Here is a 55,993-nt window from a genome sequence, read left to right as displayed (position 1 = left end):
TAATAAGAGTTTATTAGTATACTAATAAACTCTTATTAAAGGCATTTTATAGCATTTAATTTACAATTTAATAACTAAATGTTAATACACACTTAAAAATCAATCAATTCCTAGTTTATCTTTCAATAAGTCCAATTTTTCAGCATCCATGCTAAGCTTATTTAAATCCAAAGCATTAATAATTGCAATTATCTCTTCGCGAGAAAATCTCTTTCCTCTTAAAAAATGATTTTCAAAACTGTTAAAAGCGATAGGCACAATTTCTCTTACTATGCTTATCAATGCTTTAGCATATTCACACATTTCTTTTGGCGAATTTTCTTTAATTTCTTTTGGACTGTCTAGGGCTAATCGCAATTTAATAAAATGAAAAAGATTATTTAAATCAATTTGCCAATACCATTCGGTATATAAACTTAAAGGCAAAACTATTCTTGAGAGTTCTTTTGGAATATTAGAATTGATCATATCTTGATAAAGCTCATAAGAATGTTTTTGATGCTGCTTTATTTTGTCCGACAATTTTTCCAAAGACTTAAACTCTTTTTCAGAGCTATTAATAGAAGTTTGACACTTTAAATCTTCTTCTAAGGGGACATAAAATTCCTCTCTTGCCAAGCTATAGCATCCAGAAACTTCATTAATCCTTGCGGTTCTATGCCTCATCCATTGCCTTGCAACAAATATTGGAGCTTTAACATGAAATGTAAAAACCACCTGCTCCAATGGGCTTGTGTGCCCATTTCTTATTAAATAGTCAATAAGTTCCTCATTTTTTCTTTTAACACTCTCTTCTCGATAAGAAATCCTTGCAGCCTTAACTATTCTCTTATCATCTCCCATGAAATCAATAAGTTTTAAAAACCCATTATCCAAAATTTTATATTCTTTATTCAAAAATTGATTCTCCTTCCTTAAGGCAAATTTTATTAGTTAAGAATATAAATATGCAAGTAAATATTAAAAATGTAAATATTCAGAACGAAAATATTCAGAACGAAAATATTATATCATAAGAACAGCCTTAATAGGGAGATCAATATTGACCTTATTAAATAAAAAAGGCAGAAACTAATATAATTAGCTTCAAACCTTTTTGCTTTAACCTCTAATTATTTATAAATTTATATATCTAACTATTTCATGTATAAAGAAATAGCCATTACTTTTGTAAGATCTCTTGCACCTTGAGCTACCTTAACAACATTAGAAATAGCCTTTGCAACATCTTTTTTTGCTAATACTTGATCCTTATTTGACGGATTCAAACCATTAACCATATTGAGAACTTTTTGAGCCTCTTGAACTGTTTCATCCAAAGCCCTTTCAGAAGCCATTAAAGTTTCTTTAACTTGCTCCACTTTAGCAAATTCTTCTTTTGTCAATTCCAATTCCTTATTATTCGGAGATTTATTTGACATTATTTGCTTCTCTATTAAAAATGTTGCTTCACCAGCAACAGAAACAGCTTTTTGGGTTTCTTGAACAGCCTTTTTAGACATTTCAACAACCTTGTTTGCATCCTCAGCAACCATTCCTGAACACTTTGCCACAATAGTTGCTTCTTTTGATGCAACAACAGCCCCTTTAGCAACATCTGACATCAAAGACATTGAACCTACAAACTTTTTAACCACTCCCGCATCATTTGATTCTACCAATTCAAGAGATGATTCTCTAACTCCTTCTAATTTACTAGAAACATCTTCGGTTACCTTGTTAATAGCGGCTAGAGCTTGATTAACTTGATCTTTTTGATCTAATTTTTTATTATCTTTTTGACCTGAGTGTTCTAAAACATTGGATTGAGGCTTGAGAATATTTGCATTGTTAGAATCTGCAAACACATTTAAACTTACAAATCCAAACAATAATCCATTAATTATTAAATTACTAAATATTTTAGTCATTGTTAATTCTCCTTATTTAAACATTTATTTTTATTATTTTAAAACATAACTAAATTAGAATCAATACATATTTGAATAAAAACATATAATTAACTTTTTTAATTAAGAATGACCTTAAAAATAAAGGGTTTTTAATAAAGATTAAAAACACTTAGATTTTACATTAAAATGGGGAGAACGGTGTTATTTCATAATAGTTAGATTTATTATTATAAAATAACACATGAAAAATGTAACTCAATCACAAACAAAAACAAGGCTAATAACAAAAAATTTTAAAATTAATGTACTTTAGCAAACATTGACATTAAGATCAATACTAATTACATTGCTAATAAATTCAAAAAAACCCAAACGAAATATTTTAAGCTTTTTTTAAAAAAAATATTTTAAACAATTAATTTATTAAATTGTATTTTAAATGCATAAAAAAACATTGAAAATTAAACAAATTGAAATATATTTATATTAGAAATCAAAAATATTGAGCTTGCCAAATAAAACTAATGATTAATTTTTTTTAAGGATTGCGTTTTGCAAAGAAACAAAATTTGGAAAACATTGAAACTGTTTCAAATAACTTTACTGGTCTCATGCTCTTTTTATTCTAAATCAAACAACACAGAAGCGACAAGTGAATTACAATCAAGCTCCATTGAACTTGGAAAAATTAAAGTTTTACAAAAAACAGAAAAGATTGTAAACACCCAAAATCTTCAAAACTTACAACAAAGCCAGTTCTTTAAAACTGAAAAAGAAAAAATAATTAAAAAAATTGCACAAGAATTTGATGAGAATGAAAAATTGATTAATAAAATAGGTCCAAATATCGAAATGTTTGCTCAAACAATAAACACAGATATTCAAAAAATCGAACCTGCTGATCAATTTGGAATAAATAAAACCTCATTCACAGAAAAAAAAGACAGTAATATTGACTTTATGTTACAAGACAAGCGACTTAGAAGATTATTTTACTCATCTTTAAATTATGATGAAAATAAAATCAAAAAATTAGCCACAATACTCGCGCAAACATCAAGCTCAAACAACTACCATTACATACTTATTGGTTCAATTTTTTGGACAGGATTTAAAATCCAAGAAGCATTTGAAGGCACTGTTAATATTTTAACTAAAGACAAGCAAAAGCGCCTAATTTTTAATTTTAGAACAAAAACAGTAAAAGAGATTCAAGAAAATTTTGAAAAACTAATACAAGAGAGAAATTCATGGATAAAAATCGTCGATAACATTATTGACGAATATGACAAAAATACGGGAGGATGCAAAGCTGATGGAAAAATTCTCGGAGAAGTAATAAGGGTTGGATACGAACATAAACTCGACTCAAATAAAAGTATGCAAATTTTAAACAATATTGAAACACCGCTAAAAACCTGTTGTAACCACATACACTACTAATTGGTGGTGTATGTGCGGTTGGTGTACGAATCAAAGGAGGTTAACATTAAAAAAAGCTTAAAATATTAAAAACATAAAATAGAGATTTGATTTTTTAATATTAAATAATAATATTGTTATTCGACAAATCTTGCAATGCAGTTATATTATTTTGTATTAAAATCAATCACCATTAATTTTGACTTATAAATATGCATAAGGAGAGTATTTTGACAAAAGCTAAACTAAATATAATCAAGCTTAATACTATTGCAATGATATTAACTTTAATTTGCACTTCATGTGCTGTTAATCCAATTGATCCAAAAGTAAAAAGCCGCACTGATATAAAAGAAAGCAACCAAAAATCTGGAAATCCAGAGTCTTTAAATCAAAAATATCAAGAAGAAACTAAGGTCTCAAAATTAGAAGCACTTACCAAGAAGCTAAAAGATCAGAAAAATGAAGAAATTGCAAAAATAGCTAAAATTACAGAATCTGATTTCATAGATACTCTTGCCAATGAAATCAAACCCATTTATTTTGATACAGCAACTAAAGAAACTAAAACAAATGCAAAAATGCAAATAAAAAGAATAATTTATTCATCTTTAAATTACGATGAAGACAAAATGAATAAATTAAAAGAAATTCTTGAAACGCTTAAAGGTAGCCCCGATTACGAAAATATAATCAGAGGACTACTTTATCACAAAGCACTGGGCATTCAAGAACAACTAGACAGCCATTTAGAATTAATACAAAAAAAAGAGGAATCAAACGATCTACTAATACACGCAGAATTTGACCTAATGCTAAAAGAAAAGTTCAAAGAAACTTTAGAAAAAACTGTTAAAGAAGCTTCCCAAATAATTAAAGAAATTGAAGAATATTACTCTGTAGAAAAAAATAGAGAGGGTCTTGATACAGAAATACTTAAAAAAAATGAAGATGCTTATAAAAAAGATTGCATAGCATACTACATAAATGAAAATTACCAAATATTTGATTATTCTACTTACAGTGCGGAATTTAAACAAAACCAATTAAAGTAATAATATAAGCAACAAACAAATGTTGCACTTGATATTTTTTTAAAAAAAAGAGAAGTTAATTCTTCTCTTTTTTTAGACTCATAATCTAAATCTAAACTGAAAACAACAACATCTTTTATCAAATAAGATTTGTTATTTGGAAATACTGCAATACAGTTATATATATTATTTTATGTTGAAATTAATGCATGTTAATTTTAAATTAATATTTGTTAATTTCAATTTATAAGGAAATTATTTTGACAAAATTTAAACTAAACGTAATTAAGCTTAGCGTCATTGCAGCGATATTAACTTTAATTTGCATCTCGTGCACCGTTAATCTACTTGATCCAAAAAGCCCAACCGATGTAAAAGAAAACGCCGAAAATTTAGAAAATGAAGCTGGAAATCCGGGATCTTTAGAACAAAAATCCCAAGAAGAAACTACAGCCTCAAAATTAGAAGCAATTGCCAAAACACTGGAAGCTCAAAAAGAGAAAGAAAATACAGAAATAGAAAAAATCAAACAAGAATCTGATCTCTTAGAAACTCTTGACAGTAAAATCCAGCCTGTGTATTTTACCGAACCAGGAACAACCGAAGAAACCAAAAAAAATGTAAAAATGCAAATAAAAAGAATAATTTATTCATCCTTGGATTACGAAAAAGATAAAATAAATAAATTAAAAGAAATTATTGAAACACTTAAAGACAGCCCAGATCGCGAATATATAGCTAGAGGATTACTCTACCACACAGCACTAGGCATTCAAGAACAAATAGAAAAGAATTTAAAATCAATAAAAGGCGGATTCACTACTTTAAGCGAAAAAGAGTTGGAAGAGCTGCTAATACACGCAGAATTTGACTTAAAACTAAAAGAAAAGTTTAAAAAAACTTTGGAAAAAACGGTTGACGAAGTTTCCAAAACAATTAAAGACATTAAAGATTATTACTCTGCAGAAAAAAGCAAAGAATACAGTCTTAGTGATTCAGAAATTAAAAAAATTGAAGATTCTGTAACAAAAGAATATATAGTAGGCCACATAACTGAAAATTACCAAATATTTGATTCTGCCACTTACAGCGCTGAAAAAAAACAAACGGTAAATCTAGACAACTAGCATATCCAAAAAAAACAATGTGTTGCGCTTGACACTTAAGAGGAGCTAATTTCTCTCCTTTTTTCAAGCTAGCAATATAAATCCGAACCAAAAATAACGCTCCTTTAAAGTTTAAATTTAAACTTTAAAGGATTTTTTAATATCAAAAAAAAGAAATAAAGAAAAACGGCCTAAAAACAACAATAGAAATTTAATCTTTTAATTCTTATTTAAGAATGTTGTTATTTGACAATTGTTGCAATATAGTTATATTATTATTTTGCATTAGAATTAATAAATATTGATTTTTAATTTGTAAGGAGAGTATTTTGACAAAATTTAAACTAGGCATAATTAGGCTTAGCGCCATTGCGGCAATATTGGCTTTAATTTTCATTTCATGCGCTAATAACCCAATTGATCCAAAGGTAAACGGCTACGCCAATGTAAAAGAAGACACAGAAAATTTAAAAAATGAAACTGGGAACTTTGCTTCTGAAAATCAAGAAGAGCGAAAAGATGCAATCACAAAATTAAAAAAATTTGGCAAGGAACTGGAAGATCAAAAAGAAAAAGAAGATGCTAAAATGCCTAAAGATACTAAGGATAATTTAGCAGATGATCTTGGAATATACCCTATGTATTATGGAAAAGATCAAGAAGCTAAAGAAAAACTTGATAAAGCTCCAGGAACTAAATTTACCGTAGTAGATGCAGAAACTCAAAAAACTGAAAAACTGAAAATAGAAAGAATAATTCAAGCTTCTTTAAATTACGAAGAGGTAAAAATAAAGAAATTAAAAGAAATTCTTAAAAAAGCTAAGGGAAAAGCTAAGGAAAAAGTTGAGGGAAAAGATGATGGCGAATACATGATTAGAAATCTACTCTATGGCAAAGCTCTAGATATTCAAACACAAATAGACAGCCATTTAGAATCAACAAAAGACGATAAATTAAAAACTCTAAGCCTAGAAAACTTAAAAGAACTACTAATACACGTAGAATTTGACTTAATGCTAAAAGAAAAGTTCAAAAAAGCTTTGAAAAAAACTGTTGAAGAAGTTCCCCAAGAAATTCAAAAAATTGAAGAAATTAAAGAAGATGATAAAAAAGAATACATAATAAGCCAATACATAATAAGCCACATAGCTGAAAATTACCCAATAATATTTGATTATTCTACTCACAATGCTAAATCTAAACAAAAAAAATTCGATGAATTAAAAGCAATATAATCTAAAGAAAAAATAATATATTGCACTTAATGTTTTAAAAAAGAGAAGTTAATTCTTCTCTTTTTTTTTGCTTACAACCTAAATCCAAATAAATCCAAACTAAAACACAATAATAAATTTAATCTTTAATTAAGAAATAATAAAATTGATATTTCAATATATTGAAATATAGTTATGCTATTTTTTTGCATTAAAATTAATAAATATTAGTTTTAATTTATAAGGAGAGTATTTTGATAACAACTAACCTAAACACAACCAAGCTTAGCATCATCGTAGCAACACTGACCTTAATTTGCGTCTCATGTGCCGTTAGTCCAATGGCTCCAGAAGTAAACAGCTACACCAATGCAAAAGAAGACACCGAAAATTTAAAAAATGCATCTGGGGACATTAATTCTTTAAGTCAAAAATCTCTAAAAGAAGTTACAATCGCAAAATTAAAAGAACTTGGCAATAAACTAACAGCTCAAAAAAAAGAAGAAGATGCTAACATGCCTAAAGATACTAAGAATTTAGCAGATGAACTTGGAATATACCCTATGTATTATGGAAAAGATCAAGAAGCTAAAGAAAAACTTGAAAAAGATGAAAAAACTAAATTTACCGTAGTAGGTGAACAAACTCAAAAAACTGAAAAACTGAAAATAGAAAGAATAATTCAAGCTTCTTTAAATTACGAAGAGGGAAAAATAAAGAAATTAAAAGAAATTCTTGAAAAAGTTAAGGGAAAAGATGAGGGCGAATACATGATTATAGATCTACTCTATGGCAAAGCTCTAGATATTCAAACACAAATAGACAAACATTTAGAATCAATAAAAGAAGATAATTTAAAAACTCTAAGCGAAGAAAATTTAAAAGAACTACTAATACACGTAGAATTTGACTTAATGCTAAAAGAAAAGTTTAAAAAAACTTTGAAAAAAACGGTTGAAGAAGTTCCCCAAGAAATTCAAGAAATTGAAGAAGAGAGCATAATAAGCTACATAGCTGAAAATTACCCAACAATATTTGATTATTCTACTTACAATGCTAAATCTAAACAAGAAAAATTAAATGAATTAAAAAAAATAATCTAAATAAAAAATAATATATTAAACTTTATATTTTAAAAAAGAGAAGCTTTAACTTCTCTTTTTTTGGGCTTACAGCCCAGAACCAAATAAATCTAAATAAGTTCAATCCAATTATATTAATATTATTATTTGACAATATTATTAATATAATTATAATATTATTTTATATTAAAAATTAATTAATACTGGTTTTAATTTATAAGGAGAGTATTTTGAAAAAAGCCAAACTAAATATAATCAAGATTAATATTATTACAATGATATTAACTTTAATTTGCATCTCATGTGCACCTTTTAACAAAATCAATCCCAAGGCAAATGGAAACACCAAGCTTAAAAAAAACACCAGGCTGAAAAAACCCGCCAATCCGGGGGAAAACACCCAAAATTTTGAAGATAAATCTGGAGACCTTGGCGCTTCTGATAAAAAATTTATGGGAACTACCGCTTCAGAGCTAAAAGCAATTGGCAAGGAGCTGGAAGATCGAAAAAATCAATACGATATACAAATAGCCAAAATTACTAATGAAGAATCTAGCCTATTAGATACTTATATTCGGGCTTATGAACTAGCTAACGAAAATGAAAAAATGCTTTTAAAAAGATTGCTTCTTTCATCTTTAGATTATAAAAAAGAAAACATAGAGACATTAAAAGAAATTCTTGAAAAACTCATAAATAATCACGAAAACGACCCCAAAATTGCTGCAAATTTCCTTTATCGCATAGCACTAGATATTCAATTAAAACTGGAAAAGCACTTAAAATCAATAAATGAAAAACTGGACACTCTAAGCAAAGAAAATTCAAAAGAAGATTTAGAGACATTGCTAGAACAAGTAAAATCTGACTTACAGCTACAAGAAAAGTTTAAAAAAACCCTAAACAAAACTCTTGAAGATTACCGTAAAAATACTAACAACATTCAAGAAAATAAAGTACTAGTAGAACACTTTAATAAATATTACAAAGACTCTGATTCTTTACAATCTGCCTTTTATTAATTTTAATAAAAAAATTAATATATTGAACTTTATATTTTAAAAAAGAGAAGTTTTAACTTCTCTTTTTTTTAGGCTCACAACCCAAATCCAAATAAATCCAATCTAAAAATAACAATAAAATTTAATCTTTAAATATTAAATAATAATATTGTTATTTGACAATTATTGTAATATAGTTATATTATTATTTTATATTAGAATTAATTAATATTAGTTTTAATTTATAAGGAGAGTATTTTGACAAAAGCTAAACTAAATATAATCAAGCTTAATACTATTGCAATGATATTAACTTTAATTTGTATCTCATGTGCACCTTTTAGCAAAATCGCTCCTAAAGCAAATGCAAACACTAAACCAAAAAAAATCACCAATCCGGGGGAAAACACCCAAAATTTTGAAGATAAATCTGGAGACCTTAGCGCTTCTGATGAAAAAATTATGGAAACTACCGCTTCAGAGTTAAAAACAATTGGTAAGGAACTGGAAGATCAAAAAAAAGAAGAAAATATACAAATAGCTAAAATTGCTAAGGAAAAATTTGATTTCCTAAGCACTTTTAAAGTTGGTCCTTATGATCTTATTGATGAAGATATCCAAATGAAAATAAAAAGAACGCTTTACTCATCTTTGGATTATAAAAAAGAAAATATAGAAAAATTAAAAGAAATTCTTGAAATACTTAAAAAAAATTCCGAACATCACAATATAATTGGAAGATTGATTTATCACATATCATGGGGCATTCAATTCCAAATAGAGCAAGATTTAAAATTAATACAAAATGGAGTAGAAAATCTAAGTCAAGAAGAATCTAAATCATTACTAATGCGAATAAAATCCAACTTAGAGATAAAACAAAGACTTAAAAAAACCTTAAACGAAACTCTTAAAGTTTATAATCAAAATACTCAAGACAATGAGAAAATACTGGCAGAACACTTTAATCAATATTACAAAGATTTTGATACTTTAAAACCTGCCTTTTACTAATAAAAAGAAAAATAATATGTTGCACTTGATATTTTAAAAAGAGAAGTTAATTCTTCTCTTTTTTTTTTAGACTCATAATCTAAATCCAAATAAATCCAAACTAAAACACACCAATGTCTTTCAATTTTTATAATAGTTTAAATTTAAACTTTAAATAATTTGATATACATTTATAATATGTAATAAAAATTATTTTGTACCCAGAACTACATTTTTACAAAAGGAGAATATATTTTGAAAAAATACAAATTGGCGTTTACTAAACTGGGAAAAACGTTACTTTTGTGTTCATTTGTGTGTTCGTGCTTTGATTGGCTCAAAACAAGAACTTGTCGCAAAAATAGAGAAATAATAGGGCCAGTAGTAGAATAAATAAAAAAGAGCAAAGACTTTGCTCTTTTTTATTTATATTTATTGATTATTCCTTAATTTGAACTAAGTTTTTAATAATTAATAATTAATTTTAAATTTTAATTAATTTTGATTATTAAAATTCATTAAAAAGAAATCGAGGAATAGTATTTTGAAAATTAAACCATTAATACAATTAAAGCTCCTGGGATTGTTTTTATTTTCTTGCACGATTGATGCCAATCTAAATGAAGATTATAAAAACAAAGTAAAAGGAATGCTTAATAAGACAGCAGATGATCAAGAAACAACAAGTGCTGATACAAACTCAAATGCTGCAAAAAATATACCAATTGCTGACAAAGTAGCAGCAGAGCTAAAAAAACAATCGCAAGCGGCAAAAACAGTAGCAGCAGCACCAAATAAAGGATCGCAAAATCAACAAGCAGCACCAAGCCCACAATTGCAAAACTTAAATTTTAGCGCAGATCTGTCAAATCTGCCAAAAACAACAGCAGCAAGAGCTGCAACACTGACAAAACAAAAAACACCTATTCAAGCCGTTACAACCGTACCCGGAAATACAAGAACTTTTAACAGCAGAAATAGCGGGCTGCCAACATTTGCCCTAAGTTCCAGCTTTAGTCAACCAACAAGACAGCAAACAAATTCAAGCTTTGCTGTGCAAACAACAACATCTTCTGGCAGTAAATTACAAACATTAAAAAACGAACTTATTAGAACAATTGCTGAAGAAAAAAATACTACACAAAACAACTTTGGATTTAGAGAAACTCACGATCAATTCAAAATGAAAGATTATGTATTTGATCTAATAGATGTTATTTCAAGTGGTAAAGTTTATGACAGAAGTTACGCGCCAAAGCTTAGCTCCGACACACCAGAAGCAGAAAATGAAAGAAAGAGATTCTATGCACTTATGGATTTTGATCCAAGCAAAATCGCACGATTTGGATCAATAATGGACCTTCTTTACGATGAGGAGCAAAATCACAGCTTAATAAGAGAATTAATGATATCAGGGCTTGGAACACAAATTTCTTTTGAACTTGCACTAGACGAAATAAATAAAAAAATTGAAATCTTTAACCAGGATTACTTAAACACTAAAATTAACAGTTTTGATTTCACCATGAAGCTAAAAGAGCTTCAATCAAAACTAGATCAAATAGTAGATGAAAAAGACGAATGGGCAAGACACGCTTTTGAGCTTATTAATTATGCAGATCCTAATTATTACTCAGGCGACTCTAAATCTTTAGCAGAGTACATTCAAAACAACTATCTAGACAAAATGCAAAATGCTCGCCAGTCTATTCTTGAAACATACATTAGTATCACAGAGCTCAAATAGTTTATTTAAAAAACCAAAATAAACTATTTTACAAATATTTAATCAAAAGAAGGGACTAGATCTCTTCTTTTTTTATTGTTCTATTTCAAATTTGAACTAAATTTAAATCATTAAGTATTAATTTTAAATAATTAAAATTACTTAAAATTTTTATTAAAGGACCAAATTTTGAATAAAATAAAATTATCAATATTAATAACATTGGGGATAACGACATTTTTCTCTTGCGATCTAAACAACAAAGACAACAAAGACAAAGTAGCAAGTTTTACGGAAACAAAATACAATGAATTAAATCCTCAAAAAGGCACAAAAACACAAGAACAAAGATCAACAAAAAACTTAAAAGTTTCAAACAAAGGCGAAGCGGATCTAATTGACAAGCTTTTTGAAATTTTAGTAAGAGAAATGACAATAATAAAAAAAGAAAAACTTCAAACAGAAATATCTAGCCAATTTGGACTAAAAAATAGCATGTTTGAACTGCTTAATGTTTACAAAATTGACTCCACAAATGGCACAAGGCTTCAAGAAAAAATGAACTCAAGCCTCGCAGAATCTCAAAAAATGAGAAGACAATTTTATTCATCACTAAGCTACAACACCACTGATATTTTCAATTTAGCAGAGATTGTAAACAAGCTTTACCAAGACCCAAAAGCCCACGATACAATAAAAAAAATATCAGGTGGTATACGAATCTAACAAGGATTTGAAGTTGCACTTGAAGATTTAGCAATCAACATGGACAAGCTAAAAGCAAATGATTTTAACAAAAATACTTTGGAAGAAATTTATAATTTAATTGTTGATTTAACCTTAATAAAAAAAGAATGGCTTAGCACAATAGAAACACTAATTAAAAGCTCAAATGCTACCTTGGAGCTACAATACAATACAGAAAAGCTAAACGACCACATTGAGCAAACATATAAAGATACTATGATTTCTCTTTGCTTGAAATCCGAGCAAACATTACTTCACTTAGACACATTATTTAAATTTAATAATAATTAAAAAATAAGACCTTTTACCCAAAGAAAGCACATGCTCTCTTTTTTTTGAATTCTTCTTGTACAATAACAATTTTGAATTAAAGTTATTAATGGGGTAATTAAAATTATTAATTAATATAAATTACTTAAAATTTTTATTGAAGGATAACATTTTGAAAAATAATAAATTAATTGCAATATTTTTATTGCATGTATTAACTGTGCTAATTTTGCTTTCTTGCTCTCTGGAAGTAAAAGACAGCAATGAAAGCAAAAAGCATAAAAAAGGGAAAGGGAAAGGAAAAATAGAAAATCTGCTTGTTGCTATTAATAATTTAAAAAATCCAACAAAACCCGCAGCTGGAAAAAATAAAGCAAATTCAAAGGCTTTGAAACAAAAAAATAATCCCAACGCTAATGCCAACAATGCTCCAAAAAAAATATTAGATCCTGAAGCTGCAGAGCTAATACAAAAAATACTGGACAGATCTGAGAATATTATTCAAATAAGCAAAATGGATTCTTCCAGGGGTGAACCTAATGACCAATTTGGAATGAGAGCAGAAATATTTAGTAAAATATTTTTCAATGCAAGCTCAACAGTGCATTTTGACGACCACGAATATACAGAAGAGAGAAGAATGCTTTACACATCTTTAAATTTCAACGAAGGAAAAATTTTTGATCTTGGGCAAATTTTATCAAAACTCAGCCAAGACTCAAACTACAGAGGTTTGGTTAAAGAAACTCTTATAAACAGAGGATTTAGCATTCAATTAGCAATGGAAGAAATCAGCGCAAAAATACTAAATGTAAAAGATAAACTACAACAGCTAAACAAACCTAATTTGGAAACACTCTACAATGATTTTGAAAAACTTACACCACTTAAAGAAAAATGGCTAAAAGACACAGATGACCTTATTGATGAGTACAATACTAACCCTGACTTACAAACTGACATTTCAAAATTAAATGACACCTTAAGATCAAAAAATTCAAGAGCTCAATTTGCAGACATTCACGATATAATTTTGGACTTAGTAAACACGACTACCAATATTCTTGCTCCAATTCAGTAATATTGGTTTTGCATTCAAAAGGGGGGAGAGAGGTTTAAAACCTCTTTCCCCTTTTTTTATATTTAATTTTAATATTAATTTAATTTTTCTAAATCAAAATAATAAATAGAAATGTTTGATATTATTGAAACTGAAAACTAAAAACTTTTTTAATAAAATTTATCAAAAAAGTTTTTTAAAATAGTTATTAGTACTGTATTTAAATTAATTTATAAGCAAGTATTATTACTTTTTCATTGACTTTGTCATAGGTTGCTTCATTGATTTGGTATTTTTGTCTGGCATTGACTTCATCATATCTTTATCTGGCATTGGAGCTGTAACTTTTGAATCTTCATCGCTAGTATTTTTCATCTCATCTGAAATTCTTGTAGTTTCGCAAGCAACAAATAATATTGCACTCAAAAATATAGCGTACATTAATTTTGTCATTGTTTATTCTCCTTCTTTAGAATTGATATTATATTAAAATATAATTTTAAAATAATCAATATCAATTGGTTTTTTATTCTAAATAAAAAAAGTATTAAATAATTTACAAACTATTGATAAAATTCGTATAAAATGATATCTTATATAAATAAATTTGGACTGAGGAATAATTAAATATTTGTATGTACATAAATTTTAATATTTTAAAAAATAATTTAAATAAATTTAATATTACAAGAGATAAATATGAGTGCAATTAAAAACAACCTAATTTACAAAAATGAACATGCAAAGCCTTTAAATCCTATTCTTTGTGCACAGTTTTACATTAGAACTTACAGCATAGATTCAAAAGCAGCAATCGAAATAAAATCAGAAGCAAAATATTTAGACCAATACGATAAAATCACACTAACAAAAGGCAAGCTAAAATCAATTAGCATACTGGCTCACAAAACCAGTATGGATAAAAAAGGTTTAAAAAACCTACTTCAATTAAAAAATCACAAAGATTTTAATCATTTTTATGAAAATAATTACATAAGATGTTGTTTAAATTTTGAAGATAGACAAAAAAAAGAACTGAATTTAATGCCCTTGTTTCATTATCACAGCTTGTTAAGCATCAACAAGGCAATTCTAAGCAAAGACAAAGACGGCAATTTGCAATTTGGAAGCTCATTTTACGTATCAACCAATCACAGCTGGAAATATTTAAACTTTGCCAAATTTCAAAAAAGCCTAAATAAAATTAAACTTATCTACTCTAATTATTCTAATAAAAAATATTACATTAAAGTAAGTCAAAGCATTTACGATGCACTAAAAATATTAACCAATGTTTCAAGACTAAAAGAATTTATCAAATAATTTTATTTATTAAAATTAACTTAAACACTTCCCACACACGTTTCAAAGAGGCTCTCAATGCGAGCCTTCTTTGTATAAATTTCAAAAATAAGTAAAATTCATATTTTAAAATGTGAGCTATACTTTAAGAATAGCTACATACTTCATCAAAGCCAGTAGACTATTTAAATCAATATAAAATAACACTACTTTTTAACTACCTCCAAAGAAGTTCTTTTGCATTAGAGAACTTCTTTTTTCAAAAATTAAGTTCTCTATTATTTTTAAAAAATTTAATCAAATTAGCTTTAAAACAACTTATTAATAATTAATATTAATTATATAATGAAAAAACCAAAAGATAAGGAGAAATAAATGAGCAAAAAAGTAATTTTAATATTACTAGAAATTTTGATCTTGTCTTGTGATTTATCTATCAATAAAGAACAAAAAACCAAAGAAAAAACATCTGAAAAGCAAAAATCTGAAAAACAAGAGCCTGAAAAACAGAAACAAAATGCAGCAAAAATAATCCCTACGGCATCAATTCAAACGATAGAAATAAGGGAATCAAATCAAATTCCAAAAAGCATTGAGGAATACTACAAACAAGCTTATCCGATTCAAACATTCACTCTTGATTTTAGCATCGCAAGAGAAAAGGAATTTCTAAAACCAGAAGATAAAATCTTGCCCACACAGGGGAAAGTGGTGTCTTTAAGCATATTAATAAATAAAAAATTGTTAAACTTTAAAGCCCCAGAAAATTCAAAAAGCTCAACTTTAAAAAATTTCAAAGAAATTGAAAATATTGAGAATTTCTTCCAAAGTCAAGACTTATTATTTGTCTTAAACCTTAAAGATAAAAATAACAACAACATTATTAACATCATGCTCAATCCCCCAAACGACACCCAAAAACACAAAGATTATATTTTAAAAGACCTTAAAGACACAATTAAAAAGGGCACTGGTGAGAAATACTTAAATCCTATCTATAGATTTCAAATAAAAAACAAAAAAGATTATCATTCAATAGATTACAACAAAGTGACTATTAGCGAAAAAACAATAGAATTGGACCTACTGCCTCACAAACAAGTCTTTCAAATGAATAAAAATTTCACTCAAATTTTAGACACAATAACAGACGTAAATAATCTAAAATTAGTAATTCAAAAAGAATCAGTGTAAAGTTAAATCGGGCTTTAAAAAAAAAATACATTTAATTGATTAATTAAATCCAATGATATATAATTACAGTTAAATTGCTTAGGTTAAAGGAATGATTAAATGGTTAAAAAAATAATATTTATTTCATTTTCAGTATTTATTGTGTCTTGCAGTGCAATTGGTCGTGGGATTTTAATAGATTCTATTCTTAACAATGTGCATAAAGAATTAGAACAAGAAAAAAAAGATGAAAAAAAGAAAAACTCACAATCAAAAGCCTCAATAGAAGAAAATGCTGACAACAACCCTGAAGAAGATGATGATGATGATCAAAATGAAGAGAGTGAGCAGAGCAATTAAATCATTTTCATATTTTAAAAGCATTTTATTAGCTAATAGTTAAAATCTTAAGCCTACATTTAAATATATTAATATATTCAAAGGAACATCGATTTTCATCCGATGTTCTCCTTTATTGATAAATCTGAAAAATTCTAAGTATGCTGTACACTTAGTACAAAGCAAATCCTTTGTATCAATATAAAAAAGAAGAATGGTGCTTAGAGTTTTAGAAAAATTTAGAAAATTTAAAACCAGCACCACTACTTCAACACCAAATTACAAATGGGCCAAAGGCAACGCATTATAAATTGTTAAATTTTAATTTTTTAAAAACAGTAAGAATAAAAATTTAAAAAAAATAATACAAAATCTATGATACCCCCTTAAATCCCCTTTAAGGGGATTTTTATATTTAAAAATAAAATCAAAATGCAAAAATTGTGGTATAATGTTTCTCAATATTCTTTTTTAAAGGAGTGCGAGGCTTTGAACGGCAAGCTTAGAAAAGCTTTAAAAATTGCAATATTTACAACATTGCTGCTAGTTATTAGCTGTAATGCAAACATGGATACAAACGATAAAAACAAAGCCTTAAACGAATATAAATTAAAAAATATTTCAGAAGTCATTAAAAACAGCTTGCAGCTTGAATCAGACCCTAAATTTAAAAAAGAACCTGAATCAAACATAAATCAAAGCACACCCCCTATTTTGGAAATTGAAAAAATCGAACCTGGAAAACAAGAGATGTCCTTAAAATCCGAATTTGGCAGCGAAAGCTTAATACCACTAGAAGAACTGGAAGAAGCAAATATGGCAAAATCAGAAGAAGAAATTGCAAAAATACAAGAAAAATTATTGTTAATCGGAGCTAATGACGAGATCACAGATCAAGAATTGGGCGAAAATATGCAAAAATTTTTAAATCCAACTACAGTAGAATTTAAAATCTCAACAACCACCAACGAAACAATACTTACCACAATTGAAGAAGAAGAAATTAATAACAACAAAGACAAAATTTTTGACCACAAAGAAGAAAATGTCACTTTAGGAAATAACTCTTTAGAAAATGCAACTTTAAACAAAAACACAATAACCTTAGCACAAAACCAAAAATACACCACTCACTTAAAAAGTAACGACAAACTCATAACAAAAGAATACTCAAAGCAAGTTAGAGACTCTCTAGATAAAGCGCTAAATGCAATAAAAAATTTAGAAACATCTAAAGAATTTAGAGAGCTTGAAAATTTACCAAAGGATCAAGAAAACTCTCTAAGCGCAACAAAAGACTCAACTGAGAGCAACATTAATAATATTAATACCGAGAACATAGAAATAATAAAAAACAGATTGCTCGAAGAGCTAAACAAAAGTGAGCTTATTTTTGAAGAGACTAAAGATCCCCTAGGAACAAGCACAATAAAAAAGGTCATAGATGCTGCTCAAAAATGGCAGGAAAAAGAAAATTCAAGTCAAATAGACTGGGACTTGGGCTTTAAGTTTCACCCAAACCCAAAATTTTACAACAAATTGACAGCTCAAGAATATAAAGTTTTGGCTGAAAAATTTACTAAAGTTAAAAATGAATACAAAAACACAAAAGAACAACTAAAAGCTGAGTCCAAATTAACAACCAACAGCATCAGCAAAATAATTAACGCAACAAAAGAATTTGCAAACCAGGTGATAAACTTAATCTTATTGGTAGAAAAAAATTATCAATAAATCTTTGGCAAAGCTACACTAAAAAAAGAAAAAACTATTTTAAGCAATCGGGCCTGTTTTTCCGGTTGTAGTTGTTGGCGCACCACTACTATTAACATAAGTTAGAGTACCAGAACTGTGCATATGATTTTCAAACTTAGTTCCATTAATCTTTAAATTGCCTTTAATTTCAATATTATCCACATCAATGATCAATTTTTTTGCTTTAAATTTTATATTCTCACTTTGCGCACCAAGCTCTTGCACGCTCAATTCAAACTTATCAAGCTTAATGCCAATTTTTTTAGGATTAAGAACACTTAAAATGTAGAAATAATTTTTATCAAAATGATTATTATCACTTTCTTGGAAAATATTAAAATTACTTTGAAGTAAAATTACCTCATCTTCTGCTGCTAAATCAAAATTAAAGTTAGATATACTACAAGTACTAATCTCTAGCCCTTCGTACTCTTTAATAGTAACAACGCCCTTTTGAGTTTCAAAGTCAAAACTTTTAATAACACCTATTCTACAAATAAAAACATTTTCAAAAAGAAATTGCTTTAACACACCAGTAGAAGAACCTTTTAGGCTGCCTGACCCTGCGCGAAAATCATTATTTTGCATAATACATTCCCCCTTTATCAGAGTAAAGCTCTAGGTTTAAAACACACTCTCTGGTACTGCTTAATCTGGCACTGGTGTTTTTAACCTTGCATTCGAGAGTATTTCCATATCTGTCTTTAAAGCTTAGATTATCTGCAATCTTAATGTTGTGAGTAAACATCACTTGCGCTTGATACAAACTTAAACCAGACTTAAAACCTAAAGCATCCTTTTGAGGTACAAACAAAAGCCCATAATCTTTAAGTCTTTTGCACTCAGCAGAACCAAACTGTCCAAAATTCATGAAAATAAATTTTAAATCAACATCTTGCCCGGGATTTCCAATATCAACAATTACAGCGTCAACGTATCCTTGCCGCCTTAGGTATTCTATTAATCCTTTTGGCGAGTTACAAGCAAAGCTCTCTTTGATCACTTTTGTTTTTTCAAGCTCATTCATAAAAAAAATTGCTTTGTCCTTAAACACATAATTTATTGCATCAGCAATAGTGCTGTCTTTGAAATTCTTATACTCAAATTTTCTCTCTAAAAAGGTCGCTCTGGACAAAAGATACAATTCACACTCAAAACTAAAATTCTCAGCCCCACCAATTCTCTCAACAGGCGCTCCCAAATACCCAGCCATAATAAATTGGTAATCTTGCTGATCTGAAAACTTTTTATAATAAATTTTTACAATGTCTGCAGTTTTAAAATCAGAAAAATCTAAAGGCACATTAAAAATTTGAAGTTTGGCCTTTTTACTAGTTATTAAATTATTCTCAGAATATGTATTTTGAATAAAAATATTTAAATCAGGAGCACCATTTTGAGTGGTAATAACAACTCTGGGCCTAAGGCCTGAAAGCCTGCCGCCAATGCTATTCTTAGAATTAACTGCATTGTAAAATTCAATCTTAAAATCGTACTGAAATATTAACATCTTTTTTAAATAAAACTCCTTTTAAATCAATATTAAATTATTGATTAAATTCTTAACAAATCAGCCTAAAAGCAAAATTTAATTTTTTACTCCTTATTTGATTTGTAAATCACCATCACTACAACTTCTACCCCGGTGAACAAAATCTTATGATTAATGTCTAACACATTTTTTGAGCCTATCTTTTGAATAAAAAGTCTTAAATCTCTCTCTAATTCCTCAAAAGATCTCTGCTGATTTAGTTTAAAATTGAAAATTTTAACCTTAATAACTGCACCATTCTCAACAGCATAGGAATGCAAATTGAAAGACAAACAAAAAAATAAAATAAAAATTGTACAAACTTTTCTCACAAATGCTACCAACCTAACTTAAACTTGCAAATGCCTTGCTACCTTTGCTTTTTGGCTTTATAGATCACCATTACAGACAAACCATTAAAAGTTATGCTATGCTCAATGTTTAAAATATTCTCAGGTCCTATTTTATTGATTGCATTTTGTATTAACCCTTCAACAGAAGAAACAGAATGATCTTCGTTTAAATTGCCACTAATTTTTACTTCTTCGTATAAAAACTTGACTACAATCTCTTCGTCATCTTGAAGATCATAAGAATATAAATTAAAACTTAAAAATAAAAAAGAAATTAAAATTAATTGTCTCATTAATATTCTCCAAATAAAAATTATTCTGGCTTTAAAGCCTAAAAAATTAATCTTAAAAGATTAAAAACTTCCAAAGCAAATCAAAAAAATATTCAAATTCAAAAATTTAGCTAAATTGATCTTCAAGAGAATCAAAAAACTCATCTTCACTCTGATCTTCATTAAATGCATCGTCTCTGCTTTCCCGCTCATCTGGATCTTCGCTTTCTAGCTCATCATCTTGGTACTCTCTTTCCCGCTCATCTGGATCTTCGCTTTCTAGCTCATCATCTTGGTACTCTCTTTCTAGCTCGTCTGATTCTTGGCTTGGATCATCTAAAAATTCACTTTCTGCACCGTTAAGATAATACTTATCTAAGATTTGTCTTTTGTTGCATTTTTTTACACCTTGTGGTCTTTTGGAAGGTCTTGAGTTTTTTGAAAACTTTGAACCAACAGATTTGTTAGGCTTGCTCCTTAAAGACTTCAGTTTGCTCTGATTATCAGATATTCTTTTTTTAATATTTTCACCAGATTTTACATTCTTAAGCCTATTGGATTGAAAATAGTTTTCCAGAAAAAGAGCTTTTTCAATAATTCTCTCTGCAATAAGTTTCGTATATTCCGGATTTTCAATAAGATTTTTGTTTTTATAATTTCTTGTTAAATATTTATATTTTCTAATAATCTTAAGTAGTGGTAATTCCACCTCTTTTTGGAATCTCCCCCTAACAAGCCTTGCTTTTATTATCCTTTGCAAATTATTACAATAGGCATTCAGTGCATTAAGCTTAGTAAGCACTTCTTGACTTTTGATGCTGCCAGCTTTATCTTGAGATTTAATTAAAATCCCATTGTCAAGGTCATGCATTAATACATATGCCAAATCTATGTCTTTTTTGAAATTCCATTTTCTAAAATCAAATGGTCTTGCCACACTTGCATATGTCGTTGAAACAATAAATAAAAAAAATATTAAAATAAGTTTAAATTTTATCATTAATATTCTCCTAATATTTAGATGTTTTTAATTAATATTTTAACCTTTATAGGTCAAAATATTAAACGTTTTGCAAATTTTTACTTGCAAACTAATTTCCACCTCCTCTAGATAAACTGTGTCTTTAAGCTTTAACGAACTAATGCTTACAACCTCGTGAAACCCCACCGAAGGGCTGTACATACTGTAATAAACCCCCAGATTAAACCTTTGTCTGAATTGCATTTTTATAAAATTACTATTAAATTCCAAAGCACTATTCATAAAAGGAGTTTCTCTTAAAGCTCTTATCAAAGTTTGGTCATAAATAGATGACAAAATCCCTTTATTAATTGTTACAATCTCAGGCCTTGGAGTAATGTTAAAGTTTACATATTCACTTTTTGTATTTGTAAAATCAATTACCGCGCGGTCCGAGCTTACGCTTGAGAGATTTTCTTCTATTAGATCGTGCTTTACAAAAATAAAAAATAGTTGGGGAATGTACCCAAGGCCTTTAAAATCAAGCCTTGGAAAAAGTAAAACAAAATTAGAAATGCTTGCTAAACTTGAGATTTGATTTACAATCTCTTTTATTAACTTACTAGCTTGCTCTTTAATCACTTAAAACCTCTTTTGCACTTAAGGCATTCTAGAATCATCATCAATTCCTCTTGAATTTAATTCACTAGCATTATTTAGCAAATTTGTCATGTGCTCAACCAAAGGCAAACTTTCAAAAGCTTGCGCCAAAATACTACCAAGATTTGAAAAAGTATTTCTTAATGGGTCCAGCACACTGCTTGTAAAATCGTAATTTTTAGCCCACTCCAAAAGTTCTAAAGTTTTTTCCAAAATTGAGTCTAATCCAGGCTCAAAGGCAGTTCTTATTATCTTGCTATTTAAAACTTCAGGCTGCCCCGGACTCTTTAAAGACATTGTTGGCATTTGAAAACTTAAAACTTTTTCTAAATTATTCTCACTCCTTAGAAAATCACTTACCAAGCTAATTGCTTTTGAATCATTTTTGGCATGCCCTTCGTTTTTTAATTTCTGTGCAAGCTCAACCATAAAAGAGAAATCATTTGAATTTGAATTTAAATTTGAATCTGGATTTGAATTTTGTGAACTTTGAAGAATGTAAAGTTTTCTTAAAAAATCATTTCTCTCAAGCTCTGTTTCAAAAGATCTTTTTCTTTTTAGTATTTTATTTGCACTTTCTTTTTGATCATCTTTGAAAACCAAATTTTCAAGACTTAGAGCAGTCTTTTTGTCTTTTAAATTTTTAAATTCTTCTAAAGGCAAATTTAAATCATTAAAACCATTTTTTATATTAAAAAAATCTACAAGGCTTGAGTCTTTAAAAAGATCTCTAAAAGACATTAAATTTTTCCAAACAATCTGGCTGTTTGCATTTTTTATGCCTAATGGTTCTTGCAAATCCCCAAAAGGGAAAGTCTTGTTAAAATTGGAATTTAATCTAAAGTCTTTTGGTAGATTAGTTTGAGCTTCACCAGAATTATTAACAAAATTCTGCTTAAAAGTGTTTTTAATATTTTCAGTTTTAAAATATGAATGCTGGGGAGAGCCAAGATCCAATTTATCTACTTCTGGCTTTAAATAAGAGCTTAGACTACTTTTATTCTTATTTAAGTGCCCATCAGGCAAAGCGATTTTGTCTTTTAAATCTAAGTCTAAATCCAAATCTTTTAAAACGCTTTTTGGATTGTTTTTCTGAAAATCAGGACCTAGAAAATCCTTAAAAGAATCAATTTTGCCTAAAACATTTAAAGATTTAAAACTTGCTGATTTTTTAGAATTATCACTTTTGGGTCTTTTCAAACTTTCAAGTTTTTCAAGGCTTAAGGACAAAAAATCCTTACCACCTTTTCCACCCAAACCACCAAAACCCTGACTGAAAAAATTTTCCCTTTTTAGACTTAAAAACTCTTTTTTTAAATTACTCTTTGTGGCATTTCTGTCAAGAACGCCTTCTAATGTAATTGTGAATTTATTCTCATTATTGTTTTCTTCGTACATAAAAACCTTTAAAACACGCTACTAAAAGACAAAAACCTCTCGTATATTTCCTTGTTAAGCTTTAAATTGGCTACTCGGTTAACCTCTACAAGCTCTTTGTAGCCCATTTTTTTAACATCTTTGTATGTACAAATGCCCATTACAACAGGAAAATAATACTTATTAGTTTCTCTTGTCAAATAGTCTATGTATTTAAAATAACTAGTCGCAATCTCTTGCTTATTCATTGCTACCTTCTTGCAACAAAGACTCAAAACCAGACTCTAAAGAATCTTCTTGGTTTAAGTCTGAAGGCTTGCTGTTTGTGATTAAATCATAACTCCAACGCTCATTAATGTAGTCATACTTAATGTAGTCGCCGTTTTTATCTTGAAAACTTTCAATGTAAACCAACCCGGGCTTTTTAAAACCTTCAATTGTTTCAAAAAGTGAATACTGAACTGAAAAAAGAATTGTGGGAAGAGCGTACTTGTAAAGCTCAGAATATCTTCTCTCTTTGTTTAAAATTTCGTAAAATTCATCTAAAAAACCCCTTGAGATCATTAATTCGGTTATTTCTTTTAATGTTCGCAGATCATTAAGCTTGCTAATAAGCTCATCTCTTTCAACGTCAAATCCTAAAACGCTGTCCCAATCGTACATGGGAATATCTTTTAAAACGTATGTATGTGTTTTGGCTCTGGTTAATATTTTTAACTTGTATCTCATTTTTAATTCTTATCCTTTTAAATTTGCTTTTAACGCTTTTAACTTGCTTTCTCAACATCACAATTGATTGCATGAATTGTAAACTTAACAGTATCATTATCGGCTGAATACTTTCTAGTTGGAATTTCGGCAAAAAAAGCACTATTTGAAATAATTTTAAGTCCCATTTGATCGTTAAACACCAATCTTTTTAACTTTTTAGATTTTGGTACATTCTCGTAAAATTGCTCGTTGCTTAGCTTTGTTAAGAGCTTGTAATCAAGAGACCCTTTGCTTACTTCTAAATCAAAAATATGAACAACGGTTCTTGGATCTCTAAAGCTTGGAATTGGAAAATTTCTGTCTTCTGTGCTTGCTTTAGCCATTACATTAGGCTCTGTGCTGTACTCAAGAGTGCCTGTGTCTATTAAATTGTCATTAAAGCTAAAAAATATTAAATCAAGTGAATAATATTCTCTCATTATGATGCTCTCCTTAAATATTCGTTTATCTCTTGTGTTGTTATTATTAAATTAACACCATTAAAGCTGTCATTGTACTTAAGCGCAACCTCTAAGCTTAAGCTTAAGCCCTCAGAAGAATTAATTTTAAGTTTAATCTCCTTGTAAGAGACAATAAGACCCCTTTGTTTAAGTTCATGGAAAAAACATTCAAGCCCTGCTGTGTATTCGTTTGGCAAATTGCCGTCCAAATTTAAAGAACCAAGCTTGCTGTTAGCTCTATTGTTTTTATTCCAAATTCTAATAAGCTCTTTGATTGCTTCATTTTTAATGTAAAAAAGCGTAAAAGTCTCATCAATCGGATCGCCTGAGAGACTAACCCCTTCTTTGAAAGCTAAAATGCCGTCATTGCCGGTTTCATTCAAAAGAGAGTAAAAATTAATATTGGTCTTTCTAAGAGAATCAATAAGAGAATCATCATAAACAGGAACAGCGTTTAAAATCATCCCATAAGGATTAACAGCGTGAAAAATACTTGCTTGATGCAAATACATTGCTGTAAACTTAAGGTGCAAATTTTGCTTGCCGGCGTAAACAGCAATAATATTTTTAAGCTCACTTTTGTCTTTGCCTTTTAAAAAATCAGGCAAATTGGCATCTTTAGTAGAAATTACAATAAAATTGCAAATTTTTCTAATCTCTTCAAAATCACTACTAATAACATCTTCTGATTGATTTACAAAAACTACAAACGGATGTAAATTGGATTTTAAAAAATCTTTAATCTCTTTAATCTGGTTGTAAACATAAAAATCAACAGACTTAAGCCCGCCTTGCCCAAAAAAATCGCTCATTGATTTTTTTAAAGCGCTCAGCTGCTCTTCTGCTATTTTCTTCTTGGAAGAATCAGACTCTTGGGCCTTTTGCATCTCAAGTTTTTCAAGAAGATCTTGTAAATTTGTAACACTTAATGCTAAGTGTTTACTTGCTAAAACATTGCTTTTGTAGATTAAAAGCGGATTGTAATAATTAACATTATTGAAAGCTAGTCTGTTTTGCACCAAACTAACGCTTATTGTATCTTTTGGCATTTATACTCCTTTTTAAATTTCTTTTTTTTAATTGTTTTTTAATTTATTTCTATTTATTTCTATTTTTTCAAAAAAATTTATCTCTCTTGTTTTAAAACCTGTATATTTGCAACAAAAATCTGATTAAAACTAAAACACATATTGGCGTGCATATTAGAAACACCAAGAAGCCCATCATTATTTAAATTGCTAATCGAGCAAAGATAATAAGTTAAAAGCAAATAAGAATCGCCTTCAAGCTCTTTTGTAAACTCAAACCTAAATCTATGCTCGTGCAAAAATTCCAAAAAGTGTTCATACACTTTGCAAATGTTCTCATAAGAATCTCTGTAAGCTTTAAATAAAACAAAACTTAAAAAATAAAGCGAAAACCTTAATCTAAATTCATTAAACTCTTTACAAGAATTACTACCCCTTAGATTTCTGGGGGTAAGACCTTCGAAAGACTCACTTTTTAATACAAGCAAATTGCTAGTATTTGTAGCAAACTTTTCCAAATATGGGTGGTTGTAAGTGTTTAAAATTTCTAATTCTATTTCTTTAAGATATAAATATTTTTTAAAATTTGTAAGTATTTTTATTAAAAACTGTACAGATTCATTTAGTCCTATAATCATGATTGTCCCCTTCTTTTGCTTTTAAGATCCTGGGGTTTTCAATGCTTTTATTAGCCTCTTTGGCCTTAAAAGCTCTTTTTGGACTTAGGTCTTTTTGCCTGATAAGTGAATAATTTTTACAAAAAACTCTAAATTGATCTTTTATTTCAATAAGTCCTTTTTGAATAGATTTTCTAAAAGCTATTTTTATTTCTTTGTTTGAAAAAATATTAGAACAAAACTCTTTGTAAGCAACCTTTGCTAGTTTGAAATTAAGCTCTTTTTTAATTTCTTCGGATTTGATATTAATGCTATTTTCTGCATTAAAAGAAATGTCTTTAAATTTAATCTTTACACTCAACAAGAGCTCCTTAAAACCAGAGTATTATAGCTAAGACCTTCTTTGTAGCTTTTTTGAACCCCCAAGATCGAATAAACATCATCAAAAATCTTAACCAAATCTCCGTACTCAAATTCCAAATTCTCAAGAGTATACACCTTAGCGTAACTATTTTGATCAAAAATATTTACACCTTCAATCTCAACTACTTCTTCTGGATTAATTAACAAAAACATTCCTTTAAAAACAACAGTATCAGAACTTTTAAATCTAGTTTCATAAGATGCATTTATTGGATCTTTGATTACTCTGAATTTACAGAAAAAAAGTTCTTGTGAATATATACTTATAATATTACTTAAGCCAATATTAATCATCTCTAAAGATTTCATTTAACTACTCCTATTAGAGAGCCTTTTGCTCTTAAATCTTTTATTAAATCATCCAAGCATTTGCAAAAATCGCCCCCACAGCTGCTGCTGTCAAGATTTGTGGGAAAATATTCCAATGATATCTCTTTAAATTTTTCAGACTTGATGTTATTTAAATTAAAACCCTTTAATCTGTTTCGTCTTTTTAGCTCGCAGCCAATAAAATAATAAATTAAAACAAACATTGTAGAATCATTTAAACTTTCAATTCTTATTCTCTTGAGAATTAAAATATTTTCAAGTAAATTTAAATATAAAAAAAATTCTTTGATACTTAGATCTTTAAAATCAAGCATTAAAAGCTTAAGTATTTGCTCATACACTCTTTGCAGTGATTCTGAATTATTACTCTTTAGAGTTTTTAAATTTGCACTTAAGGCCTGATTGGTATCTAATTTACTGTCATTCATTTTTTAGCTCAATTTTATTCTAAGGATTGAATTTTTTGTTGCCAAAATTGTTCCAATAGAAAAGTCAAGAAAACTTGTTCTAAAATTACTACTTGAAACTTCTGTGTATGAATTTAATATCGGCTGATGCCCGTCTTTTAAAAGCAGTAGTTTGCTACTTCTTGGATATATTAAAATTTCATCATCTAGTAAATTTGTAGTCTCAAGCTCAATATCTGCATCATTATTAATTGCGCTTATAAAATCAAAAAGCATGTCTTTGTATGAATAATTGTTGTTTGGAAGTCTTTCAAGTAGGCGGCCTTTGATTTTACTGGTTGTAAGTATTTTAAAAGGCACTTTTCTCTCATCTTCTAAATTAATTTTTGAAAGATCATCATTTATTGATTTTATTTGATCTAATATGTTTGTCTGTTTAACTGTTTTATCTATTTGATTTGGAAGATTCAAAAGTCCGTACATAGTTTCATTGTTAGACTCATCAACAAGCAGAGTTCTTTTACTGTCTCTTGAGAATGTAAGTCCACCTCTTAAATAGTGCGCACTCATTAACTTTTGTATCTCAATTATTGCTCCTAAAAGCCCTTCTCTCATGTTAATATTTGTGTTTGCCTCTACGCTAACTTTTCCATCTGGTGCATAGTAGGTAAATGCATACTGAAAAGGCAAATAGTTAATTTTTACTATTTGTCTTTGGAACTTTATTGTTGAGACTGTGTTAAAATCATTAACCTTTAATGTGGGAATGTCTGTTAAATTAGAATACCACTTAATAATTCTGTCGCTTCCAAGGGAAATATTGCTACTTTGTATTTGCTGTGAATCTAGAAAATGATAATATTCTGGGATTGGACACTCTTTAACCAAAACATCCCTTACTGTGTTTACATACTCGTCGTTATTTAATATGCTCTCATCCATTCAAATTCTCCTATTTTAAATTCTCCTATTTTAAATTGAATCTTTTATTTGCTTGACTAAAAAAAGAACTCTAACACCATAAACATCTCTTCTGTCTTTAAATTCTAAAGCAGGACCTAATGCTAAAGCGTGAATAACAGATGCATTCTTGTTAGATTTTTCTAAAACCCCTTCGCTGTTTATTATTAATTTGTCTTCTGCTTTGATGGTTTTGTCTTTAGTAATCAAAACACATTCAAAACTACAAGTGATTGGAACAACCGTGCCGGTTCTTGAAAAATCGTCAAAGTCCACACAAATTCCATAAAGATCACTACCACCGCCTTTTGCTATTTGCAAATTTGAACCGCTAACAACAAGCTTAACCCCGTATTTGTAGCAAAAATCTAAAGCCTGGTAATTTTCAAACTTATCAGCAGGACAGCTTTTAAGTCCGCCTTTTTGAGCAAAATAAAGCCCTTCGTCTTGAAATTTGTGGCTCTCAAATACCGGGTAACTGCTAGCATTAACGCTTTGCAGTTTGTCTAAAACAATTTTTTGAGCTTGATTTTTCTTTAAACTTTCAAGCTGGCTCTCAAGTTCTACTTTTGATGCTTTTAGTTTTTCTATCTCTTTTTTAAAATCAATTGAATCGCTCATTAATAATCTCCTTTTTTAAATTAATTTTTTGTTTAATTTTTCATTAAAAGCTTAAATTACAAAAATTCAAACAAATTTAAGCTAATTTATTACAATAAAATTCATTCTTAATCTCTTCCCACTGATTAAGCATTGCTTTTCTTAAATCATGATATGTGTTAAAAAAAACATTTCTGTCTCTTAAATTATTTTTTTGATCTGATTTTATTCTTTGAAAATTTATGACTTTGTATGAATTTTCTGAATTCTTGTTCTGATCAATATTAGTCTTTGCAAGCCTTATTAGTATTGACCGAAAACGAGAGTCAATCTCTTCAAGGTTGTAAGTTTGAGCTACCGCAAATATTTGAGATGATTTTACATACTTTCTAATAAGCTCTTCAGCTTGTCCTTTTACAACCTCTTTAAAAGAATACCCTTTTGCTAAAAGATTTTCTGTATTATACTCAAAACTTAAATTATCATTTGCAAGTTTATTTATCTCAACAGATTCTCTTAAATCATTGTGAGAAAAATTACCAGTTAAGTTATTACTTGCACTTTTGAGATTTTTATATTCCAAAAACTCATTAACCAAAGAGTCGCTTAAAACTTCATTGTTTTTACTTTTAGACTCTTTTAAATCTTCTTGGGTTTCGTCTGTGCCTGAAGCCATTTTTTCCATAATTACTCCTTTTAAATAACCAAACTTAATTGTTCTTTTAAATTTTCTTTTGCCTTGTCGCTTAGATTTTCATTTTTAATTAGCTCTAAATATTTAAAATAAACATCAAGAAGCAAATTGTCTTTTTGAAGTCTTTGCTCATAGCTTAAAGCTTCAAGCTCATTAAACTTCATATTTAATCTGTAATATTTGTTAAGCTTGAGATTGCACGCATTAGCAACAGATTCTTGAACGCCTTTTAAATAATCATAATAATTACTTTTGTCTCCCTTGCCGCTGCTGCCAAGCCCTTTGACTTGCTCATTGAAGCTTCTAGTTAAAGGCTCTTTGGTATCAGCGCCAATTTTTGCTTTAACAAGTTCAAATGCGTCTTTTAAAAACTCTAAATCATATTTTATTACTTCTAGGCACGCATTCTCTGATGCTGTGTAAAAAATTCCATCATTGTTTAGAGTGTTTTTAATCTTGCTAAGCTCTCTGCTAAGCTCGTCAGAGGCACTACTTAATGCTTGAAAACTTTTGTTTGGCTCTTGAGCTTTAAAAAAGGTAGAAAATATTTTGCCTTTGCTGTTTGCCAAACCATTAATTTCTTCTTTTGCAATCTCTAAAGATTCAACAAGTCCCACCAAATGTTCGTCTTTGTAAAACAAAAAATTATAATTTCTTATTCTTTTTTCTATTTCTAAATAAATTTGTTCTAAAAGACAAATGTTAAGCAGCAAACTTTGCGTGTAAGCAGGTTCTTGCACGCCTAAAACATAATCATAATTTTCATAAATTATTACTCTGCTTTTATCTATTTTTACAACCCTTGCTCTCTCAAAACCATCCGGGTCTTTTGAGCTAGAAAGGTACTCCACGTAACTAGAATCTCTTTTGTTAATAATTTTTTGAAAATCCAAATATTTAAAACCTGTGGGTAATTCGCTGTTAACCTTTTTACTTAAATCTTCATCTTCACTTTTGGGTTTTACCAAAATATAACCTGCTCCATTAAATCTGTAGCTTATCATTGCTTCAAGAAGAGCTTCTTTTAACTGCACCTTTAACCCCAAAAGAGACTTGCTGCTTTCTTTCAAGCAAGACTTTTCAAGTAGGCTTAAATTAATTCCATTCTTAAGTGCATCTTCTGCGGTACTTTCTATGTAGTTTCTAAAAAAAATTGAATATCTGTAAACATCAATAGGATTGATTTTGGATTTATTGTTTTTTATTTCCATTTTAAATTCGTTAATCATTTTTTTAAATATCATTATACATTATTATATCAAAAACAGTTTTTTATGCAAATTATTATTATTTGATATTAATTATTAAATAATATTGATATTCAAAATGTAAATATTAAAATTTAAAATTGATTTAAAATTTTATAAAAAAACTAATACGTTTTAAAGTATTTATGCTAATATTAATTAAAGAATATAAGTAAAACTTACAAAATATTCTACTTACTTTTGCTCGCATTGTAAAAGAATAGACATTGTAAAATGATATTAAAAAGAAAATTAAATTAATACTTTATCCAATCCCAATAAATATTAAAAAGGTAGAGAGCTGTTTCTCTACCTTTTAATATTGAAATGCAGAAAATCCAATTAAACTAAAAATAAAAAAATAATGTCTTCTTGCCTTCTATTCCCCGTTGAGCAATAAAAGATGTCGCTGAAAGGGATGCTCTAATTGCTTTTATTAGGGCTCTATTTGCTTGAAATGTGGATTTAATAACCAAAAGTAGCCCAAGGAGAAATTCTCTTGTCTTTAAATTTTCAATGCTATTAATCTCTTCTTCGGCTGATTTTATTCCTTCTTCATCTTTATGCAAAAAATCAATCTCTTTTAACCCTACTGAGTCAATTTCACTTACTGTGTGAGAATCAAAATTGACTATTGTCCAATAAAATACTTTTAAAATCTTGTCAACAATCCTAAATGTTATGGGAATGTCAAAATCAGAAATTTTATCAAATTCTAAAAGTAGATGATTGTTTAGCTTTTTGGCTAGATTGATCGTAGAAACAAGTTTTGATTTTGATTTTTGGACCTTTAAATGAGCATCATGTAAATTATTTGCATTTAAAACCTTATTTAAATTGGTCTCTACTTCTAAAGCAGAATTAATCACTTGAGTTGATAATTCCTTGGCAAATTTAACATTATTAAATTTAAAATCTTGTAAATTGCTCTTTACGTTATTGACATCACTCATAATAAAGACACTTAAAAGTCTTTTAAAAAAGAAAAAGACAAGTTCTCACTAGAACTTGTCTTTAAAAAATCATATCTCAAATTTAAACATTTACACAATTTTTCAAATTTTTCAATTCGTTGTTACTCTCGCTTTCAGTAAACACTTTTTTAATTACTTTAAAAATCTCTTCATTGCATTTTACAGGTTTTTGAACACTCTCGTCATTATCTTTTTTGTAAGGATCAACACCAAATGCATCAACTACCTTTTGGAAAAATAAACTTAAATACCCCCCAGTGCTATTTTTAATTTTGTAGCAAACATATTCTTTAAAGCCTAAAGATTGTTGCTCGGTGCTTTGCTTTTTGCTTGCATCTACTGCTTTAGAAACAATGCTGGAAATATTGTCAAAAGAACTTATAAATTCTTTTTGTCTGCTAACATCCTTAGAAAGCCAATCAAAAAATTCTTTATAAGATTTTTCGTACTCAGCTTTTAATTTTTCTTCTCTACCATTAACGTCCATTGCATCTTTTAAAAAGACTTTTAAAGACTCTAGCTTTTCAGCTTCCTCGGGGGTTAAAGAAATCTCTTTGGGAATCAAATCCTTAACTACATCGCTAACAACAAGAGGGATGCCATTCCCAGAATCAATTTCTGTAAGCGATTTAACATCGCCAAACTGCTTACAAGAAAACACCGCCAATAACATTAATAAAATACTTATCCTTTGCATCAAAACCTCCGCTAAAATAAGCCGTCATTATAGTTCATTTTTTAGCATTATCAAGACATACGAAAAATCAATCTCTTTGTTTTATTCTTTAGAATTATTCTTTTTATCCCTTAAGAACAAAAAAAGAAATTAAAACTTAAATTTTTATTTCCTTTACAGGCCTTAACATACAAGTAAAGGTTAAAATTTTATTTGAAAAAAAACAAAGAGGGATATATATTTGTCTAATGTTATAGATCAACAATTCATTGAAAACTTCTTTAAAACTACAAATAGGGACTTAAGGCCTTATTTGTAGTTTTAAAATAAAAAATGCGTATGTTAAAGCCTTTTGCTTTAAACTCCTTTAAATAAAAAACAACAAGCCTTTTGGGATTCCCAGCAGCAGAAATAAAATACTTTACAAAAATATTGCAATATAATTTGCTAATAAAAATTGAATATTTGTAATAAAAAAGGAGCATAAAGGAGGCTAACAAGGACATGATAATAAAAAAAAGAGAACTTTTAATATTGGGCATTGCTACTGTAATCTCGTGTGCAGCAATGTCTAAACCAAAAGATGATATTGTCTTTGGTGTTGGAATTGGAGACGAACCAACATCGCTTGATCCACAATTTTGCAGCGACAGACTAGGTAATTTAATTATAAACGAACTATTTGTGGGGCTTTTAAGGGGTGACCCCAAAACGGGTGGATACAGGCCAGGACTTGCAAAAAATTGGGACATTTCTTACGACAACACCTGCTATACATTCCATTTAAGAGACGACATTTATTGGAGTGACGGCATTAAAATAACAGCAAGCACCATTAGAGATTCCTACATAATGGCCTTAGAAAATGAGCTTGATGTGCCAAATATTAACCTATTAACATCAAAGATAAAAAATGCACAAGAATTTTACGAAACAAAATTAAATGCAGATGAAGTTGGAATAAAGGTAATTAATGAGCAAACTTTAGAAATAACTCTCTCTCGCCCAGCAATATATTTTCTTGACATGCTTACACACCCAATATTTATCCCCATTCCTACGCACATTGTTAAAAAGTTTGGAAACAAATGGACAAGCTCAGAAAACATGGTTACAAGCGGTCCTTTCAAGCTAAAAAGAAGGATCTTAAACGAAGAAATATCTCTTGAAAAGAATGAAAAATTCTATGATGCTAAAAGCGTTGATATTAATGAGCTCATATTTGTTACTATAAACGACACCCGCAGAATTTACAGCATGTACGAGCACAATGAAATAGATGCTATTTTTAATAACATCCCCTTAAGCCTTATTAATGAGCTTATCTTAAGAGAAGATTTTTATTCAGCTGACATTAATCAAATTGGGTTTTTTTCGCTAAACACAAATGTTAAACCTCTTAACAATGTAAAAGTAAGAGAAGCATTAGCTCTTGCGGTTGACAGAGAAACTCTAGCTTACAGAGTTCTTGACAACAACTTTAAAGCAACAAGAAAAATAAGCCCTAATATTAACAACTATAATTATGGGAAAAAGCTTAAGCCATACAACCCGAGAAAAGCAGAAAAGCTCTTAGCCGAAGCTGGATATCCAGATGGTAAAAATTTTCCAACCCTTACAATAAAATACAATAAAAATGACCTTGAAAAAGAAGTTGCTAGTTTTATTCAAAGCCAATGGAAAAAAGTTTTAAACATTGATGTAGAAATTGAGCCTGAAACATGGGTCAACCACATATCAAATATTTTAAAAGGTCAATATGAGATCTCAGTAAGGTCCTGGCAAGGAGATTATTTAGATCCCATGGCATTCTTTAATATATTTGAAACTAAAAGCTCACATTTTGCATCTTACGGATATTCAAATCCTGAACTTGATGAGCTTATAATAAAATCCGATCTTGAAGGGGATGAAAAACTAAGATTAGAAATATTAAAAAAGATAGAAGAAATAATTATTGAAAATGATTATCCAATAATTCCAATATACAGTGTTGCGGGAAACTATCTTTTTAAAAACGACAAATGGCTAGGGTGGAATACAAACAATTCAGAAAGATTTGCCCTATCAGAAATAAAACCTATAGAAGAATAAATGATTTTCAAACTTTTTCATAAATAGAGTCTTTAATTTTGACTCTATTTATGAAAACTTATTTTTGCATTAGCGCTAAAGCACTCTCTTTTAAATAAATCAAATCCTTTAAAACCTTATTAAAGTCAATACTGTTACTAAGAATGCAACTACATATTTCTCTTAATTTTTCATCTATATCTGAATATTTTTGATTTAAAAGTTTCAATTCTGGCTGTGGATCAAAAGCGGCATAATTGCCTACACTTAACATTTTAAGATTACTTAAAATATTGCTGCTTTTTTCTACTAACCCATGTTGTATTTTTAAAATCTCTAATATTTTGTTTAAAAGATTAATCTTTTGTTCACTAGATTCGCTAAAAAAATTGCCAACTTTAATCTCACTATAATTAGATATCCTGGAGCTTATTTTATCAGTCAAGCTCTTAAATTTTCTTTGAATTTTTAAAATAGCATTTTCTCTTTCAGCTAAATAAAGCTCAGAAAAACTTAAATCATATTTATTACAGTTATTTTCTTTCATACCAGAAAAATCATTTAAATAACAAGAAATTACAGCTACTGAAATGATATATACATAAATATATCTCTTCATGTATATTCTCCTAATGAAAATTTAATTTATTTCAAAAGTTCAAAATTATTTCAAATAACTAAAAAACATACAAATTTTACATGAAACTATTATTCAATTTAAATATATTATTTAGTATTAAAATTACTTAAAAATTATTAATAAGTTTAATAAACTTAATTTTTTCTAGTTAATTTTAAGCTTTCTGTTTCTACGATATCGCTCTCTGGCTCTTAATTTAAGTTTTTCTCTGTTTTTCTGATAATACTCTCTGTTATAATCTGATGCTTTTTGCTTATTTTTGGCCAATAAACTTTTATTGCTCGACTTATTAAAAGAACTACAACCTAAAAGACACATTAAAAAAAAAAGAAGACCGGTAATTCTCATATTTCACTCCCCTAGAAATACATTTGAATAGATTGAAAAAATAAATCTTAAAAATGATTACACTAGACAAATTTGACAAACTTAGCAAATTTTTCTAATGCTAATTTAATAAAATCTAATCAAAATTGATGTAAAATAAACTCTCTTTTAAAAACAATTAGCTTAAATATTTCAAACTAAGCTTTTTTTCAAAGTCAAAATTATGCTTCCAAAAGCATTGCAATTAAAAAAATCAAAGCTTGAGAACAAAAATAGAGAAAAAATCCGCTTTTCATAATAGACTCCTTCAAAGTAAAAAATAATAAAAATTAAATTATAAATCATATCAATAATATTTTCCAAAAAAAAAACTTTAAAAAAAATTTTTCAAAACCTTTAAAAGATTGAATATTAATTTTATATTTTTTACAAAAATTTGCATTTTTTAATATAAAAATTTAATTGTTTTAAAAATTGATTTAATATTGATTTGGCTTAGATTTAAGGCAAAAAGGAATTTTTAGCAAAATCAGCACAAAAGACAAAAACTTTTAAATAATTATTAATTACAATAAACTTAAATTGATAACTAAAAATTTAGAACAAATTATAAATATTTAAACCTGCCGAAATGAAATAATTTTTCTTTATAATTTAGCGTTAAAAGAAGATACGCATTTGCAAGAGAATCAAGCGCATCGTCTTTTGTTTTGCCATCTCCTTTGTAGCTGTAAATATCAGATATTACATTTTTACTTATTATTTTTAAAAATTCTATTTTGCGGCTTTCAAACAAAGGAATAAGCACGCATATTCTTTTGAATTTATTGCTTAAAGGTTTTATTGGTGCAACTTTAAAATAGTGACTGCTTTTGTTTCTCAAGAAAAGAATTGTTTTAGTTAAAATTCCATCCCCTTTGGTACTGTCTCTCTCCTCAATGTAAACGGTATTTACATTGAAATTTTCTATTAAAACCTGAATAGAGGCAAGCACTAAACTATCACTTACTGGTTTTTGGTCTTGATAAATATATGCATAAAACTTCTCAAAAGTGCGCTCTAAAACACAAATGGCTGTATTGTCTCCACCTACTGAGAATGCAGGATCAATGTACATTATTGGGCTTTTAAATTCATAATCTTGATTGAAAATCATCTCATTAAATAGCGTAGATTCATTTAAAATCCACTCCCCGTAAAGCACACGAGCCCGATAGGCGGGAAAACGCCTGTAAAGTTTTTCCTGGGTTTGAATAAAATCTGCTGAATTTAAAGGATTGTCATACGTTGTAAAATTATATGTCTTGAAAACATCTGTATTTTCAATATAATCGGTTTTAAAATAATGCGCAGGGCTTTCCGGATTTGTATCAAAAATAATAATTTCTTTACCCTTTCTAAGCCTTTTTATTACCTCAAGTAAAGTTTCTTTGTGAATTACTGTTGCTTCATTTACATAAATTATTGCACTATTGCCCCCACGAATCTTGGAAAAAGCATCTCTGTTTTTACCCCCGTAAATATTAAGCTTAAGGCCTGCTATCTTACAAAAAGACTGTCCACTTTTCTTTTTCTCGTAATCAATTCCCAGCAAGCTGCAAATTTTCTCTATTTGCTTTACAGTATTTGTCATCAACAAACCAATTGAGTTGCCTATAATAAAATTATTGGTATCTTGCTCATAAAAAGATTTGTTTTCAATAAGCTTTTTAACAAGCAAATATGAAGCTAAAAACGTCTTGCCACTTGCAATCCCGCCGCTAAATATTACTTTTGAATAATCGTGACTTTCTATGTCAAAAAGAACTTCCTTTTGCTTATCAGTTAAGTATTTGTTTTCAAAATCTTTAAAACAAATTTTGGTTGGTTTTGGCTTAATATAATCCAAAATGTTAATATTAAACTTATTTTTAAACTTTTTCTGAAGATTGAGAAATGCTAATGATCTTAAGAATTTCAAATTTTACTCCAATTTTAAATTCTTACTGCTTAAAACAGATTTAAGCTTAACAAGAGTATCAAAATCCTCTCTCATGCAAATAGTAATAAGCTTTTTTTCAATCTCTTCTCTCTTTTTAATCCTATCAGCAAGCTCTCTTTCAAGGCTTTCTTGGCCTTTAAGGCCTCTTTTTTTATTGGCGCTAATCTCGCTTTGAAGTTTGCTAATTTTTAAATCCAAAATTAATGCTTCCTTTTTTATTGCCGCTAAACTGAGATTTTTACATCTGTGGTGGGAATCAATAAAAGAACAAACTATCTCGTAAAATAACCTTTCAGCCTCATTTTTGGCATTTTCAAGCTCAAAGGCCTTTTTTGTAGCAAGCAGCACCAAATTGTTAAAATTGTCCTCATTAAAAGACACTTTAGTAGTGCTTTCTTCTGCCAGGTCGCTGGAAAAAGAATTCTTTTTACAAACAGAATCACCGGATTTAAAATATTTATTTCGGGCTTTTGCTACAAAAGATTCACTAACACCTAAAATTTGAGCGATATCTAAATCTTTTAAACCTTTTTTAAATAAAAAAATATATTCTTCTTTTCTATTTTTAAATATCATTATTTAATTTTAATTAAGTTCTTTTAAAAACTCAAGAAAAATTAATGTTTTTTACCGTGAGTAATTTAATTAAAGAGATCTATTTTTTAAATATAATAAAATTAATAAAAATAAGTGGTAAAAGAAGAAAAGAATATTTAAAACAAAATATATTCTGTTGCCAGCAATAACATTATTGTGTAATATGTATAGTGAGGTATTTACTCAAGAGCAAGAAACAAAAATCAAAAAAATCGTTGTTAACGAACAAAATGAAAGATTAAAACGCTTAATAAAATCTTGTGGAAAATACATCTAGTGAAAGTTTAAAAAACATGACAATTAAAGTAAAAAATAAAATAGCCTCAGGAGCAAACAAAAAAGGATACTTCTTTAAAGGCCTAAAGGGCATTTTTATGCCCTTTAGGCCTGCTAATCCCGTTTCTGCCCCCTAATAAAACAGTGTCAAAATAGTCAAAATACTCAAAAGAGAAGCCAATAAATTGCGGGAGCATGGCTTCTCTTTTATTTTTAAGACCTAATTATTTTAGATCTTTGATTCAATTTGCAAAATAACCAATTTGTAATATTTTGGCAAACTGGAAACAAGTCTTAAAATCACAAGCCAGATTGCATAGTAAGCTTGTAATTCCAAACAATGTTACTGCTATATTTGCATAAAACAAATTCACACTAACAATAAAAATAATAAAAATAAAATTTAAAATGATGCGCTTTTAAAATAAAAGTTTTAAAGTTTAGTAAAAATCTAGAAATTATATTAACTTTTTACATCAACACTACTAACTATTTTATTTTATTTTCCATAAAGTGGGCTAAAATTTAAATTTAATCAAATTTAAACATAAGGAGGAAAAAATGAAAATTGGAAAGTTAAATTCAATAGTTATAGCCTTGTTTTTTAAACTATTGGTCGCATGTAGTATTGGATTGGTAGAAAAAACAAATGTAGCTCTTGAATCGTCCTTTAAGGATTTAAAAAACAAAATTTTAAAAATAAAAAAAGAAGCCACGGAAAAAGGTGTACTTTTTACAGCTTTTACAGGCCTTAAAACCGGTTCTAAGGTGACAAGTGGTGGACTAGCCTTAAGAGAAGCAAAAGTACAAGCCATTGATGAAACAGGAAAGTTCCTTAAGATAATAGAAAAAGAAGCTTTAAAGCTTAAAGAAACTGGAAATAGTGGTCAATTCTTGGCTATGTTTGACTTAATGCTTGAGGTTGTAGAATCGCTAGAAGACGTTGGAATAATGGGCTTAAAAGCCCGTGTTTTAGAGGAATCTAAAAATAATCCTATAAACACAGCTGAAAGATTGCTTGCGGCTAAAGCTCAAATAGAAAATCAACTTGAAGTGGTTAAGGAAAAACAAAATATTGAAAATGGCGGGGAGAAAAAAAATAACAAAAGCAAAAAAAAGAAATAAATATTAAAAATATTGTCATTAGAATGGACTAAAAGTAAAATTTTTAGCTCGTCCTAATATTTACAATTTAATAATATTGGTTTATTGCTTTTACTAAAATACAAAAAAAGGATAATGATATGATTAAATGTAATAATAAAACTTTTAACAATTTACTTAAACTAACTATACTTGTTAACCTACTTATATCATGTGGACTAACAGGAGAAACAAAAATCAAATTAGAATCATCAGCTAAAGCCATTGTAGATGAAATAGATGCAATTAAAAAAGAGGCTGCTTCTAGGGGTGTAAATTTTGCTGCCTTTACAAGTAGTGCAACAGGTAGTAGGGTAGCAGGAACAGAATCAGGGGATTTCATAAAACAAGCAAAAGTACGAGCTATTGCAGTAGCGGAAAAATTCGTAATAGCAATAGAAGAGGAGGCTACTAAACTTAAAGAAACTGGACGTAGTGGTGAATTTTCAGCAATGTATGACTTAATATTTGAAGTCTCAGAACCATTAGAAAGAATTGGAGTACAAGACATGACAAAAACAGTCTCAATGGCAGCTGAAGAGAATCCTCCAACTACAGCTCAAGGGGTGCTTGAAATTGCAAAAATAATGAGAGAAAAATTAATAAAAGTTAAAGGAAAACAAAGACTAAATTCAGAAGCTACTAACCCGCAATAAACACCATTTTTATAAGCAACTTAAAATAATAGACCAAACAACCACCTGTGTTGGGCTGTTTGGTCTTACAATTTAAATGTTAATTCTGAAATGCAGAAACCAAATATTAAGCTCTTCAACCAGCATTCAAAAGCTAAAAGAAATTAAGGTTAAAGCAATTAACCCAAAGGGTTTAAAATTTAAAAAATACTGTAATAAACATTAAAAGTTATAAAATGTAATTATTATTTTCAAACAAAATAATTAAATATCCTTTTTGATGTTATTTGGAATTTCTTTCCTTTAGACTTTAAATCAAGACTGTCGTAGAGCACCTTATTATTATCAATTACAAGAAAATGCATAAAAATCTGATCTTTCACCTTAATCTCTGTTATTTCAAACTCTCTGCCGGCTTTAGGCAAATAAAGTGGACTCTCGTATCTAACCTTGGAAAATATTTTATAACAACTAAGAATTTTACATGGATTTAAAATATAACAATCCTTTCTAATGTAGCCTAATTCCAAAAACCGCTGATAATTTAAATTAACGTCTTTTGCTGTAAAATCAAGCCCCGTTAAAACAAATATCCAATAGTGCAAAGACAAAAAATAACATCCAGAATTTTGAATGTCTTTAAACAATTCTGCATTGCTTTGTAATATTTTCTCAATAAACATTTTTAAATACACAATTTTTAAATATAATTTTTAAATAATTAAACATTCCCGACCAATTTTTATCTAAACTTTAGAATCTAAAAGCTTAATAAGAAAACATTTGGTTTTAAGAATCTTTAATATTGTTAGAACCAAGCCACTCAAAACCATTATTTTAATGGCAAAAGTTTCAATTAAAAGTTTGCAGTATTCTTTCCTTTTGGTCTTATTAAGCCTTTTCATCTTAACCCCTAATATAAGTTTTTTACTAATACTATAGTATAAAAAAATTTATGTTTTGTAAATACTTTTCTAAATTTTTCCAAAATTACTGTTAAAAAATAAAAACTTTAAATCAAAAGTTAAAGGGTTTATTGGAATTTCTTTTAACAGAATCCCCAATAAACCCTTTAAGGTAACAGGTCCTTATATTAAGAGCGACACATTGCGTGTCAGTCTGTACCTATAAAGTATACACTAACTTTTCAAGTTTTGCAAATAAATATTTCATTTTCGTTTATTTCTTAAAGTTTCAAATTCTTTAGTTATTTTTAATAAAAAATCTTTTTCCTCAAAAAAAATTTTCTCTAAAAGAAAGCTTGTAAGCTTGGCATTTTTTTTATAAAAAGAATAAGATTCCTCCTTTTTAAGCTGAAATCTTAGTGGTTTTATTGGGTTTTGATTAGATTTTTTTAAACTTGGACTTTCTTTTGTTTTAAGAAGATAAATTGTATCATTGATTCCGTTTTTAACTACATACTTTTCTTCAATAAGCCCTTCTTCTATTGCTGTTGCAATTTTAAGATACTTGTAAGTTTGAGTTCTGGCAAGTCTATAGTCTTTTGCAAAATCATCAAAACTGGAATAATTGTCAAGTTTATAATATTCTTTGTCTTTAATTTCTTTTAAAACCTTCATTGCTTCTATTTTACAATAAATTTCTTTTTGAAAATTAATGTTTAATTTTTCTTTAAGTTTATTATAATGAACAAGTGCTTGCTCTTCTTCTCTAACGCTTTCAGATAAATTTCTTTTATTTATCTTTATCTCCACTTATAATCCTCCTTTACAGTTTGAGTACACTTAGTGTACGTAACTTGATTTATTTAAAAACGCAGTAAGCGTGTTTTGGTACTCTATTATGTAATCCTTCGTCAAATCAAATCTATCATTTTTTGCTATTCTTTTGTTTAAATCTTCTCTCTCAGATATTGTGCCTAAGAAATTATTATTTTTTTCTAAAACCTTTAAAAGTTCTCTGTGCGTGTTGTTTCTTTTAAATTTAGTATTAATTAAATACATTGGCAAAGTTAATAATAACTTGTTCATAAAAAAAGTAAATAAATCTAAACTTTCAACAGCCCATTTCTCTGCTGTTATTGGTATTATTATGTAATTGCTACACACAAGGGCATTTGTTAGGGTAAAATCTAAGCTGGGATTTGTATCAAGTATTATATAATCGTAATGATTACTTAACAACTTTAGCTGTTCTTTTAATTTAAATTCTTTATATGGAATAGATTCTGAATTAAATTTATGTAATGTTAAATAGCTTGGAATTAAATCCAGATTTTTGTGAATAGTGATTAATGCATTATCTATGTGTAAATTTGATATTAGTACCTCATATATATTTCTATTTATTAAATCTATATTATTGTCCTTAATTTTATTAAAAAAATAGCTTGTTGTTGAAGCTTGAGTATCAATGTCTATTAAAAGAACCTTGTATTTGATTGAAAGTAATGTGGCAAAAATTAAACTTGTTGTGCTCTTGCCAACACCACCCTTTATACTTGCGATTGTTATTACTTTTGTCTCTTTTTTATCCATTCAGGAATAATTCCCCCTTTTGACAATTTTTTGCTATAAAAAGTGTAGAGTTCGGTTTCTAGTTCTAAAATAATATTTAACAGCGTGTTGTAATAGGGGCTGTTTACCCTATCCTTTTTAAGTAAAATATGAAGACCGTTTAAATAACAAAAAACAGAACCTTTTTTAAACCTAAATTCAATGTATTCACATTTTCTAAGAGTGTAAGTTTCTTTCTTGTTGAAATTCTTTACAATAAATGCTTTATCAAGCTTTCTTATTCCGTAATAAATTCCCATAAATTCATCATCTTCTCTTAAAGAAAATAAATGAAACATGCTTATGTCTTCTATGTTAAAGATTCCCCTTAAGGAAATGAAAAATTTCGTAGGTTCATTCTTGCTTATTCCGAATGTATAAAAGTCATTAAAGATTTTAGTATGGTATATCTTTCTACCTTTAACCTCCTCAATCTTAGAAAAAACGTTAGCCTTTTTTCCTTTTTTGGCCTTTGGCTTGTTGTCTGCGTCCAATTTTAACTCTTTTTGCTTTTGCTTTAGTCGTTCAAGTAAAGCCGTCATTTTTTTCCTTTTTCCTTAATAGTAAAGCTAAGCTGCACATTTTTTTCCCTAGCTCACTATTTTAATCAAATTGTTATAGTAGGAATTGTCAAATACCTTACTATATTTAAGATCGGGCTCATTCTCAATGAATTTTTTTAAAGTAGGAATTAGCTTATCATTATCTACTTTATGCCTTAACTGTTCTAATAATATACTAAAAATGTTGTTTTTTATACTTTTTTGTTTTACCATTTTATCTTGGATTTTGGGGATCTCCGTTTTTGCTCTTTTTACGAGCTTTTCTAAATCTGGATATTTTTTGTGTTCTATTATGAAATGTGGTTTTATTTTGTAAATTTCGTATGTTTTGCCAAAAAACTTTTCAAGATCTTCTTTTTTATATTGTTCTTTTTCCAATTCTTTTATTTTTGCTTCAAGTATTTTTTTTAGAATTTCGTTTTTGTTTCTATATTTCTTTTCCGGTTCTTTTATTTTATATATTATCCTTTTATATCCACTGTTTCTGAAAAATTTGCACAGATATCCCGGGTTGTTTATATTTTCTTTTATTGCGTTTGATATGTGCTTTTCAATCTTTTTAGGATCTATTCCTTTTAGGTCATTTTCAATGTGTTTTAGATTTCTTAAATGATCGATTTTAGTGCCGTTTGTTGTTTTTAAATCCATTATTAAAGCTGGAATTTCTGTTTTGAAGTTACATTTACTTAAATATTTTTTTATTATTTCATTATTTGTTGTTTTTTTGGAATTTTTGTGTATACTTCTATATTCTTTATATTTATATATATTATTAGTATTATTAATACACTCCCATTTAACACTACTATTTATTTGATTAAATTTTTTTATTCTTTGCGTAAATTCGTTAATTTTATTTATTATTTTTTCTTTAAAGTATGTGTTAATTATCAAATAGCATTTTTCTTTTTCGTATTTAAGTTTATAATAAGTTTCACTTCCAGAATTTTTTCCCAAATGTTTACAGTAGTTTATCGTGACTTTAAATTTTTTCTCTAGTATGTATAAATAGTTTTGTAGTGTTTTGAGTTTTATGAGTTTTTGTTTATTTCTTTCAAGGTTTTTATTTAGTAAATAAAGTATGTTTTTTTGTGTGTATTTTTTAAAGTTTAAGTTGATAAAGTTAAGGGTAGAGATTAATACAATCAAGTTGTGTTGGAAGTTCATTGTGGTTGTTTTTACTCTTTTTGTAGTGTTTAGTGATTTCTGTTTTAATGCTTTCAATTTTATACTCCTAATATAAGTAGTTTCTTTAATTATAACTTAATTAATAGTACAGTTTCTTAAAAAAGTAAAGTTTTTTTATATAAAAAATAAAAAAAAAGTATATTTAATACATATTTGTTAAATATACTTTACAAAAGTAAGTTTTTGTAATAAAATATAATAAATAATAAACTTATATTAGGAGTAAATTATTTTTACGCTTTAATTTTTATTTAAAATAGTGAGCTTATTAGCGATGGGTTTAATTTTATTAAGAATTTAGATTATTTTATTTATTTATCCTTCATTCAAGAGTTGGGCTTGGGTGAAGGAATTATTCCCATTAATTTTATTAAATTTTGTGCATTCAGTGTATTAGTGTTTTTTATTTTGATTTTAAAGACTTAAAGACTTAAAGACCTAAATAGCTTGACTTATGTATTATTTTATTTTCTCTCTTTAAAAAGAGAAAAAGCCTCCTAAGAGGCTTTTTCCAGAAGTAACAAATTGAAAAATATATAAATTCAATTTTTAGGTTGTAATAAACCCTTCCTACACTAGCTGATGCCTTTGTAGGGGGGTTTATTTATATATTATTTTAAAGCACCTTTAAGCTCTGAAAGATTTTTAATTTCACTAGCTGATCCTTCTAGGCTGGTTCCAGCTGTGTCGTATTTTTGTACTGTAATTGTACCATCTGTTAAGAACACTAAATCTTTAGTTTTTTTGCTGTCAGCGCTAATTGTTAAAGTGCTAGTACTGTCTTCCCATTTACCTGTTTTTTTGTTAGAACCTGCAGTGTCATTCAAAAAGACTTTTACTTTTCCATCTTTTTCAATTTCTCTTTTTAGAGTAACAGTACCCTCTTTAATTTCCACTGTTGTTTTTCCGCCTACAAGACTTCCTTCAAGCTTAATGCCATTTTTTAGAGTTTCTACTGCTTTTGTAGCATTTTCAGCATCTGTCATTTGTGAGTATTCAAGTGTAGTTCCGTTTGATCTTGTTAATTTTTTTGAGTCTAATTTATTAGCTTTGAGAGTTTCCTCTGTTATTGACCCCTGTTTTTTAGTAACTTTACTTGAAATTTTTTGGTTGCTAGCATCATATGTTTCTAAGGTTACTGTGTTTAGATCGTCAGAAACTATTAACTTTACTTTACTCTTGTCAGGCTTTGAACCTTCAAGGGTTCCAGAACCATTATTTTTATCGGAAGTTCCTTTAAGTTCAACCTGATCAATTTTTGCTCTTAAATCATATTTGCCAGAGCTATTTTTTTCTTTGCTTACAAAAATTTCATTACCATTAAACAAAGACACTGAGTCTTCTATCACCGCAGGAAGGCCTTGTTTAGTGTTTTGATGTGATTTTTTACTAGAGTCTTCAAGGTTTAGATTATTTTCTTTTTGAGAACCAATTGACTCAGCACCTTTTTGTGCACATCCTATTAAAGCTAACACTAAAGCAAATCCTATTAATAATCTCATAAATTCTCCTTATTTTAAAGCGTTTTTAAGTTCATCAAGTTTTTTAATTTCAACTGCTGATCCTTCTAGGTTGGTTCCAGCTGTGTCGTATTTTTGTACTGTAATTGTGTTTTCTTTTGTAAACACAAGGTCTTTAGTTTTTTTACTGTTTACAGTAATTGTTAAAGTTGAAGTACCTGAATTCCAAGCTGCAGTTTTTTTAGTAGCAGAACTGCTTTCAGTGTCATTAAGCTCAGCTGTTACTTCTCCAGATTTTGAAATGTGCTTGCTTAAAGTAACTGTTCCCTCTTTAACCACTAATGTTGCTTTTTCAGCAGTTAGAGTTCCTTCAAGAACATAGTCTTTTAAAACTTCTTTAGCTTTTCCGGATCCATCGCTTTTAATTTCTGTGTATTCAAGTCTTGTTCCGTTTGCTCTTGTCATTATTTTTTCAGCTAATTCACCTTTTTCGTTGAATTTTTCTTCTGTTGATGACTTGTCTTTGGAAGTTACTTTTCTTGATACTAATGTTTTACCATCTTCTTTTAAAACTTCAAGTGTAGTTTGGCCTAGATCGTCAGAAACTGTTAATTTTACTTTACTTTTGTCAGCTTTTACACCTTCAAGTACCCCAGATCCATTGTTTTTATCAGAAGTTCCTTTAAGCTCAAGCTTGTCTACTGTTGCCATTAGACTGTACTTACCGTCTTTGTTTTTTTCTTTGCTTACAAGAACTTTTATTTCACCAGGCAAATCTACTGAAACGCTGTTTTTCTCGTCAAGGCTGCTAACATTTTGCTTACATGCTATTAAGGCTAATATTAGACCTATTCCCAATAAATATTTTTTCATAATATATTCTCCTTTTATATTAATATAACTTAATACAAGTATAATTATATTATAAGATTAACAAATAACAAATAGAAAATTGAAAAAAAATAAAATTATAATAACTTCAATTAAGTTTGGTTCTAATTAAGTTTGGTTCTAATTAAGCTTAGATTTAATGTAGATTTTTTATTTAAAAAAAGTCCCAGTTTTGGGACTTTCAGGAAAAAGAAAAGTTAAATGTCTTTTAAAGTATTAAGGTATATTTTTTGAGTATTTTTTGTAAATCTGCATTGCAATTGGTTTTATTTTGTCAATGTGATTTTTTAAAGCAGCAATGTTTGTCTTGATTGATTTTAGAGTCTGATCTTTTTTTAATTTGCTGGTATCAAAAAGCGTAAATTCAGGATAATTTTTATTATTTACTTTTTGTTTAGTCTTCACAAGAAATGTTTGTAAATACATAATATAGCTTGAAAGATGTGCTTCGTATAAGCTTAAAGCCTTTAGTGTTGACTCTTGCGGGGATGATGGTTCTTCTGGAAGGCTTGCTATTGTAGAGCATGAAAAAATTATAAGACTGTTTAATAAAAACAAAAAGGGGAAATTTTTAATTTGCAATTTTATCTCCTTTATTTTCTTTTAAGTTTTGGGTTTTGCTGTTAGCAGTGCTTGTATTTTCTGGAAACTCTTTTATTTGTTCTTGGAGTGCTTGAGTTTTGATTGACATTAGCTCATTTCTTTCTTCTCTTAAATGTTCAATGATGCTTGCATCTCTCTCATCATTAATGCTTGATATAAGTTGAGTAATCTTATTATTAACATTTTTAATTTCATTTAATATTTTTAATGATTCTTCTTTCTCAAGGGTTGTGATTTTGTCTTTGTAGATGCTCATTATTAGATTGTAAAGATTAAGTCCCAAATATATTCCCTTTTCTACTTTGACTTCTGTTGGAGAATCGCTACTTTTTAGAAAATCATATAAATTATTTAAAGCGTCAATGCCAGAGTTGATATTCATTTTATTGTTCATTTTTTTTCCTTTTTATTTGTATTTTTTAAGAGTTTTTGAATAAGAAAATTTAAATTTTCTCTAAACTGTGGTTTTATTGCCAAAATCATCGGCATTATTGCTAACACAATAAATCCTCCTAAGATAATTAGTTTTGTATTGTCAATTGTTGACAAAAAAATAAGTATTGTATCCATAAATGTCTCCTTTTATTTATTTTTTATACTTTGTTTAGTATTGGCATTTCTTCTCCCATGCTTAGTTTGCCCGATCCAACGTAGTACCAACCATTGTAAATTGGTGTTTTAAGTGTGGGCATGTTTTGAGAAGAAAATGAAGCTATTAAAATTTTTGCAGAGCTTTTTTCAAATTGAAGGTAAAATTGTTTATTGTGATCTTCTGTTGAGCTTGAATACCTGATTTCTGCATCTATTTGTAAATAAATGTAATTGTCTTTGTATGATTCGTTTATTACAATTGATGTGCTACTTCTGTTTTTAAGTGCAACGGTTGTAGCTTTATTTTTATATTGAAATTCTATTATTCTAGCATCATCAACTATTGTGTGTAGCCCCCCAAAGTCGTATGGTTTTCCTTGCCACCAAATAGGAATCTCTACAATTTGCGGAATTCCGTTTTGATAGCAGCTTACAAGTTGTTCATTTTTTGTATCAAGAGTTTGTTTGGGTATTAATTTAAAAGAGTTTTTAAATTTATCTGTAAAATCGTTTATTTGTACGCGACTTGTTAGGTCGCTTTTGAGCTCATTTATTTCAGATTTTTCTGCAAGAAATTCTTTTAAACTTTCAATCAAGATTTCAAATTGAATAAGTTCAATATCTTTTGTTTCTGAGTTGTAAATTGAAATTTTGTTTGAAGATGGCTTTGTGTTTGTGTGCTTTAAGCTCTCAATAAACGTAGATTTAACTTTTCTAAAAACAGTATCAAAATCTATGTTTTCAAGTGGTGCGCTTAGCTTTAAAAGTTTTGAGATTACTTTAATGTAAATGTTTTTTATATATTCTTTGTTTTCTAAAAGTTCCTTGCTAATTACGTCTTTTATTGCTTTTTTAAAGCATCCAAATTCGTTGTTATAAAATGTATCGTTTTGTATTTGTTCTAGGAGATGTTTGTATGTGATTGCACAAGTATCTTCTACTATGTCATCAATAGGAATAAGGTCGCTTTGATTAACTTTTGTTTTTCTGTTTAAGTCTTTTATTTGTACGCTTTCTTGTGGTTCGTTGGTATTCATAAATTCTCCTTTTTAAATTTCTTTAAGTTTTAAATTGTATTTACACGCTAGTAAGCAGAAGGTCAAAAAAAATGATCTGCTGCGCTAAATTTTTTTGTTCTTGCGCCTTTTATTTCTATTTGTTTTTTGTCTATGATTTTGACTATCCTTCCTATAGGAATTAATATTTTAATAAACTCATACACCGAGTTTTTGTAATCTTTGGGCATATAGTTAGAAGTTAGAGCTTTTTTAAATCCCGCGTGCTTTGCAGTTATTTTTTTTAGCTTGTTTTGATTTTTTGCTGCAATATTAAATTCAATGGGGGACTTAATGTTTCCAAGCAATTTTATTATTATTTCGCCTGGAGCGTCTTCGTTTGAACTTACTTCTACATTTGCGTGTAAAAAGGCTTTAAAGAGCACAATAAAGCTTTCGTCAGTGCCAATGGACTTTATTGCAAAAATAATGGCATCTAAAGAGTTAACAAGATTTTTGTTAAGCTCTTTTTTAAAGTGAAATGCATTAAATATTGAAAGCATTAGCAATGCAATGTATTTAGAGTTAATGCTATTTTTAACATTAATTGTGTTAAAGTTTTCAAGCAGCTCTTTTAACTCTCTTAGTATCTCTTTTTTGTAATCAAGCTCATTGCAAATGAATTTTTCAATTTGGGTATTTTCTAAAAATTTTGGTATCTCTTTATTCATTTTTATTCTCTGTTAATAAGAAGCCTTTTGTTTGTATCAAAAATAATAATTTCATTCTCTTTGGTGTTTTCGTCTTTATTAAATGTGAAATCGCTATCACTAAGCTCTGTGATTTTTTTTGTCTCATCATTTTTAATGCAAATTCCGATTTTCAGCTCTTTTATTCCCCGAATAATGCTAACTGGTGCAAGAAAGTCTTGATACCTAAGAGATGTTCCCATTTCAATGTATTTGTCAGTTAATATTTTGTTGTAAATGTCTCTAATTTGAGTATCTATTTCTTTGTAGATTGCGTCTTTTGCTTCTGTTTTGTAGACTGCTTTAAGATATGCATATTTCTTCTTACCTAAGCTGAATTTGTATGTTTTTTTTTGGTTGTGCTTGTTTAAAAACTCAATCTCAATGTCGCCTTTAAAAACTGTTCCGCTTGGCGCTGTATAGTAGATTGCTTGCCAAATATTTTGTTTAGTTTCAATTTTGATTTGCTTTTTTTCTTGGTCTTGAAAGCAATCGTCTTGTAGTATTAAGTAAAGGCTGATTGTTCCAGGCCCACTTAAAATATTTATGTGCTTAACTCCTTCAACATTTAGCAGAGCTTTTCTTATTGCTTCGTAAGTTGAGCTTTTGGGCGTGCTTAAGTCTTCTTTTAGTGCATTAAAGTAGCTTCCATTTTCTTTTATTTTGGAAAAAAGTTCTTTTAAGACTTCTGATATTTGTTTGTCAATGCTTGAACTTGGAAAGTTTATTATGTCGTAAATTGAATTGTCTTTAATGTTTATGCCGTATTTTGTTCTCAGCATATGTTTTTTTTCATTTTGAATTTCTTCTATTGTTTTTTCCAATATTCCTAAGTTTTTATCAAAAATTATACTCATATTTTAAAATCCATTTTTAAATTGTCTTTTCCTAAAAAGAAAAAATTTATTGTTATTGTTTTGTTTTTAATGCTTGGCCTTACGTTAATAAGGTCTATTTTGAGTTCTTTTGAAAGGTTTAAAAAAAAATTTTTAATAGATTCTAGTTTATTGGCTTTGCAAAGTTTAAAGTAAAAGCTGTAGTCAAGCCCATAATTTGGATTTTCTTTTAAACTGCCTTTTGGTGTCTTAAGGTAAAAAAATAAACGCTGTTTTTGTTCTTCAATGTTTTCTATTAATTTAAGATCGTTGTTAAATACTATATTAAATTTTTCATCAATTTTAATTTCCATTTTTAACTACCAAAGTCATTTTAACATATTTTATTCGATATTACTATAAAGTTTTACAAAATGTTTATTATTTTAAATGCTGAGATATATTATAATTTATATTTTTTTAAAAAATTTTATTTAATTTTTAAATTTAAATATTTGCACAATCGCATTGTGGGAGACGGTATGAAAAATATTTTATTATTTGTTATTTTATTATTCTTTTCTTGTAAAGAATTTAATTATTCTGATATTAGGAGAAGGTCTTCAAAGGGTTTAAATGCTTCTAGTGGTGCATCAAGCAAAGAACTTAAAACTTCTTTTATAGGCTCATTAAATGATGATCAAAAAGAAGCTTTGTTTTTTATTGAGCAGGTGGTTCTTGATAGCAATCCTGATAAGTTTAATCAAATTTTTAATGTTAATGAAGAAAAAGTAAAAGAAATGCTTGCCACTATTGTTAAGTGTTTACAAGCCAAAAGAAAGGCTAAAATGGCTCTTGAGAACTCAAATGATCCAAATGTTGCTAAATCTAAGCAGCAGTTGTTACAGGTTGAAAAAACTTATATAGATAATTTGCGACAATCTTTTATGACTACTAAAAACATTGAAGAGGCTTGTAATCTTGTGAAAAATTATGATGCATCTGTTTCGTTTTAACTTTTTTATTTTTAATTAATCCTTAGATTAGCTCTTAAGCTTAAGGGTTAATCTTCCTGTTTGTGCTTGTTTTTGTTTTTTTATTGTAAATATGTCTAAATTACAAAAATTTAAATTTTTGTAATTTAGATTGGTGTTAATGATTTTAATTTATCTGTGTAATTTTAGATTATTAAATAATGCAGATTATTAATACTTTTTTTGCTTTAAAAGGAATTATTGGATTAATTTAGGTTTAAAGCTCTATTTAAGTCATTTTAAATGGGTTTTTATTTTAAAAAACAATTTATTAAGACGGCTGCAAGCCTAATTCCTTTTATAGTAAGAAATAGTGCGATGCATACATTTAGTGTATGTAAAGTGAGCTATATTTTTATTTAAACCAATAATTAAATAGAGGTAATTAAATTTATGAATAAAATAGGAATTGCATTTATTATTAGCTTTCTATTGTTTGTTAATTGTGAGGGCAAATCTTTAGAAGAAGATTTAAAAAGCACCACTTCTAACAATAAGCAAAATTTAATAAGCAATGAAAAAAAGTCTCTAAATTCTAAGAACAACAGGCTTAAAGATTCTCGGTTAAGTAATTTTGAAAACAAAAAGAATGAACAGACATTAAGAAAATCTAAAGACTTTAAAAAGGATTTACAAACTTTAAGAAATTCAAAAAATTTAATGCCTAAAGACTTGGAACAGTCGAGCAATGATTTTGACAATTTAGACAATTCTGAGTCTTTGCAAGAAGCTTCTTCAAAGCACAATATTGGCAAGTCAAGATACGGTAAAGCTTTGCTGAAAAATGATCACGATGAGATTTGGATTCCCCATTTAAACTTGGAAGAAGACAAAAATTTTGAGTTTTTCAAGAAATCTTTGCAAAACGATGAGAATAGATATGCTCTTGGTGGGTGGCTTTTAAACAATGATGAGGTGTTAGCAAAATACAGATACAGCGAAAAAGATGTTAATCAGTTTTTAATTGATATAGGAAAAAAGCGGTGGGGAGATTTGTCTTTTAAAATGAGCACCTTAGTGCGATTGATTGAAAATTATTCTGACAAAAGCGACAGAGAAGATGAAATTTCTCTTCTGGATATGAATTTGTGTCAACAATTTTATCTAACCAAAATTAATGCTGGTGGTTCAAGCGCAGACATTCTTGTTGCTCTTGAAAAAACAATCGATCAACAAATTAGCGGCGTTAGCAAAGAACTTCTTGAATTAAAAAATTTTTCTCTTACTACAAAGTCAGAGCTTGATTGGTATTTAAATTGGAAGCGCAATTTAACAGACGAAGAAGAAGAGACTTTGCAATGTTGTAGGGTTTTGTTAGGCGGAGAATTGGATTTTGAAAATCTTGACGATTTGTTTAAAAGGCTTGGAAAGGAATATTCTAGGTTGATATTAAGAAAGCTAGAAGAAATAACATTAAATTACGATGTTAATAGGTTTTTAAAAGAAATGGAGAAATCACGTAAATCTTTCAAACAAGCATTAGGTTCTATTAGGAATAAAAACAAAAGAGTAGTGATTTTTAAGGTTAGAAATTCTCTTTTGGAAATTTTTAAACTTTATTACAACAATATTGGCAGGAATAAAAAACTTTATGATTATATAAATCGCATGTTAAACAGCTTGATAAAAGAGATTAGCAGGCGTTAAAGTTTTTATTTTGATTTTTTTTTTAATTGCTCTACATTTTCTTCTAATAATCTAATTTAAAAACTTTAAATATTAGATAGAATTTTAAAAGTTTAAAAGGGGGAGCATTTTGAAAAGAGTCATTGTATCCTTTGTGGTTTTAATCCTAGGGTGTAATTTAGATGATAATTCAAAAATGGAGAGAGAGGGTAGTAATAAGCTTATTAGAGAAAGTGGATCAGATAGGCTGGGTCAAGAAAATAGAGCTTTGGGGGCGATGAATTTTGGGCTTTTTTCTGGAGATTCTGGTGTAGTTTATGATTTTCAGAATTATGAAACTTTAAAAGCTCTTGAAAATAAAAATAAATTTATTGATTACTCTAAAATAGAGTTTTTAGAAGGAACAAAATCAATAAGTGTTTTTATTTGGTGGCCGGTTTCTGTTCGTTGGATAAAAATTAAAGCCAGAGATTTGTTTGGGGAGCGTGGAGATTTTGTTAAAGAGCTTAGGGGCATTAAGTATTCTTATCTTGTTTCTCCTGTTGATGGAAGCTATATTTCTTATGCCATGCCTTTAATAGTTTTTGAAACCACTAGAGAGAGTGATCCGCTTTATTCTGTTTCTGGGTTTAAATTAATAAGCAAGGGAAATGATATAAATTTTAATGAAAATAAAAGCGGATTTTTGGGAAGACTCCCAATGTCTGAAAAATCAGTTGAATCTGGGCTTGTAACCGCATATCCTTTTGGTTCTAGCGATGCTAAAAAAGTGATTGAAGCTTTTGCTTCTCTTTATAATAATGGAACTTGGAGTGATATGATTGCCGAGATTACTATTAAGTCAAAGCAATATCCAAAAAATGAAAAAGTTTACAGAATTACGCTTGATTCTCAGCTTTTTAATGTTGCTATGAAAAAAATAATTGAAAAATATCCTAAAATAAAAAGTGCAAGTTTTGCATTTAATTCGTTGATTAACTAAAAAAATATTTTAAAAGCTAGCAGTTTAAAACCACTAGCTTTTTTAAATTAATTATAAATTTCAGACTTGGGTTTTGCTATATAGTGTCTTTAAGGTTATTAAGTGTGGTTTTGGAATCTGCTTGATTAAAAATTCCATCAAATCCGCTAGCAAGTATGCTTTTGTAAGTATTTAGCTCTTCTGGATCTTTTTCTTTTTATCTTTATTTTCTTTAATTTTCGCAAGCAGATCTTTTATTTCATCTTCTTTTAGCTCTGATAGAAATTTTGTACAGATTCTTCTATTTTGCTTTCATCTCCACCGCTATTTTTAAAATGTAAGCCAATATTTGGGTCTACTAGTTTTTCTTTTAATAAGTTTGTTAAAAATGTTAGTGTTTCTTTTTCAGTGTTGTTTAAGTTCAATCTACTTACTAATTTTTCTAAAGGTGTTGCTTTGCTGAATTCAATTCTATCTTCATCAACTAGGTTTGATTTGGCTTGCGATTTTTCATCTAGGTCGTTGTTTGGCTCGGCATCATTACTTTTGTTTTTGCAATTAAGCATAAATGCTAATATTATAAATACAATAATCGTTTTTTTCAAAATAGTCTCCTTAAAAAGTATTTTAATTATTGTTAATTAGTAATTATAGCATTTTAATAATATGTTTAGAACATTTTAATTTAATAATTGTTATTATTAATTGTTAAAAATATTGTACTAATTTAGCATTAAAAATAATTTCTTAATTAGGCTGAATATTGTGTTTAAGATTTGCAATTTTTAGTATTCAAGCGGTGGTTTAACGATATTTTAAGTGCATTTGATAGGCCAACATAGAAAGCATTGGTGCGTATACTTTCTCTGTTGGCAAATTGATTTTTAATTTTTATAATTAGATTATAAAAATTAGTATCTATTATTTATTTAATAACTTTTTTAAACGATAATTGGAATCCGTTTATTCCAAGATCAAAATTGGGCTCAAAGCCTGCAAGTTCAGCGCTGAGTCTTTTTTTAAGATTTTCATTGTGCCGATTTGCGAATGTAAATGGAATAATAAGTGAAACTGTGTAGGATGTTAAAACCACGCTTGCTCCTACTCCTATTAGTATGTATCCGGTTAATTGTGTTTCGCGGTGATTAAGAATAATTCCAGTTCCCCAAAGGATTGCTCCTAATAAATTAAATCCAAGCACTGAGCCTCCACCAATATAATCCCCTTGGACAAAGGATCCTATTCCAAAAGGCAAAAATAAATTTAAAAGGAATGGCCCTATTGGATTTTTTTTCTCTTTATCATATTTGTTAAAACTTTCAATGCCTTTTTCAATTCTATCTTGTGTGTCTTTTGTGGCAAAGATTTGAATTGTCAACCCAAAAATTAATATTAATGTGAAAATTTTTTTCATGTTTTTATTATCTCCTAATGGTAAGTTTTGACAAGTAAAATATTAGCGCAATTTATAATAAATTAATATTTATTTCAAGCAAATAAAGTTTGGATTGAGTTCGTTTGCTTGCAATAATAGATTTTTAAAAAAATATGGATTGTCTTAAAGTTTTGAATTTTATTTATTTCTTATTGAGTTTAGATCAATCTTGAATTTATCTCTTCTTAAAATCTTTTAAGACCATTTATTAATGGCATTAAGCAAGTTTTTATAATGTTTTTATACTTTAACTTTCTAATTTGTTTATATGATTTTTAAATTATTAATTCAAAATAATGTTTACAATTTTTTTTTTAAAAAAAAGTTCTTTTATAATGTAATATTTTTTATTTTTAATACAATTTGTATTATGATTGGCATGGGCTTCCGTATTTTATATATTAATATTCTTTAATTCTAAAAGATAATTTATTAGTATACTAATAAATTATCTTTA

General features: G+C 28.3%; 64 protein-coding genes and 2 pseudogenes. 21 read left to right on the top strand and 45 right to left on the bottom strand.

Annotated features, from left to right (window positions below):
- Window positions 1–99 precede the first annotated feature (99 nt).
- Entirely contained in the window at window positions 100–897 is a 798-nt protein-coding gene (gene thyX, locus QIA19_RS00550; protein WP_301365030.1) for an FAD-dependent thymidylate synthase, read from the bottom strand.
- A gap of 239 nt (window positions 898–1,136) precedes the next feature.
- Window positions 1,137–1,910, bottom strand: coding sequence for a porin Osm28 (gene osm28, locus QIA19_RS00545; RefSeq protein WP_012672322.1), 774 nt, complete (start codon window positions 1,908–1,910; stop codon window positions 1,137–1,139).
- Between the two features lie 534 nt (window positions 1,911–2,444).
- Between osm28 and QIA19_RS00540 the strand changes: the two genes are divergently transcribed.
- From QIA19_RS00540 to QIA19_RS00495, 10 genes and pseudogenes are all read left to right on the top strand, one after another.
- Window positions 2,445–3,335 carry a complement regulator-acquiring protein gene (locus QIA19_RS00540; RefSeq protein ID WP_301365028.1) on the top strand — a complete coding sequence of 297 codons (891 nt, stop codon included), beginning with the start codon at window positions 2,445–2,447 and terminating at the stop codon, window positions 3,333–3,335.
- A gap of 209 nt (window positions 3,336–3,544) precedes the next feature.
- Window positions 3,545–4,369 carry a complement regulator-acquiring protein gene (locus QIA19_RS00535; RefSeq protein ID WP_301365026.1) on the top strand — a complete coding sequence of 275 codons (825 nt, stop codon included), beginning with the start codon at window positions 3,545–3,547 and terminating at the stop codon, window positions 4,367–4,369.
- 239 nt (window positions 4,370–4,608) lie between these two features.
- Window positions 4,609–5,475 carry a complement regulator-acquiring protein gene (locus tag QIA19_RS00530; RefSeq protein WP_301365024.1) on the top strand — a complete coding sequence of 289 codons (867 nt, stop codon included), beginning with the start codon at window positions 4,609–4,611 and terminating at the stop codon, window positions 5,473–5,475.
- A 308-nt stretch (window positions 5,476–5,783) separates the two neighbouring features.
- On the top strand, window positions 5,784–6,689 hold the full coding sequence (locus QIA19_RS00525; RefSeq protein ID WP_301365022.1) for a complement regulator-acquiring protein: 906 nt from the start codon (window positions 5,784–5,786) through the stop codon (window positions 6,687–6,689).
- Between the two features lie 233 nt (window positions 6,690–6,922).
- Complete coding sequence (locus tag QIA19_RS00520; protein WP_301365021.1) at window positions 6,923–7,771, top strand: complement regulator-acquiring protein; 849 nt, start codon at window positions 6,923–6,925, stop codon at window positions 7,769–7,771.
- A 209-nt stretch (window positions 7,772–7,980) separates the two neighbouring features.
- Complete coding sequence (locus QIA19_RS00515) at window positions 7,981–8,772, top strand: complement regulator-acquiring protein (RefSeq protein ID WP_301365019.1); 792 nt, start codon at window positions 7,981–7,983, stop codon at window positions 8,770–8,772.
- Window positions 8,773–9,009: 237 nt separating this feature from the next.
- Complete coding sequence (locus tag QIA19_RS00510; protein WP_301365017.1) at window positions 9,010–9,765, top strand: complement regulator-acquiring protein; 756 nt, start codon at window positions 9,010–9,012, stop codon at window positions 9,763–9,765.
- A gap of 523 nt (window positions 9,766–10,288) precedes the next feature.
- Complete coding sequence (locus QIA19_RS00505) at window positions 10,289–11,491, top strand: complement regulator-acquiring protein (protein ID WP_301365015.1); 1,203 nt, start codon at window positions 10,289–10,291, stop codon at window positions 11,489–11,491.
- Between the two features lie 168 nt (window positions 11,492–11,659).
- A pseudogene (locus tag QIA19_RS00500) lies at window positions 11,660–12,508 on the top strand (complement regulator-acquiring protein).
- Between the two features lie 151 nt (window positions 12,509–12,659).
- Window positions 12,660–13,568 carry a complement regulator-acquiring protein gene (locus QIA19_RS00495; RefSeq protein ID WP_301365013.1) on the top strand — a complete coding sequence of 303 codons (909 nt, stop codon included), beginning with the start codon at window positions 12,660–12,662 and terminating at the stop codon, window positions 13,566–13,568.
- A gap of 225 nt (window positions 13,569–13,793) precedes the next feature.
- Here the strand turns inward: QIA19_RS00495 and QIA19_RS00490 are convergent, their stop codons facing one another.
- On the bottom strand, window positions 13,794–14,000 hold the full coding sequence (locus tag QIA19_RS00490; protein WP_012672288.1) for an Lp6.6 family lipoprotein: 207 nt from the start codon (window positions 13,998–14,000) through the stop codon (window positions 13,794–13,796).
- Window positions 14,001–14,246: 246 nt separating this feature from the next.
- Here QIA19_RS00490 and QIA19_RS00485 point away from each other — a divergent pair, with 246 nt between their 5' ends.
- The 4 genes from QIA19_RS00485 (at window position 14,247) to QIA19_RS00470 (ending at window position 18,095) form a co-directional block, all read left to right on the top strand.
- On the top strand, window positions 14,247–14,870 hold the full coding sequence (locus tag QIA19_RS00485; protein WP_012672344.1) for a hypothetical protein: 624 nt from the start codon (window positions 14,247–14,249) through the stop codon (window positions 14,868–14,870).
- A gap of 354 nt (window positions 14,871–15,224) precedes the next feature.
- Complete coding sequence (locus QIA19_RS00480; protein ID WP_301365010.1) at window positions 15,225–16,043, top strand: hypothetical protein; 819 nt, start codon at window positions 15,225–15,227, stop codon at window positions 16,041–16,043.
- A gap of 99 nt (window positions 16,044–16,142) precedes the next feature.
- Entirely contained in the window at window positions 16,143–16,382 is a 240-nt protein-coding gene (locus QIA19_RS00475; RefSeq protein WP_301365008.1) for a hypothetical protein, read from the top strand.
- Between the two features lie 468 nt (window positions 16,383–16,850).
- On the top strand, window positions 16,851–18,095 hold the full coding sequence (locus QIA19_RS00470; RefSeq protein ID WP_012672339.1) for a hypothetical protein: 1,245 nt from the start codon (window positions 16,851–16,853) through the stop codon (window positions 18,093–18,095).
- Window positions 18,096–18,134: 39 nt separating this feature from the next.
- Here the strand turns inward: QIA19_RS00470 and QIA19_RS00465 are convergent, their stop codons facing one another.
- From QIA19_RS00465 to QIA19_RS00365, 21 genes are all read right to left on the bottom strand, one after another.
- Window positions 18,135–18,704, bottom strand: a complete 570-nt coding sequence (locus QIA19_RS00465; RefSeq protein WP_012672285.1) for a DUF777 family protein — start codon at window positions 18,702–18,704, stop codon at window positions 18,135–18,137.
- Entirely contained in the window at window positions 18,694–19,626 is a 933-nt protein-coding gene (locus QIA19_RS00460) for a DUF693 family protein (RefSeq protein ID WP_012672295.1), read from the bottom strand. Before QIA19_RS00460 ends, QIA19_RS00465 begins: the two co-directional genes overlap by 11 nt.
- 86 nt (window positions 19,627–19,712) lie before the next feature.
- Entirely contained in the window at window positions 19,713–19,979 is a 267-nt protein-coding gene (locus QIA19_RS00455) for a hypothetical protein (protein WP_039949799.1), read from the bottom strand.
- Window positions 19,980–20,017: 38 nt separating this feature from the next.
- A complete protein-coding gene (locus QIA19_RS00450; RefSeq protein WP_012672391.1) occupies window positions 20,018–20,293 on the bottom strand; it encodes a hypothetical protein in 276 nt (91 codons plus the stop codon).
- 106 nt (window positions 20,294–20,399) lie between these two features.
- Window positions 20,400–21,272 carry a hypothetical protein gene (locus QIA19_RS00445; RefSeq protein WP_301365003.1) on the bottom strand — a complete coding sequence of 291 codons (873 nt, stop codon included), beginning with the start codon at window positions 21,270–21,272 and terminating at the stop codon, window positions 20,400–20,402.
- Window positions 21,273–21,311: 39 nt separating this feature from the next.
- Window positions 21,312–21,875, bottom strand: a complete 564-nt coding sequence (locus QIA19_RS00440; protein WP_010257109.1) for a DUF792 family protein — start codon at window positions 21,873–21,875, stop codon at window positions 21,312–21,314.
- Between the two features lie 18 nt (window positions 21,876–21,893).
- Window positions 21,894–23,291, bottom strand: coding sequence for a hypothetical protein (locus tag QIA19_RS00435; RefSeq protein ID WP_301365000.1), 1,398 nt, complete (start codon window positions 23,289–23,291; stop codon window positions 21,894–21,896).
- 8 nt (window positions 23,292–23,299) lie between these two features.
- A complete protein-coding gene (locus tag QIA19_RS00430; RefSeq protein WP_010257105.1) occupies window positions 23,300–23,518 on the bottom strand; it encodes a DUF1322 family protein in 219 nt (72 codons plus the stop codon).
- Window positions 23,511–23,999, bottom strand: coding sequence for a DUF1473 family protein (locus QIA19_RS00425; protein WP_301364998.1), 489 nt, complete (start codon window positions 23,997–23,999; stop codon window positions 23,511–23,513). Before QIA19_RS00425 ends, QIA19_RS00430 begins: the two co-directional genes overlap by 8 nt.
- Window positions 24,000–24,037: 38 nt before the next feature.
- Entirely contained in the window at window positions 24,038–24,460 is a 423-nt protein-coding gene (locus QIA19_RS00420) for a DUF1463 domain-containing protein (protein ID WP_010257097.1), read from the bottom strand.
- Window positions 24,460–25,530: a DUF787 family protein gene (locus QIA19_RS00415; RefSeq protein ID WP_301364995.1), complete on the bottom strand. Its 1,071-nt coding sequence runs from the start codon at window positions 25,528–25,530 to the stop codon at window positions 24,460–24,462. The genes QIA19_RS00420 and QIA19_RS00415 overlap by 1 nt, the downstream gene beginning before the upstream one ends.
- Before the next feature lie 77 nt (window positions 25,531–25,607).
- Window positions 25,608–26,147 carry a DUF764 family protein gene (locus QIA19_RS00410; RefSeq protein ID WP_012672369.1) on the bottom strand — a complete coding sequence of 180 codons (540 nt, stop codon included), beginning with the start codon at window positions 26,145–26,147 and terminating at the stop codon, window positions 25,608–25,610.
- The gene (locus QIA19_RS00405; protein ID WP_012672314.1) at window positions 26,128–26,487 is read right to left on the bottom strand and encodes a hypothetical protein; all 360 of its coding nucleotides are present in this window, start codon (window positions 26,485–26,487) and stop codon (window positions 26,128–26,130) included. Before QIA19_RS00405 ends, QIA19_RS00410 begins: the two co-directional genes overlap by 20 nt.
- A complete protein-coding gene (locus tag QIA19_RS00400; protein ID WP_012672348.1) occupies window positions 26,484–26,858 on the bottom strand; it encodes a DUF1506 family protein in 375 nt (124 codons plus the stop codon). The genes QIA19_RS00405 and QIA19_RS00400 overlap by 4 nt, the downstream gene beginning before the upstream one ends.
- Window positions 26,855–27,307, bottom strand: a complete 453-nt coding sequence (locus QIA19_RS00395; RefSeq protein ID WP_012672368.1) for a DUF3890 domain-containing protein — start codon at window positions 27,305–27,307, stop codon at window positions 26,855–26,857. Before QIA19_RS00395 ends, QIA19_RS00400 begins: the two co-directional genes overlap by 4 nt.
- 3 nt (window positions 27,308–27,310) lie before the next feature.
- On the bottom strand, window positions 27,311–28,228 hold the full coding sequence (locus QIA19_RS00390; RefSeq protein ID WP_012672393.1) for a hypothetical protein: 918 nt from the start codon (window positions 28,226–28,228) through the stop codon (window positions 27,311–27,313).
- Window positions 28,229–28,258: 30 nt separating this feature from the next.
- A complete protein-coding gene (locus tag QIA19_RS00385) occupies window positions 28,259–28,867 on the bottom strand; it encodes a DUF228 domain-containing protein (protein WP_012672291.1) in 609 nt (202 codons plus the stop codon).
- Window positions 28,868–28,943: 76 nt separating this feature from the next.
- Window positions 28,944–29,531, bottom strand: coding sequence for a DUF1357 family protein (locus tag QIA19_RS00380; RefSeq protein WP_301364993.1), 588 nt, complete (start codon window positions 29,529–29,531; stop codon window positions 28,944–28,946).
- An 11-nt stretch (window positions 29,532–29,542) separates the two neighbouring features.
- Entirely contained in the window at window positions 29,543–30,784 is a 1,242-nt protein-coding gene (locus QIA19_RS00375) for a phage portal protein (protein WP_301364992.1), read from the bottom strand.
- A gap of 350 nt (window positions 30,785–31,134) precedes the next feature.
- Complete coding sequence (locus QIA19_RS00370; RefSeq protein ID WP_012672338.1) at window positions 31,135–31,740, bottom strand: hypothetical protein; 606 nt, start codon at window positions 31,738–31,740, stop codon at window positions 31,135–31,137.
- Between the two features lie 82 nt (window positions 31,741–31,822).
- Entirely contained in the window at window positions 31,823–32,458 is a 636-nt protein-coding gene (locus QIA19_RS00365) for a hypothetical protein (protein ID WP_039949793.1), read from the bottom strand.
- 483 nt (window positions 32,459–32,941) lie between these two features.
- Between QIA19_RS00365 and QIA19_RS00360 the strand changes: the two genes are divergently transcribed.
- Window positions 32,942–34,531, top strand: coding sequence for a peptide ABC transporter substrate-binding protein (locus tag QIA19_RS00360; protein WP_012672300.1), 1,590 nt, complete (start codon window positions 32,942–32,944; stop codon window positions 34,529–34,531).
- A gap of 58 nt (window positions 34,532–34,589) precedes the next feature.
- Here the strand turns inward: QIA19_RS00360 and QIA19_RS00355 are convergent, their stop codons facing one another.
- The 4 genes from QIA19_RS00355 to QIA19_RS00340 all read right to left on the bottom strand — a co-directional run bounded on the left by QIA19_RS00355 (window position 34,590) and on the right by QIA19_RS00340 (window position 38,034).
- Window positions 34,590–35,129 carry a hypothetical protein gene (locus QIA19_RS00355; RefSeq protein ID WP_012672363.1) on the bottom strand — a complete coding sequence of 180 codons (540 nt, stop codon included), beginning with the start codon at window positions 35,127–35,129 and terminating at the stop codon, window positions 34,590–34,592.
- A 165-nt stretch (window positions 35,130–35,294) separates the two neighbouring features.
- A complete protein-coding gene (locus QIA19_RS00350) occupies window positions 35,295–35,498 on the bottom strand; it encodes a hypothetical protein (RefSeq protein ID WP_012672316.1) in 204 nt (67 codons plus the stop codon).
- A 586-nt stretch (window positions 35,499–36,084) separates the two neighbouring features.
- Window positions 36,085–37,437 (bottom strand): PBSX family phage terminase large subunit, encoded by a 1,353-nt coding sequence (locus QIA19_RS00345; protein WP_301364988.1) that lies wholly within the window; start codon window positions 37,435–37,437, stop codon window positions 36,085–36,087.
- A gap of 3 nt (window positions 37,438–37,440) precedes the next feature.
- A complete protein-coding gene (locus QIA19_RS00340; protein ID WP_301364986.1) occupies window positions 37,441–38,034 on the bottom strand; it encodes a helix-turn-helix domain-containing protein in 594 nt (197 codons plus the stop codon).
- A gap of 281 nt (window positions 38,035–38,315) precedes the next feature.
- Here QIA19_RS00340 and QIA19_RS00335 point away from each other — a divergent pair, with 281 nt between their 5' ends.
- From QIA19_RS00335 to dbpA, 3 genes are all read left to right on the top strand, one after another.
- On the top strand, window positions 38,316–38,468 hold the full coding sequence (locus tag QIA19_RS00335) for a hypothetical protein (RefSeq protein ID WP_245532230.1): 153 nt from the start codon (window positions 38,316–38,318) through the stop codon (window positions 38,466–38,468).
- Window positions 38,469–38,892: 424 nt separating this feature from the next.
- Window positions 38,893–39,456, top strand: a complete 564-nt coding sequence (gene dbpB / locus QIA19_RS00330; RefSeq protein ID WP_301364984.1) for a decorin-binding protein DbpB — start codon at window positions 38,893–38,895, stop codon at window positions 39,454–39,456.
- 119 nt (window positions 39,457–39,575) lie between these two features.
- Complete coding sequence (gene dbpA / locus QIA19_RS00325) at window positions 39,576–40,130, top strand: decorin-binding protein DbpA (RefSeq protein WP_301364982.1); 555 nt, start codon at window positions 39,576–39,578, stop codon at window positions 40,128–40,130.
- A gap of 230 nt (window positions 40,131–40,360) precedes the next feature.
- On the opposite strand, the gene QIA19_RS00320 is transcribed toward dbpA, so the two are convergent.
- From QIA19_RS00320 to QIA19_RS00250, 15 genes are all read right to left on the bottom strand, one after another.
- On the bottom strand, window positions 40,361–40,792 hold the full coding sequence (locus QIA19_RS00320; RefSeq protein WP_301364981.1) for a DUF261 domain-containing protein: 432 nt from the start codon (window positions 40,790–40,792) through the stop codon (window positions 40,361–40,363).
- Window positions 40,793–40,855: 63 nt separating this feature from the next.
- Window positions 40,856–41,014, bottom strand: a complete 159-nt coding sequence (locus QIA19_RS00315) for a hypothetical protein (protein WP_164466661.1) — start codon at window positions 41,012–41,014, stop codon at window positions 40,856–40,858.
- A gap of 264 nt (window positions 41,015–41,278) precedes the next feature.
- On the bottom strand, window positions 41,279–41,824 hold the full coding sequence (locus tag QIA19_RS00310) for a chromosome replication/partitioning protein (RefSeq protein ID WP_012672381.1): 546 nt from the start codon (window positions 41,822–41,824) through the stop codon (window positions 41,279–41,281).
- 30 nt (window positions 41,825–41,854) lie between these two features.
- A complete protein-coding gene (locus QIA19_RS00305) occupies window positions 41,855–42,607 on the bottom strand; it encodes a ParA family protein (RefSeq protein ID WP_012672332.1) in 753 nt (250 codons plus the stop codon).
- Window positions 42,583–43,167 carry a DUF226 domain-containing protein gene (locus QIA19_RS00300; RefSeq protein WP_012672392.1) on the bottom strand — a complete coding sequence of 195 codons (585 nt, stop codon included), beginning with the start codon at window positions 43,165–43,167 and terminating at the stop codon, window positions 42,583–42,585. The genes QIA19_RS00305 and QIA19_RS00300 overlap by 25 nt, the downstream gene beginning before the upstream one ends.
- Before the next feature lie 48 nt (window positions 43,168–43,215).
- Window positions 43,216–44,412, bottom strand: a complete 1,197-nt coding sequence (locus tag QIA19_RS00295; protein ID WP_301364979.1) for a plasmid maintenance protein — start codon at window positions 44,410–44,412, stop codon at window positions 43,216–43,218.
- Window positions 44,413–44,987: 575 nt separating this feature from the next.
- The gene (gene ospB, locus QIA19_RS00290; protein WP_012672297.1) at window positions 44,988–45,878 is read right to left on the bottom strand and encodes an outer surface lipoprotein OspB; all 891 of its coding nucleotides are present in this window, start codon (window positions 45,876–45,878) and stop codon (window positions 44,988–44,990) included.
- 9 nt (window positions 45,879–45,887) lie between these two features.
- Window positions 45,888–46,709 carry an outer surface lipoprotein OspA gene (gene ospA / locus QIA19_RS00285; protein ID WP_301364978.1) on the bottom strand — a complete coding sequence of 274 codons (822 nt, stop codon included), beginning with the start codon at window positions 46,707–46,709 and terminating at the stop codon, window positions 45,888–45,890.
- 234 nt (window positions 46,710–46,943) lie between these two features.
- The gene (locus QIA19_RS00280) at window positions 46,944–47,309 is read right to left on the bottom strand and encodes a BBA14 family lipoprotein (RefSeq protein ID WP_010258119.1); all 366 of its coding nucleotides are present in this window, start codon (window positions 47,307–47,309) and stop codon (window positions 46,944–46,946) included.
- Entirely contained in the window at window positions 47,299–47,724 is a 426-nt protein-coding gene (locus QIA19_RS00275) for a BlyB family putative holin accessory protein (RefSeq protein WP_012672340.1), read from the bottom strand. The genes QIA19_RS00280 and QIA19_RS00275 overlap by 11 nt, the downstream gene beginning before the upstream one ends.
- Entirely contained in the window at window positions 47,721–47,900 is a 180-nt protein-coding gene (locus tag QIA19_RS00270; protein ID WP_012672313.1) for a BlyA family holin, read from the bottom strand. The genes QIA19_RS00275 and QIA19_RS00270 overlap by 4 nt, the downstream gene beginning before the upstream one ends.
- Before the next feature lie 23 nt (window positions 47,901–47,923).
- Window positions 47,924–48,958, bottom strand: coding sequence for a DUF685 domain-containing protein (locus QIA19_RS00265; protein WP_301364975.1), 1,035 nt, complete (start codon window positions 48,956–48,958; stop codon window positions 47,924–47,926).
- A gap of 62 nt (window positions 48,959–49,020) precedes the next feature.
- A complete protein-coding gene (locus tag QIA19_RS00260; protein WP_012672388.1) occupies window positions 49,021–49,647 on the bottom strand; it encodes a DUF735 family protein in 627 nt (208 codons plus the stop codon).
- Between the two features lie 2 nt (window positions 49,648–49,649).
- The gene (locus QIA19_RS00255; protein ID WP_012672380.1) at window positions 49,650–50,522 is read right to left on the bottom strand and encodes a DUF276 domain-containing protein; all 873 of its coding nucleotides are present in this window, start codon (window positions 50,520–50,522) and stop codon (window positions 49,650–49,652) included.
- Complete coding sequence (locus QIA19_RS00250) at window positions 50,519–50,854, bottom strand: contractile injection system sheath initiator (RefSeq protein WP_010890377.1); 336 nt, start codon at window positions 50,852–50,854, stop codon at window positions 50,519–50,521. Before QIA19_RS00250 ends, QIA19_RS00255 begins: the two co-directional genes overlap by 4 nt.
- 168 nt (window positions 50,855–51,022) lie before the next feature.
- Here QIA19_RS00250 and QIA19_RS00245 point away from each other — a divergent pair, with 168 nt between their 5' ends.
- From QIA19_RS00245 to QIA19_RS00235, 3 genes are all read left to right on the top strand, one after another.
- A complete protein-coding gene (locus tag QIA19_RS00245) occupies window positions 51,023–51,496 on the top strand; it encodes a BBA07 family lipoprotein (RefSeq protein WP_301364969.1) in 474 nt (157 codons plus the stop codon).
- Between the two features lie 411 nt (window positions 51,497–51,907).
- Complete coding sequence (locus tag QIA19_RS00240) at window positions 51,908–53,161, top strand: hypothetical protein (protein WP_301364967.1); 1,254 nt, start codon at window positions 51,908–51,910, stop codon at window positions 53,159–53,161.
- 109 nt (window positions 53,162–53,270) lie between these two features.
- Window positions 53,271–54,122, top strand: coding sequence for a S2/P23 family protein (locus tag QIA19_RS00235; RefSeq protein WP_012672333.1), 852 nt, complete (start codon window positions 53,271–53,273; stop codon window positions 54,120–54,122).
- A gap of 76 nt (window positions 54,123–54,198) precedes the next feature.
- Here the strand turns inward: QIA19_RS00235 and QIA19_RS00230 are convergent.
- Together QIA19_RS00230 and QIA19_RS00225 are read right to left on the bottom strand one after the other, a co-directional pair.
- A pseudogene (locus tag QIA19_RS00230) lies at window positions 54,199–54,706 on the bottom strand (BBA03 family outer surface lipoprotein).
- Window positions 54,707–55,026: 320 nt separating this feature from the next.
- Window positions 55,027–55,515 (bottom strand): P13 family porin, encoded by a 489-nt coding sequence (locus QIA19_RS00225; protein ID WP_301364964.1) that lies wholly within the window; start codon window positions 55,513–55,515, stop codon window positions 55,027–55,029.
- Window positions 55,516–55,993: the final 478 nt, after the last annotated feature.

The organism is [Borrelia] finlandensis, assembly GCF_030438365.2.
In the GTDB taxonomy this organism is placed as follows: Bacteria; Spirochaetota; Spirochaetia; order Borreliales; family Borreliaceae; genus Borreliella; species Borreliella finlandensis.
This window is presented reverse-complemented; position numbering and strand designations above follow the sequence as displayed.

Coding starts and splice junctions, on each gene's coding strand:
- osm28 (WP_012672322.1), bottom strand. CDS start 1,910: ATGACTAAAATATTTAGTAATTTAATAATTAATGGATTATTGTTTGGA.
- QIA19_RS00490 (WP_012672288.1), bottom strand. CDS start 14,000: ATGACAAAATTAATGTACGCTATATTTTTGAGTGCAATATTATTTGTT.
- QIA19_RS00485 (WP_012672344.1), top strand. CDS start 14,247: ATGAGTGCAATTAAAAACAACCTAATTTACAAAAATGAACATGCAAAG.
- QIA19_RS00480 (WP_301365010.1), top strand. CDS start 15,225: ATGAGCAAAAAAGTAATTTTAATATTACTAGAAATTTTGATCTTGTCT.
- QIA19_RS00475 (WP_301365008.1), top strand. CDS start 16,143: ATGGTTAAAAAAATAATATTTATTTCATTTTCAGTATTTATTGTGTCT.
- QIA19_RS00465 (WP_012672285.1), bottom strand. CDS start 18,704: ATGCAAAATAATGATTTTCGCGCAGGGTCAGGCAGCCTAAAAGGTTCT.
- QIA19_RS00460 (WP_012672295.1), bottom strand. CDS start 19,626: ATGTTAATATTTCAGTACGATTTTAAGATTGAATTTTACAATGCAGTT.
- QIA19_RS00450 (WP_012672391.1), bottom strand. CDS start 20,293: ATGAGACAATTAATTTTAATTTCTTTTTTATTTTTAAGTTTTAATTTA.
- QIA19_RS00445 (WP_301365003.1), bottom strand. CDS start 21,272: ATGATAAAATTTAAACTTATTTTAATATTTTTTTTATTTATTGTTTCA.
- QIA19_RS00435 (WP_301365000.1), bottom strand. CDS start 23,291: ATGTACGAAGAAAACAATAATGAGAATAAATTCACAATTACATTAGAA.
- QIA19_RS00430 (WP_010257105.1), bottom strand. CDS start 23,518: ATGAATAAGCAAGAGATTGCGACTAGTTATTTTAAATACATAGACTAT.
- QIA19_RS00425 (WP_301364998.1), bottom strand. CDS start 23,999: ATGAGATACAAGTTAAAAATATTAACCAGAGCCAAAACACATACATAC.
- QIA19_RS00420 (WP_010257097.1), bottom strand. CDS start 24,460: ATGAGAGAATATTATTCACTTGATTTAATATTTTTTAGCTTTAATGAC.
- QIA19_RS00415 (WP_301364995.1), bottom strand. CDS start 25,530: ATGCCAAAAGATACAATAAGCGTTAGTTTGGTGCAAAACAGACTAGCT.
- QIA19_RS00410 (WP_012672369.1), bottom strand. CDS start 26,147: ATGATTATAGGACTAAATGAATCTGTACAGTTTTTAATAAAAATACTT.
- QIA19_RS00400 (WP_012672348.1), bottom strand. CDS start 26,858: ATGAAATCTTTAGAGATGATTAATATTGGCTTAAGTAATATTATAAGT.
- QIA19_RS00395 (WP_012672368.1), bottom strand. CDS start 27,307: ATGAATGACAGTAAATTAGATACCAATCAGGCCTTAAGTGCAAATTTA.
- QIA19_RS00390 (WP_012672393.1), bottom strand. CDS start 28,228: ATGGATGAGAGCATATTAAATAACGACGAGTATGTAAACACAGTAAGG.
- QIA19_RS00385 (WP_012672291.1), bottom strand. CDS start 28,867: ATGAGCGATTCAATTGATTTTAAAAAAGAGATAGAAAAACTAAAAGCA.
- QIA19_RS00380 (WP_301364993.1), bottom strand. CDS start 29,531: ATGGAAAAAATGGCTTCAGGCACAGACGAAACCCAAGAAGATTTAAAA.
- QIA19_RS00375 (WP_301364992.1), bottom strand. CDS start 30,784: ATGATATTTAAAAAAATGATTAACGAATTTAAAATGGAAATAAAAAAC.
- QIA19_RS00370 (WP_012672338.1), bottom strand. CDS start 31,740: ATGAGTGATGTCAATAACGTAAAGAGCAATTTACAAGATTTTAAATTT.
- QIA19_RS00365 (WP_039949793.1), bottom strand. CDS start 32,458: ATGCAAAGGATAAGTATTTTATTAATGTTATTGGCGGTGTTTTCTTGT.
- QIA19_RS00360 (WP_012672300.1), top strand. CDS start 32,942: ATGATAATAAAAAAAAGAGAACTTTTAATATTGGGCATTGCTACTGTA.
- QIA19_RS00355 (WP_012672363.1), bottom strand. CDS start 35,129: ATGAAGAGATATATTTATGTATATATCATTTCAGTAGCTGTAATTTCT.
- QIA19_RS00350 (WP_012672316.1), bottom strand. CDS start 35,498: ATGAGAATTACCGGTCTTCTTTTTTTTTTAATGTGTCTTTTAGGTTGT.
- QIA19_RS00340 (WP_301364986.1), bottom strand. CDS start 38,034: ATGATATTTAAAAATAGAAAAGAAGAATATATTTTTTTATTTAAAAAA.
- dbpB (WP_301364984.1), top strand. CDS start 38,893: ATGAAAATTGGAAAGTTAAATTCAATAGTTATAGCCTTGTTTTTTAAA.
- dbpA (WP_301364982.1), top strand. CDS start 39,576: ATGATTAAATGTAATAATAAAACTTTTAACAATTTACTTAAACTAACT.
- QIA19_RS00320 (WP_301364981.1), bottom strand. CDS start 40,792: ATGTTTATTGAGAAAATATTACAAAGCAATGCAGAATTGTTTAAAGAC.
- QIA19_RS00315 (WP_164466661.1), bottom strand. CDS start 41,014: ATGAAAAGGCTTAATAAGACCAAAAGGAAAGAATACTGCAAACTTTTA.
- QIA19_RS00305 (WP_012672332.1), bottom strand. CDS start 42,607: ATGGATAAAAAAGAGACAAAAGTAATAACAATCGCAAGTATAAAGGGT.
- QIA19_RS00300 (WP_012672392.1), bottom strand. CDS start 43,167: ATGACGGCTTTACTTGAACGACTAAAGCAAAAGCAAAAAGAGTTAAAA.
- ospB (WP_012672297.1), bottom strand. CDS start 45,878: ATGAGATTATTAATAGGATTTGCTTTAGTGTTAGCTTTAATAGGATGT.
- ospA (WP_301364978.1), bottom strand. CDS start 46,709: ATGAAAAAATATTTATTGGGAATAGGTCTAATATTAGCCTTAATAGCA.
- QIA19_RS00275 (WP_012672340.1), bottom strand. CDS start 47,724: ATGAACAATAAAATGAATATCAACTCTGGCATTGACGCTTTAAATAAT.
- QIA19_RS00270 (WP_012672313.1), bottom strand. CDS start 47,900: ATGGATACAATACTTATTTTTTTGTCAACAATTGACAATACAAAACTA.
- QIA19_RS00265 (WP_301364975.1), bottom strand. CDS start 48,958: ATGAATACCAACGAACCACAAGAAAGCGTACAAATAAAAGACTTAAAC.
- QIA19_RS00260 (WP_012672388.1), bottom strand. CDS start 49,647: ATGAATAAAGAGATACCAAAATTTTTAGAAAATACCCAAATTGAAAAA.
- QIA19_RS00255 (WP_012672380.1), bottom strand. CDS start 50,522: ATGAGTATAATTTTTGATAAAAACTTAGGAATATTGGAAAAAACAATA.
- QIA19_RS00250 (WP_010890377.1), bottom strand. CDS start 50,854: ATGGAAATTAAAATTGATGAAAAATTTAATATAGTATTTAACAACGAT.
- QIA19_RS00245 (WP_301364969.1), top strand. CDS start 51,023: ATGAAAAATATTTTATTATTTGTTATTTTATTATTCTTTTCTTGTAAA.
- QIA19_RS00240 (WP_301364967.1), top strand. CDS start 51,908: ATGAATAAAATAGGAATTGCATTTATTATTAGCTTTCTATTGTTTGTT.
- QIA19_RS00225 (WP_301364964.1), bottom strand. CDS start 55,515: ATGAAAAAAATTTTCACATTAATATTAATTTTTGGGTTGACAATTCAA.